This window comes from Romboutsia sp. 1001216sp1, assembly GCF_039841805.1.
In the GTDB taxonomy this organism is placed as follows: Bacteria; Bacillota; Clostridia; order Peptostreptococcales; family Peptostreptococcaceae; genus Romboutsia_C; species Romboutsia_C hominis.
Genome location: NZ_JBDPHA010000002.1, coordinates 173015 through 214918, shown reverse-complemented (window position 1 = coordinate 214918; position 41904 = coordinate 173015). Strand labels below are relative to the sequence as shown.

Here is a 41904-nt window from a genome sequence, read left to right as displayed (position 1 = left end):
TTTACTAATCATAGTTAACTTATATTAAATTATATCTTTGTAATAATTCTTCAATTACAGTTCCTGAAATTTCTTTCTTAATTATATCTAATTTAATTTTATCTGATAATGGTAACTTAATATCTTTTAATTTTTTACCATCTAACATCTTAGAAGTTGAATCAAGTAACACCCTAATATCATAGCAAGAACCAAATACCTCAGGAACTCCACGGTCTACATCAAGTAGTGTATATACAGCCTCCATAGCAGTTCTTACAGAATACTCTGTTGTAAATATAGTATCACGAACAGTCTCTGCAAATTGACCAATAAATGCAAAGTTAACACATTTATCTGGTACTACTTTTGGTCTATCTCCAGCTGTTCTTGGCATAAAGAATGAAGTAATGTATGGCATCATGCAAGGAATACAATGAGCAGAATTTTTTGCCATCTCAGGAATTTCATCTACTGGAACTCCTAAATGATATAGCCATTCTTGAGTAATTTCATAACCTGTGCACTCTTTCATTGGTTTTTTTATGAAATCTCCATCTACATCAGTAAATAATCCATAAACCCATACAACAAGCTCATTATCTGGTTGAGCTTTAAAATGTGGTTGTCTATTTAAAGTATAACTCATTAGCCAAGACGAATCTTTAACTGTAACAATTCCTCCTGTAACAACTTTTCCACTAAATGGATTACGTTTACATACTTTTTCTATATATGGTGGAATTTTATTATCTAAAGTAGTTATAGTAGCAGATTCCCAATTAGTTTTATTTGTATTAGTACAGAATTTATCAGGTCTACCAAAAGAAGAATCTTGTGCTGCTATGTTTCTCCAAAGTCTCCAGCAACCACCTTCAGTAGTATTTAAAACTGGTGCATGATTATCATCACCTAAAGTTGAATTTTCTGTACAACTACCATTTGTAACAAATACTAAGTCATCTTCTACTAAATCAATAGTTTCTTCTTTTCCATCCTTAATGCAAACAATTTGTTTTGCCACTTTTTTATCTTCTGTTATTTCAAAAATCACATTGGTAACAGTTGTGTTATACTGAAAATGAACCCCATTAGACTCTAGGTATTTAATCATTGGTAAAATTAATGATTCATATTGATTATATTTTGTAAATTTTAAAGCTGAAAAATCAGGAAGTCCACCAATATGATGAATAAATCTTTGAATATATCGTCTCATTTCAAGGGCACTATGCCACTCTTCAAAAGCAAACATAGTTCTCCAATATAGCCAAAAGTTTGATTCATAGAATTTAATAAATTTATGTAAAAGGAGATATTTTAATGGAAACTACAAAGAGATTAGTAATTTCTTTTAAGAATACTTTGGGAAGAGTTGTTTCTATATCAGTTGATGATCTTAAAAAAGATGTAACTGAAGCTGAGATAAAAAAAGTTATGGACATGATAGTTAAGAAAAATATATTTGTTCCTAATGGAGCTGATATAGTAGAAATTGTTAAAGCTAAGAGAGTTGTGACAGATACTACTGATTTTGATTTAGTTGTGTAGTAGTATAGGGTTGGGTTGGATATGGTATTTAGAGTTGTTTCATTCGCATAAAGACCAAAGGGCGGTCTTTAAGTGTTTCTTCAACAATCTCTAAATCTCATGCCTTCGCTTTATTCTGTACTACTTTTTTTATGGAGATTATAAGTGTTAAATAGGAAGAGCTTATTAAAAATTATTTTTTCTTAAATTCATTGTTATCTTAATAATAACCCCTGATTTATCTTCCTTTGCTACCTTCTTTGTGTGATTTACAGGTTCTACAATGTCCTTGTATGATTGTTTTACTCCATTTACAAGCAAAAGTACTCCTATAAAATCAATTTTTAACCGTCTAGAAAATAATCCACCAAAGGTCATTTGTAATGGAACCGTTGGCGATGTATTGGAAAGTATAATTTTCTCATTTAATAGATTTTGTTTATGAATCATAGATGCTAAGTTATATAACCCTGGAATTAAAACCTTTGAACGTCCCCTTCCTACAGTATATACTTCATTTACATATTTATCGCTTCCATATTAAAAAATTTCTCTACAATTTCCATATACTAAATTATTAAAATTAGGCAAGTTCAATATTTAATCCTTAGTCGGTTCTCGAGTTGCATCCAGTATTTCTAAGTGATAAACACTTGATAGAACAGATGAGTGAGTTCCTCCATAACAATTATATATGTATATCATTAAAATCACCTAATTTCTTATTTGTTACTTTATTTTAATAATTGTAGTATATGCCTTAATCATTGAAATTAAGCAACATCTTAGGAAGTTTTCTCTAAGTTCTTCAATGCTTTTACAATTTTTTATAATAAAATAAATTTAAACTACAAAAAAGCCCTAGCATAAATTGCTAGAGCCATTCACTTTATATATTAACAAATTTCTTTATTAATTCCCTTTTATCTTAAACCATTTTAACGTATTTTTTAATTTTACTGGATTCCCATACATTAATGTAGCTATTCTGTATATCTTAGCCCCACCAATTCCTACTAATACTGCTAAATAATTGTTGATTCCAATTTTTAATCTATATAATCTCCTCTTATAAAAGAGTTGTTCTGTTTAATCTTTCAAAACAAATTCCATTAAGTAAATATAATTAAATACCTTTAAATATATTTATTACTATACTTAAAGATATTTTATCTTTTCAAATTTATTTTATAAAAAATGAAGTATGTCATGTATAAAATTTAATTTACTATATCAAAATATACAATTAAACATTTCTACCCTACTAAATAATTACCATGTTTTAGGTCCATCACAAAGTTTATACATTTCAAATGAACCTTCTGTAATAATCCAAACACAGTATCTATCATAGAAAAATTCTTTATACTTGTCCCTTACTTCAAGTGAAGGTTCTCTCAATACTTTAACCACCCAAAACATTTTGTAGCCCTTTTTGTTTAAAATCTCTCTCATTTTATTTGATTTAACATATAAAATATTTTGTTCATTATTATACTTTTTGCCTGTTATTGAGTTAAACATAACAAGGTTATCTGAAGTATCTTTATAATTAAAACCATCAGTTATATTAATATCTAATAATGTTCTCATTATTTTTGACGGAATAACACTCCAAAATTCTTCATCATTATTAGTTTTATACGTTATTTTACTAATAGTCTTATACACATCATATTCATTGTTAACTTCTTTAGTTTTATACTCTATTGTATGCTTAGTATATAATTCTTTTACCCAATCTATTAAAGTTACCGTTGCAGGATCCATGTATGTCCCTACATTAGGATGTGAATATTCTTCGTCATGCGTTTTTACAAAATATTGGATTAAATCCTCTCTTGAATTCTTTAATTGATTTTTAAAAATATCATAATCTTCTTCTTTTATAAGATAACTATTTATCCATAATATAGAATCACTATGTGTGTACCTCTCTGTTACTACCGTGAAATTATATATATTAGTCCAACTCCCTGTAAATTCAGCTGAAACCATTGTCATTGCCTTATCATCTGATATTAACCAAGTTTTAAAATCAGGATATTTTGCTTTATCAATCCAACTTTTAATATTATCTATATTATCATCTTTTAAATTTTCAATCATAGGTGCTAAATCATTTGGCATATATGGATAATTTCTATTTCTTATTTCATCTTCAGCTATTTCCTGTATATCTATAAAAGTATTACTTATGTCAACTAATACACTATAGTCATCTAATATGTACTTTTCTTTTCCATTATCACTATAACCATAATACGGTAACCTATCCGCTAAATATCCTTGTATTTCATGAATTGAACACCATGTATATTTTTCACCTGAAGTCATTACACTACTCATACTCCCATGTGTAGCTGGCCAATATTGTCTTGATATTGCAATATCAAATCCATATATTTCTTTATCATCTTCTTTCTCATAATATTTAAATTTTGTGCAATTCCATCCCATTTTCTCTATATAATTTACAGCTGCCGAAAGTGCAAACAAATGAGGCATGATAAATTTTTCATCTACTGTTTCACCATGAATTTTTAAAAATTCAATTACTTTACTTGAATAATCTGGTATTGAAATTTCTTTTTCTGTATCCTTATTTTTTTCGTGCTGTAGTAAACTTTGTTCTAAAAGAACCTCTATATCTTCATCAATCACATTATCGTCTGTAGTATTATAGCTTTCTTCAAATTCAGAATCCTCATATTTAATTTTTTCTATAAATTTAATCAATTCTGAATTTGATATTTTTTCCTCTTCAGTATATTCTCTATCAATTTCAAAAAAATTCTCATATGCTCTTTTTATTACATACCACGACAAATCACCAGTAATAGGGTCAAATGAATCGCTTTTTTCATCTACTACTTTTTTACTAAGCTCTATATCATTATAAATATCATATTTGTATGGTGGTCTTGCTAAAAATACCTTTTCTTCTTCTACTAAATTATATTTAAAAGCTTTTTCTACTACGATTCTTGCCGCGAACCTTATTACTACATTTCTGTTATGTTGTATTTTACTTTCTTCGAAAATATTACTTATAATCCAGTTAGCAAATTCTTTTAAATCCTCATTACATATCTTCATACTAGTAATAATGCCTAGTAAACAAATCATTATATCTTCTTTCATTTGAGGGTCATTAGTGACATATACCTTGTCCAATAATTTATAGAATTCCTTTGGTCTATATATTCCCCATTTTGTTAATTCATTTCTAGATTTCCTACGAATTCTATTATCCAAATTTGTTAACTGCCATGCATAAATTAATGGCAATCCATCAAATGTGTCTTCTATAGTTAATTCTAAACCTTTAGTTGAGCAGATACACTCTGACTCACCTTCCCATATTTCTCCACTATTATATTTAATTTTTTCTGGGCCCGACCAAATAATATCCCTTTCAGCTGGTGTTTTATAACTCATAAGAATACTATGAAGAAATTCAGTACCTAATGGATGATTAGGAATTCTAGCTATTTCGGATATCAAGTTATTTACTATCAATCTTAAATTTGTAGTGCTACTCTTAATAAGATTTTCAATAAAATCCTTGTACTTTTCTGCTATATCACTTGATACATTAGCAAGCGCAAAAGATTGTATTTTTATTAATTCTTCATTATCACAATAATCACTCCATATACCATTAGATCCAACCAAAACTTTTTTCTCTTCTAATAATATTAATGAGTACATCTGTTGTGCTCCTATCCTCTCATATAACACCTTAGGAAAACATTTATTTTCATTAACATCTATACTTCTTAATTTTATAGCTATTAAATAATCTACTAATGGTTGAATTTGTATTTCATAATTTATAACTGGATCTTCAAGCGGATCTTCAGATGTCAATGTCTTTCTCATATACAATAATCCATATTGCTCTAAATAATTTAATATTTTTGAAAATTCAACTTTTCTCAATTCACTTAATCTAACATCTTTACTTAATAAGTTAATCAATTTGTTATGCTCAATCATATATTCAGATTCTTTAATAAAATAATTTACTATGTTAATTAGAATATTTTTAATAATAAATTCTGCATCTGTCCATAAACTATTCAATTTCTTATTTATTTCCTTATCTATTCTTTCAATTTTTTCAGATAATAAATTACTAATTGTTAAAGATATTTTTTCAGTGCTGTTTATTTCCTTATGAGAGTATTTTTCACAAAATAGTTTTAATGCAAAAGGTGTTTTTAACGACCATTTTACTCTCTTTTTAATATTCTCACCTTCAAATCTAACATTATATTTTTCTATATAATCATCAAATATTTTATGGACATTTACATCTCCATCTATTGGAATATTTACTTTGTTTTTTATATTTATTTTTTTAAATGTATATGGTCTACTTGATATAATAAACCTTAAGCGTTTATATTTATTACATATTATATCAATTTCTCGTATTCTATCAATCCAATTTTCAGATTGTACAGCTTCATCTATACCATCTATACAAATTAATACCTTTCCTTGAAATTTGATTTCTCTATTCTCTAAATCTTTAATAGTATTTTTACCAATTTCACATCTGCTTGCAGTATCTTCAAGCGCATTCCAAATATCTTCTTCACTAAAACTACTTGATAGACCTAATGCCTCTAATAATATCTCCTTCCAAGACTTAGCATTTGAATATTGTTTAGCTTGTATTAAAATTGCTGGTAAATTACTATTTATTTGCTCATCTACAATATTGGCTAACGCATGAGTTTTACCAGTTCCTGGTTCACCTAAGAATATTACAAATTTTAATTTATTAATATGCAATATCTTTGATATCCCTTCCTCTATCTTAGCATCCCTCAATTTTTCTAATTCTTCTCTTAAAATTCTAGCATTTCTAAATTGATAGTTTTTATCTTCAATTGATTTAACTTCATTAATAAGAGTAAATAAATCAATTGTATTTTCCAAACTATTCTTGTAGTCTATTACACTATTATTTTCAATATGTAAAATAAGTTTATCTAAATTTTTTAATAATTCATTTAAATATTCACTAAATTCCTCTAACTTTTGTATTACCCCAGTAAATCTACTATCTGTAATGCTATATTTTATAGTATCTAAAGTTTGAATTATAATATTTTTATCCCTTATTAATAATGAAACCATATTAAATAAAACACTATTCTTCTGAGTTATATTATCTGTTACTCCCTGCATTTTTCCAACCGCATGTAAATCTGGAACATATCTATCTGCTAACCAACCTATTTTAGCTTTTTGAAATTCGCATTTTAATTTAGATAATGGTATATCTTTTTCGCTAAAATATTCATTAAATTCTATCAATTTAAACGAGTACTCATTAAGTAATTCATTATATCCTGATATATTATTTACTTTTATTCTCTGAAATAATTCCTCAAATTCATAAACAATTGAAACTAAATGAATCTTATTATTATAAAAAACAAATACTCCTCCACCTGAGCATCCACTTATATTATATAATGCTTCATCATAAACTGTAGTTTCTAACTTTGTTTTCGTTCCAATAATATTATTTTCAATAAACTGGCACATACCTACTGTAACTGCAACATTTTTTTCTCCTAAATTATATGGAGCTGGATATCCTCTAAAACAACATTCTATTGGAATACTATCTAAATCAAAAAATTCTATACTTTTAATGTTATCCAAACTCTTTACATTTGCTTTTCTTAAAATTATAATCGCTCTGTCATTCAAAGGGTTATCATCATAAATTATTAACTCTTGTTCACTTATCTCTATTTCCTTATATACATTATCTAATTTAACATATACTGTTATATTAATATCTTCTCTTTTATAATTTAGCTCTTTTCCTAATATACAATGTTTTGCTGTAAGAATATAAACATAGTCTTCATTATCCATCTGTAAAATAACTCCCGAACCATGTTCATATCTTTTTTCTTTATCTTCAATTTTAATTTTGCATACAATTGAATCTAAGATACTATTGTTATAAGCATAATTCATAATATGTCACACCTTTCTTTGGATATAAACATTCAAAGTTAAGATTTGGATCTTGATATTCATGTTTTTTAAATATATTTCTTAACTCCATGGTATCGTAATTAAATATAAATTCTACTTTTTGCTTTTTATCTCTTAATGGATGTCTTAAAATTCTAGCGAAAGTTTCTTTATGTGGAAATTTATCTCTATTAGTACCATTGGTACTAATAATAAATCTATTACATTCAATAAGGTTCAATAAATCATCACTTGTATTGCCTTTACTAGCATGATGTGAAAGTTTAACATAATCTAACTTTAATCTATTTTCTTTAGAGTATCCCATATTACTTAAATTTTTTGCTATCACATTTGGTGATGAGTCTGCTAAAAACAATATTTTCCTACTATTTTTATTATCATAATTTATCTCAAATATTAGTGCAATGCTTGATTTATTGTCATCATCTCCATCTTCTTCAAAGTTATTTAAATTAAATTCAGCTATCTCTTTATTCCAATCACACATATTAGTAGTAATTTTTTCACTAAGTATTGAATAGTCCTTATTCCATGATTTTAGAAACTTATCTAAATCTTCTATTCTTGGTCCAACAATTTGTATTTTAGCACCAAAAATTTTATAATTTTCAATTCCATATATTATCTTTTGGACATTCTGCTTTCCAGTTTGGATTAAGTATTTTTCTAATTCATACCCTTGATTAACACTAACTTTATTAGAAGTTTCAAAGTTAATCAATAATCTACCTCCATTAAACCAAAATCTATCTACAATATCATCTTGTCCATATTTTCTTATAAATTTAGTTATTCCTCCAATATGATCTTGATGCGTATGTGTTAAAATAAATAAATCAATCCTTTCATTCTTTGATTTAATATCAATAATTTCTTTATTTAAGGTTCTATCAAAAGTTCCACTATAACCACAATCAATAAATATATTATGAAATTTTTCATCATCTCCTTTGTATTTAAGACTAATACAATCTCCAGCCTTTACCTGAAATATTTTCAAAGAAATTTGTTCCATTTTAACTACTCCTCATACATTTTATCTATATATACTTATTTAATATAGTAACTTTTTAGTATTGATAATCCATAAACATTGGATTGTAAAGTCACTACAATTAACCTTAATTTTTACGATATAATAAACTCTATCCCCCCCCTTATTCTCTCAATAATCATTTATTTTATTTTTTCATAAATCCACGTATTAATCCATTAATATCCAATTCAATTGTACCATAATTAATTTTAAATTTTACATTATTCCCAGATTTGTTTCATTTAATTTAATGATAGTTTTATTTTCTACTCATTATTCTAAAAGTTTCTATATAAAAAGTTGAAAACATATTTTTTCTATATATTTATATATATAATAAAAACAACTGAAATAAATTCAGCTGTTCTTTTAAGACTTAATATATCTAATTGTTAATTATTTTTTTCTCCACAGATACAATTCTACCTTTTACTCTATCAATTATATATTTAAGGTTACAATAACTTTCATTTCCTCACCTTTTTTAGTATCAGCCTTACTAATGTGTTGTACTCCAATAAATATAAGATTCATTAGCTCTGTTAAGTTTTTCCATTCTGATTCAATTAAAATCACTTTCTAATAGAGTAAGTAAAATCAACTGCCTTGTTTCATCGCCCATAGTAGAAATTGCCTTACGATATATTTTAAATTTTGATGTTATTTCTTTTAATCTTTTTTCACATTCTTTTTCCATAAACTTCTCCTCACACTTATAATTATCTTACATTAGCTGACTCTTTTTGTGCAGTGCGTCTGTATTTCACATCTGGATATTTAAAAACTAGCGTTGTAACCACATAATCATTGTTTTTTATATTTAAAGATTTTTTAATTTTGCTGAATAGTTTACTACAGTTGTAAAAAATCCACTATAAAGTACCCCTAGTCCATAAGGCTCTGCCATTAGTGCCATATTTGATGCTGCAAGTGACCCACTAACCTTATCTTTAGTTGCTACCATTATTGCAATAGATACCTGTTTGAAAAAAAGTTATCATCAATTGTAACTTTTTTTGCGCTTTTCATAAAAATGTTTACAATTGGTTTTATTCTTCTAAAAAATTTCCCTGCAATTTTTTCATACTTATCTTTATTCTTATCTAAAACAATGTATGATACATCTTGTGAATTTTTAGCACTAGGTGTAAATCTACCTACCTCAATAATTTGATGTATAATTTCTAAAGGCACTTTTTTTTTTAATTTACGAATAGTTCTTCTTGATTTAATTGCCATTAATAACTCATTTGAATCTAAAATAGGTTATTTTAAAAGTTCTATTGGTGGTTCATCAAATCCTGTCAGTGCAATAGCTTCTTTTGGACATATTACTGCACAATGACCACACTTTATACAATCTTGATTTTTTATTGCTGATTTTTTATCTTTAATAATTATATTATTTACTCGGCAATCATTTTTGCAAAGGCCACACCCTATGCAAAGATCTTTATTAACTTCAATTATGTGTTGTTCTTTCATAATATATTCATCTGCCTTTAGTTTATTTGTTTAAACTATTATAACATTTAAATATTTTAAATTTTCATTGGAAAGAATTTGTTTACCATTAAATTAAGTCCAAAGAAAAAAGCACTCCATCCTGTAAGATTAGTGCTAATTTTTATTGACTTATTTTTATTATTATATTAGATTTCAGTTAAGCTATAATCTATTACTTATGATATGCTTCACTACTATTCAATCTAAATAATTAACTTATAATATATGATAATTATCAGCTTTATTTTTAACTTTAGGAAGAGTTGTCTATATATCAGTTGATGATCTTAAGGAGTATATAAATGAAGCTGAGATAATTGTAACAGATACTACTGAATTTGATTTAGTTGTGACTTAGTTAAAGGCTTTAGATTAGCTTAAAATTATATGTTTTTTCGCTAATCCAAATCCCTTACTATATCCACTTTTTTATATAAAATAAATCATTTTCATTATAAATTTAATATAAATTTACTAATCATAGTTAACTTATATTAAATTATATCTTTGTAATAATTCTTCAATTACAGTTCCTGAAATTTCTTTCTTAATTATATCTAATTTAATTTTATCTAATAATGGTAACTTAATATCTTTTAATTTTTTACCATCTAACATCTTAGAAGTTGAATCAAGTAACACCCTAATATCATAGCAAGAACCAAATACCTCAGGAACTCCACGGTCAACATCAAGTAGTGTATATACAGCCTCCATAGCAGTTCTTACAGAATACTCTGTTGTAAATATAGTATCACGAACAGTCTCTGCAAATTGACCAATAAATGCAAAGTTAACACATTTATCTGGTACTACTTTTGGTCTATCTCCAGCTGTTCTTGGCATAAAGAATGAAGTAATGTATGGCATCATGCAAGGAATACAATGAGCAGAATTTTTTGCCATCTCAGGAATTTCATCTACTGGAACTCCTAAATGATATAGCCATTCTTGAGTAATTTCATAACCTGTGCACTCTTTCATTGGTTTTTTTATGAAATCTCCATCTACATCAGTAAATAATCCATAAACCCATACAACAAGCTCATTATCTGGTTGAGCTTTAAAATGTGGTTGTCTATTTAAAGTATAACTCATTAGCCAAGACGAATCTTTAACTGTAACAATTCCTCCTGTAACAACTTTTCCACTAAATGGATTACGTTTACATACTTTTTCTATATATGGTGGAATTTTATTATCTAAAGTAGTTATAGTAGCAGATTCCCAATTAGTTTTATTTGTATTAGTACAGAATTTATCAGGTCTACCAAAAGAAGAATCTTGTGCTGCTATGTTTCTCCAAAGTCTCCAGCAACCTCCTTCAGTAGTATTTAAAACTGGTGCATGATCATCATCACCTAAAGATGAATTTTCTGTACAGCTACCATTTGTAACAAATACTAAGTCATCTTCTACTAAATCAATAGTTTCTTCTTTTCCATCCTTAATACAGATTATTTGTTTTGCTACTTTTTTATCTTTTGTTATTTCAAATTTTACATTGGTAACAGTTGTATTATATTGAAAATCAACTCCATTAGATTCTAGGTATTTAATCATTGGTAAAATTAATGATTCATATTGATTATATTTTGTAAATTTTAAAGCTGAAAAATCAGGAAGTCCACCAATATGATGAATAAATCTTTGAATATATCTTCTCATTTCAAGAGCACTATGCCACTCTTCAAAGGCAAACATAGTTCTCCAGTATAGCCAAAAGTTTGATTCATAGAATTCTTTTGTAAATACATCGTCAATTGTTTTATCATATAAGTCTTCTTCTTTTGCCATAAATAATTTTATTATTTCCATAGATGCTTTTTCTGTTAATCCAAATTTTCCATCTGTGTTAGCATCTTCTCCACGGTTAACTGTTGCCCTCATTAAAGAATAATTTGGGTCTTTTTTATTTAACCAATAAAATTCATCTAGTACAGAAACTCCTTCAGTTTCTATTGAAGGTATTGATCTAAATAAATCCCATAAGCATTCAAAGTGATTTTCCATTTCACGACCACCACGAATAATAAATCCCTTCTCGGGATCATTAATTCCATCGCAAGCTCCACCTGCTATATCCATTTCTTCTAAGATATGAATATGTTCACCTTTCATTTGTCCATCACGAACTAAAAAACATGCAGCAGCTAAAGATGCCAAACCAGCTCCAACTAAATATGCTGATTTTCTATCCACACCTTCTGGTTTTTGTGGACGTGCAAATGCTTCGTAATTCCCATTACTATAATACATATAAATCATCCCCTATACTTTAAAGCTTATTTATTATAAAAGCTTTAGTAATTTATTTATTAATATCATACTCCCATTTAAGATTTTATTATATAGACAATATTAAGGCTTTGTAAAAATTTTAAACATAACTATAAATCTGTAAAAAAACTAGACAAATAATAATATTTGTCTAGTTTATATTTTCTATTTATTTTTATACTAATCCCATTTGTCTGTTCTATATCTCTCTAAAGCCTCTTCTATATTTCCACAAATCAATGTATTTAATCTCTTAATAATATCTTTAGGGTTTTCTTTCATTCCTTTTTTAATCCATTCAAGCACAAGGCCTACAAATGCATACTTATAAAAATCTGCAATAAATTCTTTATCTTTTTCTCTAACTGCCATATCTTTTGCCTTTTCTTCTACTACTCCCATAAGAAGTAATTGTACTTCATTATATAAGTAACGTTCTAGATGTTCTCTACTTACAGAGTTGAATGTATTTAATACAAAAGATTTATTATCTAGTATGTAGTTAAATATATATTCAAATCCCTGTTGCCAAGTATCGTATGTCTTTTTCCCATCTAAAGCTCTTGTTGCTTCATATGTGTAAACCCAATCTAGTAAATCGTAAATGTCCTTGAAATGATAATAAAATGTCTGCCTATTTACTCCACAATCTTCTGTTATATCTATTACTTTTATTTTTTCCAAGGGTTTTTGGGCTAACATTTTTTTCAAAGATGCAGCAAATGATTTTTTAGTCATTTGAGACATATATATCCCTCCATTATTTTAAACTTGTAAAATTCCTATTTATATATCCTTTTTATCAAATATTTCTTAAACTTTTATTATTTTTCATTAGAATATATAGTTCCACCAATTAATTCTTCTTCTTTTTCTAAATAATCTCCAAATTTTGGATTTATTGCTTTGAAAAATAGATTTATAAAATTTAATAATACAAAGAATACTACATATGTTGCTATAAATATTTCTATATTTCCTAATAATTCAAATACATTTCCTATTATTTTATAACCTATTGCTCCAAAATATGTTGATAATTTAAAAGCTGCTAATGTTGCAATTGCTAATGGGAATGTAAATGCTGCATATGTTGGTTTAAATCCTTCTTTGAAAAGTTTTAGTATATATCCGTAAACAACTACTAAAAGTATTAATCCTGTTATTATTAACCAAGTTAGCATATATATATTTGGATTTGGATCTATAGTTAATATCCCAACTACTCCAAGTGGAGCTGGTGAGCAAATTATACCAACAGTAGGTAATTTTTTATCATCTAGTATCTCACTTTTAAATACTATATAAAGAACCAATGGTAATAGTAATGTGTAAAATATAAATCCAAACATAAGCATAAAGTTTGCTATTGGTGGAATTATTCCTCCCATTCCTTTACTTGCCACACTTCCTGTTATCATACCTGTATATATGATAAAACAAGTTGGCATTATATTATTAAAGTTCTTTTCTTTAATTCTTATTATTGTGTAATATACTACAATAGCATAATGATATACTACTGCGCCTAACCATAAAGCACTGCATACAGTTGGAAATTGTGGATAGAAAAATCCAGAAACTAACCAAGCTACCATACCCATAGTTGGATAAAATGTTCCTATAACCGGATCTCTTAATTCTTTTAACATTACTTTTGGAAATCTTATAACTCTCATTAGCATTAATGAAAGCATTATTATTGCTATAGTTATTGCAATTGGTTTTAAATAACCGATATCTTTAATTAACCAACAATTACTAAGTGTTATAAATGCCAAACATGTGCCACTTATTCCTATGTGTAAATTTTCAAGCTTATCTAAATATCTGTTCATACTAACCACCCTCTAATTTGTTATTGATGTATTTTAATATTTATTTAAATATTCTTTATAATTTCTCAAAGTATAAAGTAAAATTCTTCCATACTCCTTAATTTAATTAATTCCCTCTATAAATCACTTTAAAACAGTTCATATTTCAAATACTTTCTTTGAAGGCTTAAATATTTTCGATATTACAAGAGCTATCTTATCTTTGTAAGTTCACGATGAACTTAAGATAAATAAGCAAGATAATACTATCTTAAATTAGTTATCTAATAAATTTATGTACAAGGAGGTATGTTAATGTAAACTACAAAGAGATTAGTAATGTCTTTTAAGAATACTTTTTGAAGAGTTCTTTTTATATCAGTTGATTATCCTAGAGAAGGTGTAGATGAAGCTGAAATAAAAAAAGTTATGGACATGATAGTTGAGAAAAATATATTTGCTTCTAATGTGAATGATATAGTGGAAAATGTTGAAGCTAAGATAATTGTAATAGATACTACTGAGTTTTATTTAGTTGTGTAGTAGTTTAAGAATTGGCTTCTGTATAGAATTTAGACAAAGGTCAAAGAGCGGCCTTTAAGTGTTTCTTAAACAAATCTTTCTCTTCTAGAATCTTCGCTTTTTTTATTACTCATCCAATCATGAATTGCAAAAAGTAATACAATACACTTGCTAAAAACAAATATATTGTTATAATTTAAATCTATACTATGTAACATTCACCTTGGATTTACTTTGAAAAAATCCAATTTTAAATAATTGAAATTATCCTTAAAAAGTGTTATGCTATCAAAAGAAATCAAAAAATGTCGTTACTATATATAATTGATTATATATTAAAGAGCTTATTTTTATAGGCTCTTTTTATATCTTATTAAAAAGCAGACCTTTAGGTCATTAGCGACATATCGCTTAATCAAAGCGAATTTTTTTAATGATAAAGAGAGGTAATTATATGATAAAAATTGACAACTTGTCCTACTCACTTCCGCAAAAAGATCTATATAATAATGTTTCATTTACATTAGAAGATGGTCAACATTGTGCTTTTATAGGAGCAAGTGGTAGCGGAAAAAGTACACTTATAGATATAATAATGGATCCAGAAAAATATATATTTGATGGTAAGTTAGAAATGAATCCAAATTTAAGAATTGGGTATGTAAGTCAGTTCTCACAACTAGACAAAATAAAAGAAACTACAGTTTTCGAATATATAGCACAAGAGTTTATCAAGCTACAAGATGAAATATCATCTATTTGCAGTGAAATGGAAACATCTTCTGATATTGATGCTTTACTAGAAAAATACCAAGAAGCTTTAGATGCATTTGATGCAATTGATGGTGACGATTATGAAAGTAATATTAATAAGAAACTAAATCTTGCAAATTTAACTAAGCATAAAGATAAAATGATATCTGAACTTAGTGGTGGAGAATTTAAACTTATTCAAGTTATTAAGGAAATGCTTAATAACCCAGATTTAATGATTATAGATGAGCCAGATGTGTTCTTAGATTTTGAGAATCTTAACGCTCTTAAAAATTTAATTAATTCTCATAAGAAAACAATTTTAGTTATTACACACAACAGATATTTATTAAATCATTGTTTTAATAAAATTATCCATCTTGAGAATACAGAACTACAAGAATTTGATGGTAGATATGTTGATTACAACTTATCTCTTCTTCAAACTAAAATCGAGTTACAAGAAATGGCTATTGCTGATGAAGAAGAAATTGCGAGAAATGAAGCTTTAATCGAAATATTAAGAGAAAAAGCAACCTATAATACTGAAGCTTCTAGAGGTAGAGCTCTAAAAGCTAGAGTTAAAATCCAAGAAAGATTAGAAGCCAAAAAAATTAAAGCACCATTTGTAGATATTAAACAACCGTATATCAATTTAGATACAAATAATGAAATTGAAGAAACTATTGCTTTAAAGGCTAGTGATTTTTCTATATCATTTGATGAAGTTCTTTTAGAAAATGTTAACTTTGAGATAAAATCTACTGATAAAGTAGCTATTGTTGGTACAAACGGTGTAGGAAAAACTACTTTATTAAAAGAAATATTTAAAAATAATAATAAATCTATTAAAATAAATGAAAACATTAAGCTAGCTTATTTATCTCAAATGCAAAGTGAAGTAGTAAATGAGTCTAATACAATACTTCAAGAGTTCTATGATGTTGGATTTGAGACTTATGGTGAAATTAGAAGATATGTTTCAAGATATGGTTTTGATTCAGATATACTTACACAAAAGATTGAATCTTTATCTGGTGGAGAAAAAAATATACTTCAATTAGCGAAGGTTTCTGCTAGTAAAGCAAATATGTTACTAATGGATGAACCTACAAGCCACTTAGATATTTATTCTCAAATGGCTCTAGAAAAAGCCATAGCAAATTATAAAGGTGCTATTTTAATGGTTTCTCATGATTATCATTTTATAGTTAACTGTGCGGATTATGTTTTACTTATTGAAGATAAGACAATTAGAAAAATGAGCATGCGTAAATTTAGAAAGATGATTTATGCTAATCATTTTGACAAAGACTATCTGCAAATTGAAGAAAAGAAAAAATCAGTTGAAATGGAAATAGCTTCTGCTTTAAAGGATACTGATTTTGAACGTGCAAAAACTTTATCTAAAAAGTTAGAAGATTTAATTAAATCATTTTAAATAATAATCCCTTTATAATTGACAAATTTGTCAATTTTAAGGGGTTATTTTTATCTCATAAATCAAAATCTATAGTTCACTAAATTATACAAGTCATAACTCCGTTATTTATGATACAGTTTACTACTATTTATTCTAAATAACTAGGTACTAATATATGCCTAGTTATTAAATAAAATTTGTACAACACAAACCATCTTTTGAGTTATACAAATTTTATCTAATATTTATGTTATTTACATTTTTATTCCCATTATGTATTTCATTTCTTCTGTTACATCTTTCCACTCATTCTTATTAGAGTCTTTTTTATAATCTCTGTCTTCTTTTTTTAAATCAAAAGTAATACTACAATGCTCACATATATACTTATATATATCATCGTTGTTGTCATCTTTATAAACCTTTTCTAATTCTATCCTATCATTTTTCCCACAACATGGGCAACTTACTGTCTTGTACTTTCTAGCGTCTACGTCTATTATCTCTTGTCTCATGTTTACTCTCCTTCATTTTATGTGATTTGAAATATTGTAAAGTTTTATTTTACATCTTTATTTTAAATATACCCTAAATATTTAAAATAAAACTTTGTGAAATATCGAAAATAACCTTTGTTCACATAAAATTGCATTTCACCTAGCTAGATATTTTCCAAATTACTTTTCATTTAAGACCTCATGATTTATAAATTCTTCATTGTAATATAAGTTATATATTGTAAATGGTGTAATTTAATTTTATAGTTATATCATATTCTTTCTACTCTCACTTCTAAACTAGTTATAAACTCATCTTCATTACTAGTCTCATATATATCAACATCATATATTTCTATAGGATCGCCTACTATCTTATATCCATTTTCTTTTGCATAGTTATACATAGCTTTTAAATATTTTCTATTATTTTCGTATTTTCCTTTATAGGTACAACTTATGTAATCACCTTTTTCCAGGCTAAAATTAAATATTTCACTATCATCTTCTAAAAAAGCAATTACATACTTATACTTGTCTATTCTTCCTTTTGCTATACTTTGACTATCAAATATAGAACCTATATTGTTGTTTCCTATTATATAAAAATTATCCTCAAGCTCTTTTCTCAGTTTTTGAATAAGATAATCTACACTTTCATTACAATCTACATTTCCTCCAACTACTAATACTTTTCGCTCATCATAATATTTCACCTTTAATGTTCCAAAATCCTTTTTGTTGATACTTTGTTCTATTACATTTAGCCTACTTTGAATATTTCTTTTTTGATTTAGTAATATTTCTATTTTATTTTCGATTATGTTCATTTCTTCTTTTAGCATTTTTTTAGTAGACTCTACATCTCTCTTTTCAAGATATTTTTTTATTTCTTTCATAGGTATATTTAAATTTCTAAGTTCTCTTATTAAATTTAGTTTACATACATCATCTATACTATATAATCTATATCCATTTTTATCTCTAGTTGGCTTTAATATTTCAAGTTCTTCATAATATTTGATAGCATCTCTTCCTATATTGTAAGTTTTTACTAATTCTCCAATTTTATAATAGCGCTTCATGACTATCCTCCTAAAAAAAAATTCACTTCTCTCATCTCGCCAACGATGTGACACTTACTCTCACTTTTGTAATATAAGTTACTTAAAATATTTATTTGTATCACTAAAATACAAATAATGAATATACTTATATGTATGTATTTATATTAAAAAGTATTTGACCTGTGTATTATACCATAGTTTATAGTTATTCTTGAAGGGAGTTGATATTATGTCTACAATAGCATTAAAAAGCAATAACAAAGGCTTAAATAAAAAATTTGTTAAATATGTAATTCCTTCTGTTGCTTCCATGTGGGTTTCCGCTTTATACGTAATGGTGGATGCTATGTTTGTTAGTAAAGGAGTTGGACCAGATGCACTTGCAGCTGTTAATATAGCTATGCCTTATACAAACTTTATATTTGCTCTATCAGTTTTATTTTCAATAGGCTCATCAGCCGTTATATCTATGGAACTTGGCAACAAGGATATTAAAAATGCTAGTAATTATTTTTCTATTACAATAGTAGGGCTAGTTATAATATCTTTTATTATAACTATAATTAGTTTATTATTTTTAGATGAAATAGCCTTATTTTTAGGTGCTACACCTGGGATTTTACCTATGGTTAAAAATTATTTAAGTATTATAATTTTATTTATCGTGTTTTACATAGTAAGTTATGCACTAGAAGTATTAATCAAAACAGATGGTTATCCCCATTTATCTACTACAGGAGTTATAATATCTGCTATAACAAATATAGTTCTTGACTATGTTTTTGTTTTTAAATTTAACTGGGGTGTTGAGGGTGCTGCACTTGCTACTGGCCTTGCACGTGCTTTCTCTTTTGTATTTTTCATGTTACATTTTTTTAGTAAAAATTCTAAGTTAAAAATTTGTAAATTTAAATTTGAGTTTAGTTACTTTAAAAGAATAATGACAATAGGTTTTTCAGATTGTACTACAGAGTTGAGTATAGGTATTGTTATACTTTTATTTAATCAGTGTATACTTAAATTCTTAGGAGAAGATGCTTTAGTAAGTTATAGTGTTATTTCTTATATAAACACTTTAGTGTTATCTACTATGCTTGGTATATCCCAAGGGATTCAGCCATTTTATAGTCCTTATGTTTATAGATAAATCTGATATGAATTTATTTAATTTTACAAAAAACACTTTTAAGATTTTTTCAGTATCTTTCTTATTACTAGGCTTCAATGTGGTTATATCAGGATTTTTAGCATCATTAGAAAGAACTGCTGATGCTTGTATAATATCATTAAATAGAGGTCTTTTTGCTGTGTCTTTATCTTTAATAATTATGATTTTAATATTCGGTGGTAATGGAATATGGATTTCAACAATAGCTTCTGAAGGATTAGTTTTATTATTATCAATTATGCTTTTAAAGAGATTTAATAAAAATTTAGACCAACTTACTTATAACTCTACAGCTCACGAGATAAAAACTGTATAATACTATAATCTTTATATTTCACTTATAAGTATTACTTAAATATTCTTAGCTTCAATTTTTTAAATACAATATCCTTAAACAAAAAACTATGAAATACATATATTACTATAAATTATGTATTTCATAGTTTTTTTAATTAGTTTACTTTATAAAAGATTGTCAACAAGTTTTTTACATTCATCTTCTATATCTTCTATATACTCATGTATATATATACCATTTCCACAAGCATATACATTATCCATAGAAGTCATAAATTTATCATTAACCTCTGGTCCTGTTGTTGATGGATTTAATTTTATATTACTTCTCATGGCAACTAGACCATCAGATAACATAGGTCTTGCAAATATTAATGTATCACATTTTACTATTTCTTCTTTGTCGTCTTTTACTAATTTAACACTCTCTATTCTTCCTTCTCCATAAATTGAATCTATTTCATAGTTATTATATACTTTATCAGTTAAACCATAAGTATCTACATCACTATCGTTAGATATTATACCAACTACATTTATATTTCTATTTTTTAACTCATCTTTTATCATATATAGTGTTTTATTATCATATATAAGTATATTTTTTCCTGGTACAATATTTCCCATATTAAGTATTTTATTTGCCATACCTACAGTAAGTATTCCTGAACATCTATCTCCTACCATATCTAATGCTTTTCTTGAACCTTCTTTAGCACCATTTGCAAGTATTATATTTTTTCCCTTTATCTTTTCTATACCATTTGCTGGATTTGTGCAAAGTACTTTATTTTCATCTTCTATCTTTATTACCATTGTATCTAGTTTTATATCTATTTCACATTTCTCAAGTTCTTTTAGTAAAAACTTTTCGTAAGTTTTTCCTGTTATATATCTTTGTTTACTTATATTATAATAACTTAAATTTAAACTTCCTCCCAATACATTATCTTTTTCTATTAATAATATATTTTTTATTCCCTTTTTATAAGCTTCTATGGCGCATATTATACCACTAGCTCCTCCTCCAATTATAATTAAGTCATATTCTCTCATAGTCTTAATCCTCCTTAAATCCAACAGCTATTGAAGATTTAGAATTTTTATTTACTTCGCTTATATCTATTCCTAATTCTTTGCTTAATATCATACTTATAGGTATCATGCATCCTGTTCCTTGGCACCCACCCATCATGGCACGAGTTCTTCTTTTTATTCCATCAAGAGTTGTTGCACCTAATGGTCTTTTTATAGCATCTATTATTTCCCCTTCTGTAACAAACTCACATTTACATATCATCTTTCCATATGATGGATTTATAGCTATTAATTTATTTTTCTCTTCTATACCTAACTCTGACATTCTAATCATTTTTTTTCTAATTTCTTTAAAGTTTTCTTTTTCCTTTAAATTAATAATATCTGATATAATGTCAACTACGTACTCACCAATAGCTGGTGCCGCTGTTAATCCTGGTGAATCTATACCTATTACATTTATAAAATTTTTACAATCTTTAACTTCTTCAATTATAAAATCTCCACCATTTATTTTAGGTCTTAATCCACTAAAAGTATTTAATATTCTATCTACCGGTATATCCTTTATAGTTTTTTTGCTTTTATATAATATTTCATCTATACCTTCTCTTGAAGTTTCTAAATTATCATTATATTTAGCATTTGGACCTACTAATAGATTTCCATCTACTGTAGGAGTTACTAATACACCTTTACTTAATTTACTTGGAACTTGAAATAGAGTCTTTTCACATAAGTTACCTGAAACTTTATCAAATAAACAGTATTCTCCTTTTACAGGTTCTATTTCATATTTAATCTCACTAACTAGATTGTTTAAATGTGCACCACATAATCCTGATGCATTTACAACTATTTTACTTTCTATTACTTCTTCATCTTCTAAATGTATTTTATATATATTATTTTCTAATTTTATATCTACAACAGCTTTTCCTAGTATAAAATCAACTCCATTTTCTACTGCATTTTCAGCAAAAGCTAAAGCCATTTCATATGGGCTTACTATACCTGATGTCTTTACATGTAAAGCCCCTAATACATCTTTATTTATATTTTTTTCTATACTTAAAACTTTTTCTTTGTCTAAAATTTCTAATCCCTTAACTCCTATTTCTTCTCCATTAGACTTTAATTTTTTTATACTTTCTAATTCTTCTTCATTAAAAGCCAATACTAAAGCTCCATTTCTTTTAAAAGGAAATTGTAATTTATTAGCTAAATCATCCATCATTTCATTTCCTCTTAGATTTAACTTAGCTTTTAAAGTACCTTTTTTCTCATTGTATCCACCATGTATAATACCACTATTAGCTTTTGATATTCCTTCAGCTACATCTTTATTCCTATCTATTATAGCTACATCTAAGTCGTATTTTGATAATTCCCTAGCTATAGCACAACCTACTACTCCTGCCCCTATTACAGCAATGTCTTTCATATTAGTTCCTCCTTTGTAAAGAGCATTTTAATTTTTTCAATTGTTTAATTTATAACTATATTATATTATTACTATTTTCATAAGTAAAATTGATAATAATAATGATAACCATCAATATTTTATATGTATAAAAGTAAAATGAAAAGTGTAATCATATAATAATTTCTTATTAAATAATTACACTTTTCATTTTAGTCATTTATCTCTAATTGTCCATACTCTTTATCGCTTTTACTTATCATCTCATGACTAAATTCTTTTACTTCTTTAGTTTTAGCATTCACAGTTATTTCATATTTTTCATTACCTTTTACAAGTACTCCTTTATATTCATCACCATCATGATCTTTATCTAAATGAATACTTTTTATAGTAGCATCAGGAACTTTTTTTAACATTATATCCTTAGCTTCTTTTTCACTTATTAGTTTTTCGCTACTGTTATTTGTTTTATTGTTTGTATTATTATTTTGAATAATTTCTTGCTCATATTCAACTATATCACCAGTTTTTGCATCTACATCTACTTCATAGACTACATTATCTTTAGATACTTTTGAATTATATTTTGGTGTATCATCATTTTCATAGGCTATCTCTACTATATTTCCATTTGGTACTTTTTGTAGTATTATTTCTTGCGCTTGTTCTTGTGATAAAACGGCATCACTATTTCTCATTAGCCAATAACTTAATCCAGCTCCACATATTACAATTACCCCTAGCCCTATGGCTACTGATTTATTAAATTTCATGATATTACTGTTATAAAAATTATAACAGCTTCACCTCCTCTATGTCTTATCAATATAATTCCTTATTATTAGTTATATAACCATTTTTTACATATTCAAACATATTTTTATTTCTATAGACTATAATCTTGATTTTATAGCTTTTCAATATACAAATAGTGCTATATCCTCTTTATATAATTTTAGATATAGCACTAAAGTATTTATTAGATAGAATATTTTTTCAAATCTTCAATAAATTTTATAACATTTTCTTTTTGTGTTGCCCAAGATGTAACGAGCCTTATACATGAACTATTTTCATCTATTCCACTCCATAGACTAAATGAATAATCTTCTTCTAGCTTTTCTATAATTTCATTTTTAAATATTGGGAATAATTGATTAGATGGTGAATCTACTAAAAATTTATATCCTAATTCACTAATTTCTTTTTTTAATATATCTGCCATGTCATTTTCATGCTTACCTATTTCAAAGAATAAATCATCTTTAAATAACTCTAAAAACTGTATCCCAAGTAATCTACTCTTAGCCATCATTGCACCTTTTTGCTTTATATTAAATCTAAATTCTTCTTTTAATGAATCCTTACATATAACTAAAGCCTCTCCAAATAATGCTCCATTTTTAGTTCCACCTATGTAAAATGCATCAGTTAAATATGAAATCTCACTTAAAGTTAAATCATTTTCTTTAACACATAATGCAGAACCTAGTCTTGCACCATCCATATATAATAATAAATTATTTTTTCTACAAACATAACTTAATTCTTCTAGCTCGCTTTTAGTATATATTGTTCCTATTTCTGTTGAATTAGATATATATACAAGTTTAGGCTTTACCATATGCTCATCAGTATGTTCTTTAAGTACTGATAATATATCTTCTTTTTTTAATTTGCCATCTGTAGAATCAACAGAAATAACCTTGTGTCCTGTTGATTCTATTGCTCCTGTTTCATGTACTAATATATGACCAGTATTAGCCGATATTACTGCCTCATAAGGTCTTAAAAATGCAGAGATAGCTGTTAAATTAGTTTGAGTTCCTCCACATAGAAAATGTATATCTACATTATCATTTTTTAACTTTTCTTTAATTAATTCACTCGCTTTTTCACAGTAAGTGTCTTTTCCATAACCTTCACTTTGTTCTAGGTTAGTTTTTACTATTGCCTCAAGTATTTTAGGATGTGCCCCTTCACTATAATCATTTTTTAAACTATACATATTTCCCCCTATTTGTGTAGATAATTATACTTTACTTAATTCTACCATTTATTAAATATTTTTTATATACAGTAAATATATTTAATAAAAATTTGTTTCTCTTAAAATATGTGTCAGCAAATCATCTCAAAATACTTTTTTACATTTTATGATATATTTACATATCTTATATGTATGAGTTATCAACAGTTTTATTCTTAGTATTAAATCCTTGTACATAAAAAAATACTCTCTATATCTATTAAAAATTATAGAAAGCACTTTTTATTATTTAAGCTATATTTAATTTTTCAATAATTTCACTTTCAAGCATATCTATATCTTTTTTATCTAAGTAAATTCTATATAAACTTATTATTAATGATTTTTCTAAGTCATTTTTAGAAGTTTCAAAAATATTTTTATAAACCTTAAATAAGTCTTCTTCATTTAAATTTGGATTTAACTTTTCTAACAATTTTTTTATTAAAATAGACTTATCTTTAGAACTTCCACTTATTAATATAGTAAAGTTTATATTTGTAAAAATATCATTTTGCTTACTTAAAAATTCTTCAATACAACTTAAATTCATCTGTTTATTTATATAATTAATTCTCATCCAAAAATAATTATTTTTTATTGTTATTGTTTCTATATCCTTCTTACTTATAGTTCCTTGAACTATTGAATCTAGTGTCTCATTATCAAAATCTACATATTTTTTCATAATATTTTTCATATCATTTTTAATTCTATATGGAAACACCATATTCATAGCTAACCAAGCAACTATAGCTGCAATTAAAACAAATATAACTCTATCCTCTAATAATTTAAATATAACAGCACTTGGTTGAAGCATTTTTACAGCTAATATAGCAGTCATAGTTGTAAATATACATCTTATATTATATTTTTTTATAGATAAGGCAAAATATAATGCTATTAAAAACACGGCTCCGATTAGTATTATATTTTTGTCTATCATTCTATATATTAATTCAAATATTATAGCGCCTACAACTGTTCCTACAACTCTATCAATAGCCTTTTTACTTCCTTGTTCTGCATATGGAAGCAATATTAAAGCTAATGAAAGTACTATCCACTTACCTTCGTATATATTAAAATAACCTACTATAAACACAAATGTAGAAATTACTAAAGATGCCTTTAAGGCTATATTAAATCTTAGAGATGACATGTTAAAATTGTTTTTAGATATATCTATATTTGATTTTAACTTTTTTTGTAAATTTAATCTCTTTCTTATCTTCTCACCTCTAGATTTATCTTCTATATATCTACAAGTTTCATCTATAGCTAACCTTAAGTTATAGTAATTATATCTAGCTAAATCACCTTCTATATTTTCTAATTCTAATTCATTATAGTATTTTCTAAATGTAATTTTTATATCTTTTATATCTTTTTTACCTAAGATATATAAATTTACGTCTTCAAGAATACATTTTAATTTTAGTAATCTATCTTCATATATTTCATTTTCCTTTATATAACTTATGGTAGTATTTATTTTTTTTAATAGTATTACTATTACTTCTAATATATATATATCATCTAATTCTTTACTAGATTTTTCTATAACCTCATATATATTGATTTGTATAGTTTTAAGTAAGATACTTACTTTTTTGTTTTCATCTTTTATATTTTTATTATCTAATAATAAATCTATCTCTTTTTTTATTAAGTCTATAGCACCTGTAATTTGCTTATCAGTAACTTTATAAAAATTATATTTAGTTATTATATAATATAAAGCCATTATCACAAATGATGAAAATATAAGAGCTAATATTCTTTTAGGCATCTGTGAAAATGTTACTGGATAATAAAGTAAAAGTATATATAACATCATAAATCCAGCAGTTTTTGGCGTTTTAAGTTCATAGCTAAATCTATAATATATCCAAAAGCTTAAAATCAAGCTAACTATATATGCTAAAAAAATATCTAAACTTGCAATATAAGCTGCAACTCCTATAACTATTTGTATCAAAGATAATATGATTATTCTTCTTGGAACATTTATTGTGTGATTCTCACCAAACATGCTAGCTGCTATAGAAACTGTCGCAATTCCTATTAAAACATTTTCTTTTCCAAATATCATAAATGAAAATATAGCTATCGCAGATATAAGAAATATTTTCATATTTTTTATTTGTTTTTTAATGTCAATTTTCACTTTCATCACCTTCTTATAGAATTTACGTACTTCTTTAAGTATAAATCAAAAATTTTATTTATAATATATTTTTAGTTTTTTTTCTAATTTTTAGATTATTAATTAAATTCCAACTCTATTTTATGCAAAAAAATCTAAGCAACTTTATAATTAATATAAATCATTTGTATATAAAAAAAGTACTTACTATAAATTTTATAGAAAGTACTCTCTTCTTTAATACTGATGACTTAACTCTCCTTTAGTATTATAATCATCATATAATTTCTTTTTTCTTTTCATAACTAAAAACACACCAAGCATCAATATTCCCTTAATTATACTACTTATAGTTATACTCCACCAAACTCCAGTAAGTCCAAGTAATCTTGGATTTGATATTAAGTAAGCTGTTGGTACTCTAAGTCCTGTAAATATAATACTTATTATAGATGGTATTGAAGTTTTACCAAGCCCTTTAAAAGCTCCTGATGTTATTATTTCTATACACATAAACAATTGAGAATATCCAAGTATTTTAAGATAAATAGTTCCTTCTTTAATAGCCATTTCTTCTTGTATAAATATAGTAAATACCTGCTTTCCTAAAAAGACTAATATTAAAGTATTTATAAATCCAAGTATTATAGCTAATATTAAAGTTAACTTAAATCCTTTATTAACTCTGTCAAACTTTTTAGCCCCATAATTTTGCCCAATAAAGCTAGATAAAGATGAAGATAAACCTTCTGCTGTCATCCATGATATAGACTCTATTTGAGATCCTACTTTTTGAACAGCTACTGCTACTGGTCCAAATGACGCCACAACCACTCCTAGTAACATAGAAAATCCTGTAAACAATCCACTTTGTAGAGCTACTGGAAGCCCTACTTTGTATAGTATTTTATAATATGTTATTTCTATATTTCTAAATAGTTTTATTTTAAAATATCCATAATCATCCTTTTTTATTCTATATATAAATAAAGATGTAACTACTATTTGTGCTACGACTGTTGCAATAGCAGCTCCTGCTACTCCAAGTTTAGGAAAACCAAACAAACCAAGTATAAGTATTGGGTCTAGTATAATATTAGTTATAAGACCTACCGCATTTATTTTAAATGGAGTTTTACTATTACCCATTCCATTAAATATAGCTGTAAATACTGGATTTATAAAATAAAATATCATTCCTAAAGATACTATATATAAGTATGTTCTAGACATATCTATAACTTTTATATCGCCTAATCTAAAAAATCCTATTAATCCTTTATTAAACACTATTAAAAATAATGTATATAATGTTGATAGTATAATATTTATTTCTATAGCTGATTTTATATAAGATCTCGTTTTATCAAGATTTCCTTCACCAATACTTTGTGCAACTTTAACTTCCCCACCAATTTTGGATATCATTACAAATGCCATAGCTAACCAAGGAAAAAATCCTGCTGTTCCAACTGCTGCAACTGCACTACTACCAGCCTTGCCGACCCAGATCATATCTATCATGTTATAAGCCATTTGTATAAATGACGTCCCCATTATAGGAAGTGCTAACTTTATTAATTTATCTAATATCTTACCATTAGTTAAATCTATTCTCTTTTCCAAATATTTCACCTCTTTTGTAAACAAAATAAACTAGATTAATATCACTTAATAGTATGTATTTTTAAATATAACTTAAATAAAAAGCATATTTATAAAAGTATATCAGAAATTTTTTTATTTTCAATATAATTAAATTATTTATACATATTTTTAATATATTTTCTATTATAGTAAATAAAGCCTTAAAGTGGTTAAATATTATTAAATCCAACTTTAAGGCTTTTTGCTATTTACTTATTTATACTATATGTTTCATTTCCTCGTAATGTTTTATGTATATTTTTTTCTAATATGACCTTTCCTCTTGATAAGATTTTAATATTATCAACACTCCAATCATCACCATTAGTAACAAAATTATTTTTTCTTATCCAGAAGTTATTTATCTTACTTAAATCAATATTTTTTCCATCTTTAAGCTTTATTATATAATTATCTATTTGACCTTTTTCAAAATCATTTCCTGCATTATCTAACTTCCATTCATATTTTTTATTATCAGAAGTTTCAAATCCAAAATATACGAAATCATCAGTTCCTGCATATTTTTCATTTGAAGTTTTTAAAATAACATTAAATTCGTTTAAGTTCTTAGTATCTGAAGAATCTATTATAGTATTAGATACTTCATTTAAAAATCTATATATAAGCTTAGCTGAACTGATCTGAGAGTTTTTCATAGATTCTACTGCCGAATATTCCCAATCTTTTGTTGAATTTTTCATTGTTGAATAACCATAATATAAATTCTTAGCTTTTTTTGCATATTCATAAGAATTTTCACTCATCCAAGCATCAAAATCTTTATTTTCTAATGCATATTTATAAGCACCATTTTCTGTATTATAATTCATTGAATCTATTGCATAATTTTCTTTTCGTTCTTCAACATAACTTTCAAACTTTACATGTCCTATACTATCAACAGCTGTAATATTGGCTGCATGATAAGGAGTATTCAGATCTCCAAGATAATGTAATCCTTGTCCTAATAAAAAAGTAGCTTCTTTATAATTACCTTTTTCCCACTCATTTTTTGCATCAGTTGTAAATTTTCTAACTTGTGATTCTGCATTATCATATATAGGTGATGCCACATACCACTTATTATCAAGTGTAAAATTATTTTTAGTATCTGGATCCCAAAAATGATCTTGATATAAATCATAAGCATTTGGATCATAATCTGGATATGTCGATCCAAGTTGTAAGTCTCTTAAGTTAGATTTTAGAATATCAAGATTTGACTTTAATAATTGAGGTTCTGATTTGCTTAAATCTTTTTCAATCATTTTAACTGCTTGAGTTGCAATTAAAGCGTGCGTTCCTGTCCCATCTTTTTTACCATCCCAAGCATAAGATGTTGAACCCATAGCTACAAATAACATTGAAATTACAAATGCTTTTGCGCTATTTTTCTTTATATTTCTTATCATAGCCTTGTTTTACCTCCAAATATCAAAATACTTTATAATTAAAAATATATAAAAACGCTTTCTCTTTCAATATTTTTGCATATTTTGTAACTTTTTGTAATTTTTTATAATTTTTTGTATTTCTTTAAGGTAAAATCATTATTTTAAATAATAATTAAAGTGAGGTATAATAACCTCACTTTAATTACATTCTTCACTTTTTTTATTGTACATAAACATATAAAACGATGCGCTAAATATTACAAAATATCCAAATACGCTAAACTTATCGGGAAATACACTAAATAATACTACACTTATTATTGCAGAGAATATTATATTAGAATAATCAAATATAGATATCTCTTTAGCTGGCGCATATTTATAAGCCCAAGTTACACCAAATTGGCCTACAGTCGCAAATACCCCTGCAAGAAGTAAATACATAAGTTGTATCATACTCATTGGCTCATAAGTCATAATCATTATCGGAAATATTACAACTAATGAGAATAAAGAAAAATAAAATACTACAGTCGCTCCATTTTCTTTTTTACCTAATACCCTAAGACAAGTGTATGCTGATGCCGCACATAAAGCACCTGCTACACCCACAATTGATGGTAACATTTCTAAATCAAATGTTGGTTTTATTATAAATAAAGCTCCTACAAATGCCACTAATACAGCAGCTATTTGATTAGTTTTTATCTTTTCTTTTAAAAATAACGCAGAAAATATTATAACAAAGAATGGACTTAACTTATTTAACATATTGGCATCTGATAACACCATTCTATCTATTGCATAATAATTAAATATTATACCAAGTGTGCCAAATGCTGATCTTAAGTTTAATAATCTTCTATTTTCCCTACTTCCAAAATAACTTTGTTTTGCTTTTGTAACCATTATAAATGCTACTACACAAGAAACTAAATTTCTAAAAAATGTCTTTTGAAAAGTTGGTAAGTCTCCTGCTAATTTTATAAAAGCCGACATCATAGCAAATCCAAATGCCGAAACTATTATACATATTATACCTTTACTTCTGTTACTTAACTCTGCCTGCACGATATACCTCCTATGTAATTTTTTTATTTATCTTTTGTATGCAATTATTTATTATATATTAAAAAAAACTATCTAGCTAGTTTTTTATATAATCTCGCAATTATAATCCCACGTTAAATTGCCTGTATTTATATTATATAAATTATACTCTTCTCCAAAAAAAGTCAGCAGTATCTTTTTACCTTCAAATGCCTCTAAACCTCCATTTATGTCTATTCTCTTAAAAATCTTTTTAGCAAATACTCTGCCAGTAGCATCTTTTAACTCAATCTTAAAGTTATTAATATCATTAATAGTATTTTCTGTTAAGTTTAGTAAATATCCATTAAGGTATAAAGTATTTTTTTCTTCAAATATATTATTTACTATTAAATTCATACTATCTTTATTTACCTTAAAATCTCTTGCAGAATAAATACTATTTCTATTTAAATAATTACCTTTTAAATTTTTAAAGTCATAATTATTTACATCTTTTTCAGTAATAAATTTATTATATCTTTGTCTTTTCCTATAATTATAATCGGTAAGTAATAATCCTTTATATATGTTTTTTATATTTGAATCTATTAAGTTACTATACGTCTGTATAATACCTAATGTATCTGCATTAGATATTCCGACTACTCTTTGTTGTATTAAGAGTTCATAATAATTATTGTAAATTTGCTTTGTGGGAAAAATTCCATTTGGTGCATCTACATATGCGTCAACTGCATTTTTAAGCTTACTATTAGGTAAATATAAATACTCCAGATATTCTTTTTCTTTTGATGAAATGTCTATTGTATATTTTTTCTTTCCACAATTTACGCTTACCTTATAATCATCTTTAAAAGTTGCGCTACAATTATTATTTTTATAAAATATATCTTGGTTAAATATCTCTATTAATTTACCATCTTCATATATATATATAACTCCAATTTCAAATCCTCCAGACCCCCCGAATCCGCCTCTAACCATTATTTCTGATTTATTGTCTCCTGTAAAATCTCCTAAAAATAGTTGCATATTATAACCAGAATATTTGATATTAACAGTAATATGCTCACTATTTTCTGGTTTTAAAATAAGTTCTATATTATCGACATAGGAGATTCCTTCAAAAGGATATACTCCTACTAATATTACTTCATCTTTTGAGTTTACTTTACTTATATTCCCATAACTACTATCTATTAAAACTTTCTTTGTAGGGCTTTCCATGGCTACTCCCCCCCCTAAACTATTTTACTCTAGTTATAATATCTTATGAGACTTTATATATTAATGTTATATTTAAAATACACATTATAAACTTACACAAATTAATATACTAGTCAAATTACTTGGCATATATTATAAAGTTATTTTATTAATAAAATTTTTATATTTTGTATATATAAAGTTTTCCTTCTTAGCCTCGTGGTCTTTATCATCTAATATTCTCATATGATAAGCATATATTGCATATTCACCTAGTTTATCTACTAATTTATTGTTTACATATGCCCCAACAAAAGCTCCTATTCCTGGCACTAACTGAAATAACTTTGCTAAATCAATGTAATCTCTATACTCTTGTTGAAAGCTTCTCCAATCAAATGCATTAATATCATCAGATAACTTATGTTTAAAATCATCAAAGCATTCCATATTTTCAAATACATAGTTTACATGCTCTTTACTTGAAAAAGCAAGCTGAAATATGTTTAATATATATAATCTTTCTTTATAATCATTTGTATCAAATCCATATATGCTAGCAATTTCATAAATAAGCTTTATTTTTATACTAAGAAGTAATGGAAAGTCACAAAGCCCTATAAATATGCCTCCTGCCCCTGTTCCAGCACCTTCTATCATAGCAGTTCTCTTATAAATTTTTATCTTTTCAAGAGCTAGATTATCTCTTTCTTCTAAAGATATATCTAGTATAGGTTTTTTAGTAGTATACTTAGACCCAAATAAAACCATTTTAGTCATATTTTTTATAGCTACAGTTAATATTTCGTGGTACTTTTGAGGTAAAACGGAATTTATTTTATTTTGAGTTTCTTTTGATGCTTTATCTATTATAGATGGTTTTTTTCGTATTTTCTTTTTCCATTTTTTTAATTCTTTTAGTTTAATCTCATTATAATTTTGCATTTTTTCACCTATTTAAAATTTATATTAATTATTTACATAATATATTTATTATACATATAGATTTTTAATATTACTATGTACTTATTTTTCCAAACTAAACAAGCTAGTTATCTAACTAGCTTGCTTAATTTCTTATTAAATTATATTAATCCAATTGTTGTATATCTTAATGCTGTGTTCCATCCAATCTACACTTATTCCTTTGTTCATATCATCTTCAATAAAATAATTTTTAGGTATATCTATATATATTTTTTTATTTCTATCCCTTAAATATTCTCTTTTCAAGCATTCTTTATCATACTCATGATGTCCAAATATATAATAGTCATTGTACTTCCCTTTTATAATATGCTCTATACCTTCATCTGTTGTCGATAGTATTTTTATAGATTTACAATTTTTTAAATCCTTCCTATTTAATATAGTGTGCCTAGAATGAGCACATATAAAACCATTATTTATATTTTTGAGTATTTCATCATCACAAAGTATATTATGTTTATATACTCCAAATATCTTCTTATCGAGTATCTCTTTGTTTATTCCATATATATGATTTAAACAAGCCTGCGCTCCCCAGCATATACTTAACATACTTTTTAAATTTTTAATAGAATAATCAAATATATAATTTAATTCATCTATATATTTAACCTGTTTGAAATCTATTTTTTCAATAGGAGCTCCTGTAACTATAAGTCCATCTAAATCATCTTTTACTTCATCAAAGGTATAATAATTTTTCATCAAATATAGTCTATTACAATTTTTGTATACATGCGTTTTAAGCCTTATAAACTTTATATTTATATCCTCATTCATTTTTGAAAATAACTCTAATAAATGAGCTTCTGTCTCTACTTTATTAGGCATAAGATTTAATATACCTATAGTTTTATAATGAGGACTGATCTTACCTAAACTAGATTTTCTATATAGCTTTTTATTATAAATTTTGCTTTCTATTATACAATTATCTACAAATTTGGCTCCATTTATTTTTTTACAAAGATATACAGTCATATTATATTTCCTTAAGTGCTCTATCAAAGTAATTTATTAAGTCATCTATATTTTCTATTCCAACAGATACTCTAATCATCTCTAAACTAACTCCACACTTTATCTTATCTTCATCAGACAACTGGCTATGAGTAGTACTAGCAGGATGAAGTACTGATGTTTTATTAAATCCAAGATGTATTGCCAAATCTACTAATTTTAAAGATTTTATAAAAGTCTTAGCTTCATTTATTCCACCTTTTATACCAAATGTTAATATTCCACTTCCACCTTTTAAGTAAGTTTTTACTTTCTTATAATCTTCTCTACTTTCTAAGTATGGATAGTTTACCCAGCTTACTTTTTCATGATTTTCTAAATACTTTGCTAATACTAAAGTATTTTTACTATGTTTTTTCATTCTAAGATGAAGTGTTTCCACTCCTAGATTACTTAAAAATGCATTAAAAGGGCTCATTGTGCTACCTAAATCTCTAAGCAGTGATGCTCTTAACTTTGTTATATAAGCACTTTCCCTAAATTCCTCAACATATTTAATATCATGACAACTAACATCTCCATCACTTAATAATGGATATTTCCCATTATCCCAATTAAAATTACCACAATCAACAACTATTCCTCCAAGTGCCACTGCATGACCATCTATATATTTTGATGTAGAATGTATAACTATATTTGCACCAAAATTTATAGGATTACATAAATACGGGCTTGCTACTGTATTGTCAACTATAAAAGGAATATCCCCCTTTTTAGCTATTTCACTTAATTTCTTAAAATCTAATATATCTAGTCCTGGATTTCCTATAGTTTCTCCATATATAGCTTTAGTATTTTCATCTACTAAGGATAGTATATATTCTTTATCATCATTATTGGATACAAATTTTGTTTCTATTCCAAAACTTCTAAGAGTTATATTAAATAAATTATAAGTTCCACCATATAGTGATGATACTGATATTATATTGTCTCCACTTTTGCATATATTTAAAATAGCTAAAAGCACCGCCGATTGTCCTGAACTAACTGCAACTGCTCCGACGCCACCTTCAAGATATGCTATTTTTTCTTCAAAATTTGCTACTGTTGGATTGCTTATTCTACTATACATATGGCCATCTGCTTTTAAATCAAATATATCTGCCACTAAGTCTGGATCTTCATATTTGAAGGTTGTACTTTGAACCAAAGGATACACCATAGGCTCCCCAACATTTGGTTTATATCCCCCTCTTACACATAAAGTTTCCTTGTTATAATTTTTCATAAAAAAAGCCCCCTTTTATCTAGGAAGCCTTTTATTAACGCAACAAATCAATATGCCTTTTATCTCTCAGGAAAACTCCTGCAGGATTTAGCACAATTCTAACTAAGTTAGCTGTTGCCAGGCTTCATAGGGCCAGTCCCTCCACCATTCTTAATAAAAGACTTTCTATTTATTTTTATTATTTAATAAGTATTATATATTATAATTATCGAAATTATAATTTAATAAATTAATTTATATATATATTTATATGTATATGTTCATAAAATATTTTATACTATAACTTATCATTTTTGCTTAATTATTGATTATTCCAAATTACTATATTCTATAAAATTTTGTCTAGTTTTGAGCTTTTACTACATATTTATTTCTAACCTCTTTAGGTAGAATATTCCATACATAAACTGCTAAAGAGAAATCTAACATACTATGTATTATAGTTCCAACTCCTATTAATCCTATAACAGATACTAAAAAACCTTGATTATAAAATCCTTCCGAAAGGTTTGATGAAAAATAAAAAGGTATAATTACTAAAACTTCTCCAATAGCATGAATTAATCCTATAACAAATGAATATCCTAAAGAACTTTTTATACTCTTTATAAGATCCCTATTTTTGTTTAAGTAAATACACCCAATACTAACAAATAATAAATGACTTAGTGCTCTAATTACAATTGGTAATGGGAAACCACCAAATAAAAAACCTATTGTAGTTCCAAGTGTTACAAATAGAGCAGTCTTTGATGATATAAACATAGCTATAAATATTGGTATATGACTAGCTAATGTAAAAGATGCCGGTTCTAATATTATTTTAATTGGTGAAAACATTGGTATAATAATTCCCATTGCACATAAAAGTGCTGATAATACAATATTTTTAGTTCTCATATCTCTCCTCCAAATATATTTTTTAATTTAGTATATTTAATTCATATTACATGTGTCTTTACATATATATTTACAGTTTAGTGACTAAATTTATAATTGTCAAATACTTTTTTATGTTTATTCATTTAAGCTTGCTTACATATATAAAATTAATTTATTCATATTTATAATTTTTTAATATTGATAATATCAACTAATATGCTATAATTTACATAAATTTTCAATGAGTGGTGATATTATGAATGAATATATTGGAATAATCATAAGAAATCAAAATGATAAGTTTTTACTTTGTGATGGAAGCTTTTATATAAAAACTAGATTAGATTCTAATAGGGATATTGAGGATATAATAAAAACTGAAATATATAACGTATTAGAAAAAGACATATTTAAGATAAGAAAAATTTTTGAAGAAAAAATCATTCATAGATATGAAGAAATAACACTTTACTTAGTTGATGTTGGAGTTTATACCAATGACTACGATTTTATATCAATAGACAAGATATTAAGTGAAATTATAAATTTTGATGATAAAAACTATTTTAATGAATATATATTAAAACCTGAAGAATACTCTAATATACTCTCAACTACATTTACTTTGCTTATGCTTGTTATCACAGTTAATATATTTCATTTACCACAATTTATACATAATATTTCTTCATATACTCTGAGTGGATTTTCACTTATTTTTATATATTCAATATTTAATAAATACTTAAAACCAAAGTTAATAACATACTTATCTTACTTTAAATTTAATGTTAAAATTGCTAACTATATAACATCACTTTTACTAGTTATATATTGTATAATAACTTTATTTTAAATACTAGCTATCTATATATGAATCTATAATCAAATTTTTAAGTAAAATATAGCACAAAAGCTACTTTAATTTTATATAATCTAAGGATTTTCTATTCTTTTACTACCAATTCATTCTTTACTTTATAAAGATTAAGCAGTATAATAATGCCAAATACATCAATTTATAATTTTTTATAAAATAAATATATAATAATAATTTTATAACCAATATAGACTTAACTAATAAAATTTATAGGTTACTTATCTTATTTCTTAAGCCATACAAATAAATTCATTTCAAAACACTTTACAAAAGACAACTTTAGGAGGATGACTTATGTGTTTAAAATTAAGAAAAATAGCAATAGTAGGTACGGGACTAGTTGGGTCTAGCTGTGGATTTGCACTAGTTAATCAATGTGTATGTGATGAACTTTTAATGATTGATATAAATGAAGAAAAAGCTAAAGGCGAAGCTTGGGATTTAACTCACGGAGTAGAATTTATGTCTCAAAGAACTAAAATAAGACAAGCAACATTTGCAGATTGTAGTGATGCTGATATTGTTATATTTACTGCAGGACCAGCACCTAAACAAGGTCAATCTAGACTTGATACTTTAGAAGTTAGTGCTTCTATATGTAACTCAGTAATTAAGGAAATAATGAAATCAGGATTTGATGGTTTCTTTGTAGTTGCTTCAAATCCAGTTGATATAATTTCATATCATATATGGAAGTTATCTGGACTTCCTAAAAACAGAATAATAGGAACAGGAACTACCATAGATTCATCAAGATTAAAAAACTTCTTATCTAAATATTTAGATGACGTAGACACAAGATCTATACATGCATATTCTATGGGTGAACATGGAGATTCTCAGATAGTTCCTTGGTCAAATGTTAGCATTGCAGGTAAACCTCTTCTAACCCTAATTGAAGAAAATGAAAAACTAAAAAAAGAAATAGATTTAGATTATTTAGTAGAAAAAACTGCTAAAGCTGGTTGGGAAGTATATAATAGAAAAGGTACTACTTACTATGGTATAGCTTCAGCAGTTGTTGGAATCATAAAATCAATATTTAGTAATGAAAGAAGAATTTTACCAGTTTCAGCTTTACTTGAAGGTGAATATGGAGAGACAGATGTGTATACAGGAGTCCCAACTATAATAGGTATAAATGGAGCTGAAAAAGTTATAGAAATTGATATGACTGAAGAAGAGAAGACTAAGTTTAAACATTCAAATAATATACTAAAACAATATTTAAAAAGCATTGGATATTAATTTATATATCTTAATAAAAAGTAAGGAGGAACGAATCGTTCCTCCTTACTTTTTATTAAAATTATATAGTTTTGTCTTATTTATAAAATACAATTTAGACTAATATAAATACCCTTTTTCAGTTAAAGAGGTTATAACTTGCTTATAAGTTTTTTCATCTTTGCACTTTATCGTATGAAGATGTACGCCATCTGTTAAATGAGATAGAGGACTTGTTTCTTTTGAATTTAACTTTTCTATAAATTCTTTTACATCTCTTCTACATTCTAAGTGTAAATTGCCAATAATTTGACCATATATACTATGTTCTACTATTACATCTTCAACTATACCACCTTCATCAACTATAGTATTTAATTCATCTTCTATATCTTCTTTATCATGCTTGCAAGCTATAGTTTTTATTATATAATTGTCTTCTTTATTATCATTTAATATATATCCTCTTGGAGTAGATATAATATGGATGCCACTAGCTCTAAGAAGAGCAACATCTCCTACTATAACTTGTCTACTTACATTAAGTTCACTTGATAGTTTTGATCCACTCACAGCTTTATTTTTATTTTTTAGTAGATTTAATATCTTATCTCTTCTATCTGAACCTGTCATTTTAATACCTCTTTTCATATACATGTTATTTTTATTATATCTTAATAAAGGTTGCTTATCTATATGAAAATAGTATAAAATATCTATATTAAACTTGCATTTAGTCCATAATTATAAATATATATTTTCCTATTTAATATATAAATTTGATAATATTAATTACACCCACTGCATCCAAATCCTGCAAAATATATTCTTATTGTGCTCGGTTTATCTTTATTTTTTTCTATTATACTTTTTAATAAATCTATTGCAGATTGTGGTAAATTTACCTTCATATGTAGTCCCTCCATCTATTTATATATACTTATACTTATTCAATAAATAGATTATTGATGTTATTTAAAACTAAAAATTGATTGGTAATAATGAATTAATAACTAAGACTAAATATAAAAGTATAATAATGATATTTAACCATTTATATATGAACAATATAGCTATAAACTCTCGAATCAGCGCGCTTGGGAGAAAATAAAAAGCTGTAGGAGCTCCTACACCATTTGCCTTTAATCCAACCTTACGAGCAAATATTGATGCACGGAATACATGATAATTATTAGTTACAAAAATACATTTATAATTACCTGATTTATCCATAATTGCCTTAGAAAACTTCATGTTCTCATACGTTGTTGTGGATTTATCCTCAGCAATAATATCTTCATTATTTATACCTTGTGATATTAAGTATTTTTTCATAGCATATGCTTCTGAAACTAACTCATCTGGACCTTGACCTCCAGATACAATTATCTTAGGTAAATTCCCTCTGTCTTTTTGATCTTTATATATATCAATTCCTTTATCTAATCTACTTTTTAAAAGAGGTGGTACTCTATCTCCAATCAATCCAGAACCAAGAACTATTATATAATTTATATTCTTTCTTACTGGTATCACTTGGTATATATATGAATAAATTAAATAGCTTATAAACATAAATCCTAAATATACTGACATTACGATTATTGATATAATAACCATATAAGTAAACATATTTAATTTATTACCATGATATATCAATACGTAACTAAGAAATATCATAATAAATATATATATACCTATAATTAACGAAAGAAGATTTGCTAACTTTTTTCCCTCTTTTTTTATCATACTTCTTCCATTTTTAATAAATAAAAATGCACATATTACTACTAATATAGGTATTAACCCATAGACTATTAAAAGTATTAAAGTGTTAGCAATATTACTTTTATCTGATAAAGTTGCTAATGTATAAAAAGTTATTCCTAAAAATCCAATTATTAATATAAGCCCTGTTAGAAAGCTTCTTTTTTCTACTATAAATAAAATTGTACCTGCTAAAATTATGATTATACTAGTAAACAATAAGGTATTCATATTCATCCTTTCTTAACAAAGATAATTTTTTATCTTTTTCTAAATTTTACTATTTATTTAGAAAAAAGATAGAATAAATCATTTTCATTATTATTTGAGAATGATTTATTCTCTTTTATCTGCAATATAGCTTTATCTGACTTTGAATTTTCTTTAAATTCATATCCTTTAACTGTAACTATCTTATTTTCACTGTCTTTTTCTAATTTATTATACAAATTATCACTTATAATAATTTGACTTTTGAATAGACCTGTAATTAATATTTTTTTATCTACTACACCTACTACTTTTAAATTGTTATTTTCTACTTTATAATTAGTTAATTCTTTTAACTCATTCATATACTTAAAGTTTTTTATACCATCATATCTTGGTATTATTGCAGCTTCTTTATCATTTACCTTTACCTTCTCTAAATCTAATTTATTGGCTAATTTATTATATTCAGACTCTTTAATAACCATATTATTCTTATCATCAACTTTAAGCATTTCAAAGTTTATTTCTTCAAATTTACATTTATTACTTTCTAAGCTTTTCTCTATTGTATCAATTTGATCTTTTTCTCTTTTATTTCCTTCTATTGATATATAAGTTAATGGATAAGTAAAATCATCGTCTATAAAATTATCATATACAAATTTCCCTCCTATTAAAATTACTGCAGCTGAAATTAATCCTACTATTATTCTTTTGCTAAGCTTCATAAATAATTCTCCTTTTATTTTTATATATGATTATATTATTATAAAACCTATAATCTACATATCGATTTATCTTTCATAAAGATTACAAATTTGTAAGGTAAGATTATTAATAATATTTTAGCTAATTCAATATATTAGTAATAAAAAATTTACTTCGCCTAAGCGACGTGTCAGTGAAACACTTTATGTCGCCCACAATTTTTGAAGTATCATAATTTTCTTAAGTTTAAAAAGAGGCTTTTATATAAAAGCCTCTCTCATTTTTATTAATTTTTTATGTTCCACAATAAGTTCTATAAGAGCAGTTCGATGGTTTAGGTAACTTTGAATACTCTTCTTGCTCTTTTGAATGCTCATATGGTTTTGAAATAGCATTGATAAGATTTATCATAACTTCAAAGTTGCCTTTATCAGCAGCTTCTAAAGCTTCTTCTACTCTATAATTTCTTGGAATTACTGCTGGATTAGATTTCTTCATTAATTTAAGTATTTCCTCTTCTGAACTAGACTGTCTCTTGAGTCTTTCCTTCCAAATATTATACCAATTTTTAAATTCTTCACTACTAAACATACCTTTTTTGCTATTTTTATTAAATGTTAGCTCTATAAAAGTGTTAGTATAATCTTCATTATACTTTTCCATAATACTAAGTAAATCTTCAATTATAGCTTTATCTTGTTCCTCTTTATTAAATATTCCAAGCTTTGATCTCATTATTGATAGCCAATTTATATAATATAAATTTGAAAATTCAGAAACAGCATCTTGAGCTATTTTTATAGCTTCTTTTTGATCTTCATGTAATAATGGTAATAATGCTTCTGCAAGTCTACATAAATTCCACTCGGCCATAATTGGTTGATTTTTATATGCATAACGACCCTGAGTATCTATAGAACTAAATACAGTATTAGGGTTATATGTGTCCATAAATGCACAAGGACCATAGTCAATAGTTTCTCCACTAATAGTCATATTATCAGTGTTCATAACACCATGTATAAATCCAACGCTTTGCCATTTACTAACTAAGCTTGCATGTACTTTTATAACTTCCTTTAGTAAATTAATGTATTTATCTTCATCATCAGCTATATGTGGAA

39 protein-coding genes, 1 pseudogene and 1 riboswitch (1 of these 41 running past the window's edge) are annotated in these 41904 nt (G+C 26.0%); of the genes and pseudogenes, 7 read left to right on the top strand and 33 right to left on the bottom strand.

All coding sequences use genetic code 11. The annotated features are described in order from the left end of the window. Positions 1–19: 19 nt before the first annotated feature. Positions 20–1276 (bottom strand): oleate hydratase, encoded by a 1257-nt coding sequence (locus ABHC41_RS04185; protein WP_347553579.1) that lies wholly within the window; start codon positions 1274–1276, stop codon positions 20–22. Positions 1277–1302: 26 nt separating this feature from the next. On the opposite strand from ABHC41_RS04185, the gene ABHC41_RS04180 reads away from it, so the two are divergent. Then, the gene (locus tag ABHC41_RS04180; RefSeq protein WP_271893537.1) at positions 1303–1530 is read left to right on the top strand and encodes a DUF2922 domain-containing protein; all 228 of its coding nucleotides are present in this window, start codon (positions 1303–1305) and stop codon (positions 1528–1530) included. A gap of 165 nt (positions 1531–1695) precedes the next feature. Here the strand turns inward: ABHC41_RS04180 and ABHC41_RS04175 are convergent. From ABHC41_RS04175 to ABHC41_RS04125, 11 genes and pseudogenes are all read right to left on the bottom strand, one after another. Further along, positions 1696–2214, bottom strand: a pseudogene (locus ABHC41_RS04175) (DUF3189 family protein). A gap of 567 nt (positions 2215–2781) precedes the next feature. Next, positions 2782–7521, bottom strand: a complete 4740-nt coding sequence (locus ABHC41_RS04170; RefSeq protein WP_271893535.1) for an ATP-binding protein — start codon at positions 7519–7521, stop codon at positions 2782–2784. Continuing rightward, positions 7505–8560 carry an MBL fold metallo-hydrolase gene (locus tag ABHC41_RS04165; RefSeq protein WP_271893533.1) on the bottom strand — a complete coding sequence of 352 codons (1056 nt, stop codon included), beginning with the start codon at positions 8558–8560 and terminating at the stop codon, positions 7505–7507. Before ABHC41_RS04165 ends, ABHC41_RS04170 begins: the two co-directional genes overlap by 17 nt. A 462-nt stretch (positions 8561–9022) precedes the next feature. Continuing rightward, a complete protein-coding gene (locus ABHC41_RS04160; RefSeq protein WP_271893530.1) occupies positions 9023–9157 on the bottom strand; it encodes a hypothetical protein in 135 nt (44 codons plus the stop codon). Continuing rightward, positions 9144–9278, bottom strand: coding sequence for a hypothetical protein (locus ABHC41_RS04155; protein WP_271893527.1), 135 nt, complete (start codon positions 9276–9278; stop codon positions 9144–9146). The genes ABHC41_RS04160 and ABHC41_RS04155 overlap by 14 nt, the downstream gene beginning before the upstream one ends. Before the next feature lie 123 nt (positions 9279–9401). Beyond that, positions 9402–9545 (bottom strand): hypothetical protein, encoded by a 144-nt coding sequence (locus ABHC41_RS04150; RefSeq protein ID WP_330678053.1) that lies wholly within the window; start codon positions 9543–9545, stop codon positions 9402–9404. Beyond that, positions 9545–9820 (bottom strand): nitroreductase family protein, encoded by a 276-nt coding sequence (locus ABHC41_RS04145; protein WP_330678054.1) that lies wholly within the window; start codon positions 9818–9820, stop codon positions 9545–9547. The genes ABHC41_RS04150 and ABHC41_RS04145 overlap by 1 nt, the downstream gene beginning before the upstream one ends. 27 nt (positions 9821–9847) lie before the next feature. Beyond that, positions 9848–10066, bottom strand: a complete 219-nt coding sequence (locus ABHC41_RS04140; protein WP_330678055.1) for a 4Fe-4S binding protein — start codon at positions 10064–10066, stop codon at positions 9848–9850. A gap of 510 nt (positions 10067–10576) precedes the next feature. Then, positions 10577–12346: an oleate hydratase gene (locus ABHC41_RS04135; RefSeq protein WP_271893524.1), complete on the bottom strand. Its 1770-nt coding sequence runs from the start codon at positions 12344–12346 to the stop codon at positions 10577–10579. A 201-nt stretch (positions 12347–12547) separates the two neighbouring features. Beyond that, complete coding sequence (locus ABHC41_RS04130; protein WP_271893522.1) at positions 12548–13114, bottom strand: TetR/AcrR family transcriptional regulator; 567 nt, start codon at positions 13112–13114, stop codon at positions 12548–12550. 77 nt (positions 13115–13191) lie between these two features. Beyond that, positions 13192–14205, bottom strand: coding sequence for a TDT family transporter (locus ABHC41_RS04125; RefSeq protein ID WP_271893519.1), 1014 nt, complete (start codon positions 14203–14205; stop codon positions 13192–13194). Positions 14206–14559: 354 nt separating this feature from the next. Between ABHC41_RS04125 and ABHC41_RS04120 the strand changes: the two genes are divergently transcribed. Continuing rightward, positions 14560–14727, top strand: coding sequence for a DUF2922 domain-containing protein (locus ABHC41_RS04120; RefSeq protein ID WP_271893564.1), 168 nt, complete (start codon positions 14560–14562; stop codon positions 14725–14727). 65 nt (positions 14728–14792) lie between these two features. Here the strand turns inward: ABHC41_RS04120 and ABHC41_RS04115 are convergent, their stop codons facing one another. After that, on the bottom strand, positions 14793–14924 hold the full coding sequence (locus ABHC41_RS04115; RefSeq protein WP_271893517.1) for a hypothetical protein: 132 nt from the start codon (positions 14922–14924) through the stop codon (positions 14793–14795). Positions 14925–15160: 236 nt separating this feature from the next. On the opposite strand from ABHC41_RS04115, the gene ABHC41_RS04110 reads away from it, so the two are divergent. After that, positions 15161–16900: an ABC-F family ATP-binding cassette domain-containing protein gene (locus tag ABHC41_RS04110; protein ID WP_271893516.1), complete on the top strand. Its 1740-nt coding sequence runs from the start codon at positions 15161–15163 to the stop codon at positions 16898–16900. 236 nt (positions 16901–17136) lie between these two features. Here the strand turns inward: ABHC41_RS04110 and ABHC41_RS04105 are convergent, their stop codons facing one another. After that, on the bottom strand, positions 17137–17397 hold the full coding sequence (locus ABHC41_RS04105) for a hypothetical protein (protein ID WP_271893515.1): 261 nt from the start codon (positions 17395–17397) through the stop codon (positions 17137–17139). Positions 17398–17651: 254 nt separating this feature from the next. Further along, entirely contained in the window at positions 17652–18464 is an 813-nt protein-coding gene (locus tag ABHC41_RS04100; protein WP_271893512.1) for a MerR family transcriptional regulator, read from the bottom strand. A gap of 211 nt (positions 18465–18675) precedes the next feature. Here ABHC41_RS04100 and ABHC41_RS04095 point away from each other — a divergent pair, with 211 nt between their 5' ends. Continuing rightward, positions 18676–19593 (top strand): MATE family efflux transporter, encoded by a 918-nt coding sequence (locus ABHC41_RS04095; protein ID WP_243240029.1) that lies wholly within the window; start codon positions 18676–18678, stop codon positions 19591–19593. Continuing rightward, positions 19580–19930: a hypothetical protein gene (locus ABHC41_RS04090; RefSeq protein ID WP_243240030.1), complete on the top strand. Its 351-nt coding sequence runs from the start codon at positions 19580–19582 to the stop codon at positions 19928–19930. Before ABHC41_RS04095 ends, ABHC41_RS04090 begins: the two co-directional genes overlap by 14 nt. Before the next feature lie 146 nt (positions 19931–20076). Here ABHC41_RS04090 and ABHC41_RS04085 read toward each other — a convergent pair whose 3' ends face one another. From ABHC41_RS04085 to ABHC41_RS04025, 13 genes are all read right to left on the bottom strand, one after another. Continuing rightward, positions 20077–20967, bottom strand: a complete 891-nt coding sequence (locus tag ABHC41_RS04085) for an FAD-dependent oxidoreductase (RefSeq protein ID WP_195238143.1) — start codon at positions 20965–20967, stop codon at positions 20077–20079. A gap of 4 nt (positions 20968–20971) precedes the next feature. Next, positions 20972–22393, bottom strand: a complete 1422-nt coding sequence (locus ABHC41_RS04080) for an NAD(P)/FAD-dependent oxidoreductase (RefSeq protein ID WP_195238146.1) — start codon at positions 22391–22393, stop codon at positions 20972–20974. Between the two features lie 191 nt (positions 22394–22584). Further along, on the bottom strand, positions 22585–23148 hold the full coding sequence (locus ABHC41_RS04075; protein WP_092925483.1) for a PepSY domain-containing protein: 564 nt from the start codon (positions 23146–23148) through the stop codon (positions 22585–22587). A 206-nt stretch (positions 23149–23354) separates the two neighbouring features. Then, on the bottom strand, positions 23355–24383 hold the full coding sequence (locus ABHC41_RS04070) for a low specificity L-threonine aldolase (protein WP_195238148.1): 1029 nt from the start codon (positions 24381–24383) through the stop codon (positions 23355–23357). A gap of 271 nt (positions 24384–24654) precedes the next feature. Next, entirely contained in the window at positions 24655–26544 is a 1890-nt protein-coding gene (locus ABHC41_RS04065; protein ID WP_207733572.1) for an FUSC family protein, read from the bottom strand. A 249-nt stretch (positions 26545–26793) separates the two neighbouring features. Further along, the gene (locus tag ABHC41_RS04060) at positions 26794–28182 is read right to left on the bottom strand and encodes an MATE family efflux transporter (protein WP_195238152.1); all 1389 of its coding nucleotides are present in this window, start codon (positions 28180–28182) and stop codon (positions 26794–26796) included. A gap of 230 nt (positions 28183–28412) precedes the next feature. Beyond that, entirely contained in the window at positions 28413–29618 is a 1206-nt protein-coding gene (locus tag ABHC41_RS04055; protein WP_092925475.1) for a zinc dependent phospholipase C family protein, read from the bottom strand. A gap of 180 nt (positions 29619–29798) precedes the next feature. Continuing rightward, a complete protein-coding gene (locus ABHC41_RS04050; RefSeq protein ID WP_330383730.1) occupies positions 29799–30671 on the bottom strand; it encodes a DMT family transporter in 873 nt (290 codons plus the stop codon). 84 nt (positions 30672–30755) lie between these two features. Then, on the bottom strand, positions 30756–31880 hold the full coding sequence (locus tag ABHC41_RS04045) for a hypothetical protein (protein WP_271893505.1): 1125 nt from the start codon (positions 31878–31880) through the stop codon (positions 30756–30758). A 132-nt stretch (positions 31881–32012) separates the two neighbouring features. Further along, positions 32013–32804 (bottom strand): EcsC family protein, encoded by a 792-nt coding sequence (locus ABHC41_RS04040; RefSeq protein ID WP_166505548.1) that lies wholly within the window; start codon positions 32802–32804, stop codon positions 32013–32015. Between the two features lie 135 nt (positions 32805–32939). Then, positions 32940–33830 carry a homoserine O-succinyltransferase gene (locus tag ABHC41_RS04035; protein ID WP_195238154.1) on the bottom strand — a complete coding sequence of 297 codons (891 nt, stop codon included), beginning with the start codon at positions 33828–33830 and terminating at the stop codon, positions 32940–32942. Position 33831: 1 nt separating this feature from the next. Continuing rightward, the gene (locus tag ABHC41_RS04030) at positions 33832–35103 is read right to left on the bottom strand and encodes an O-acetylhomoserine aminocarboxypropyltransferase/cysteine synthase family protein (RefSeq protein ID WP_271893502.1); all 1272 of its coding nucleotides are present in this window, start codon (positions 35101–35103) and stop codon (positions 33832–33834) included. A 56-nt stretch (positions 35104–35159) separates the two neighbouring features. Further along, positions 35160–35263: riboswitch (SAM riboswitch) on the bottom strand. A gap of 182 nt (positions 35264–35445) precedes the next feature. Further along, a complete protein-coding gene (locus ABHC41_RS04025; RefSeq protein WP_195928612.1) occupies positions 35446–36003 on the bottom strand; it encodes a hypothetical protein in 558 nt (185 codons plus the stop codon). A gap of 238 nt (positions 36004–36241) precedes the next feature. Between ABHC41_RS04025 and ABHC41_RS04020 the strand changes: the two genes are divergently transcribed. Both ABHC41_RS04020 and ABHC41_RS04015 read left to right on the top strand, forming a co-directional pair. Then, positions 36242–36841: a hypothetical protein gene (locus tag ABHC41_RS04020; RefSeq protein WP_195238157.1), complete on the top strand. Its 600-nt coding sequence runs from the start codon at positions 36242–36244 to the stop codon at positions 36839–36841. A gap of 318 nt (positions 36842–37159) precedes the next feature. Further along, positions 37160–38113 carry an L-lactate dehydrogenase gene (locus ABHC41_RS04015; RefSeq protein WP_195238159.1) on the top strand — a complete coding sequence of 318 codons (954 nt, stop codon included), beginning with the start codon at positions 37160–37162 and terminating at the stop codon, positions 38111–38113. A gap of 99 nt (positions 38114–38212) precedes the next feature. On the opposite strand, the gene ABHC41_RS04010 is transcribed toward ABHC41_RS04015, so the two are convergent. From ABHC41_RS04010 to ABHC41_RS03990, 5 genes are all read right to left on the bottom strand, one after another. Next, the gene (locus ABHC41_RS04010) at positions 38213–38743 is read right to left on the bottom strand and encodes a transcription repressor NadR (protein ID WP_242871313.1); all 531 of its coding nucleotides are present in this window, start codon (positions 38741–38743) and stop codon (positions 38213–38215) included. Positions 38744–38880: 137 nt separating this feature from the next. After that, positions 38881–39003, bottom strand: coding sequence for a hypothetical protein (locus ABHC41_RS04005; protein WP_271893499.1), 123 nt, complete (start codon positions 39001–39003; stop codon positions 38881–38883). Between the two features lie 70 nt (positions 39004–39073). Further along, complete coding sequence (locus ABHC41_RS04000; RefSeq protein WP_195238160.1) at positions 39074–40090, bottom strand: YdcF family protein; 1017 nt, start codon at positions 40088–40090, stop codon at positions 39074–39076. 53 nt (positions 40091–40143) lie between these two features. Continuing rightward, on the bottom strand, positions 40144–40800 hold the full coding sequence (locus ABHC41_RS03995) for a hypothetical protein (protein ID WP_195238161.1): 657 nt from the start codon (positions 40798–40800) through the stop codon (positions 40144–40146). Between the two features lie 274 nt (positions 40801–41074). Then, positions 41075–41904: the 3' portion of a protein adenylyltransferase SelO gene (locus ABHC41_RS03990; RefSeq protein ID WP_195238162.1), read on the bottom strand. The gene runs 643 nt beyond the window's last position; the window shows 830 of its 1473 coding nt (coding positions 644–1473); the start codon falls outside the window, past its right edge; its stop codon occupies positions 41075–41077.

Bases quoted from the DNA above. Each gene is read 5' to 3' on its own strand.
- ABHC41_RS04180 (WP_271893537.1), top strand. From the start codon at position 1,303: ATGGAAACTACAAAGAGATTAGTAATTTCTTTTAAGAATACTTTGGGA.
- ABHC41_RS04170 (WP_271893535.1), bottom strand. From the start codon at position 7,521: ATGAATTATGCTTATAACAATAGTATCTTAGATTCAATTGTATGCAAA.
- ABHC41_RS04165 (WP_271893533.1), bottom strand. From the start codon at position 8,560: ATGGAACAAATTTCTTTGAAAATATTTCAGGTAAAGGCTGGAGATTGT.
- ABHC41_RS04155 (WP_271893527.1), bottom strand. From the start codon at position 9,278: ATGGAAAAAGAATGTGAAAAAAGATTAAAAGAAATAACATCAAAATTT.
- ABHC41_RS04150 (WP_330678053.1), bottom strand. From the start codon at position 9,545: ATGGTAGCAACTAAAGATAAGGTTAGTGGGTCACTTGCAGCATCAAAT.
- ABHC41_RS04145 (WP_330678054.1), bottom strand. From the start codon at position 9,820: ATGGCAATTAAATCAAGAAGAACTATTCGTAAATTAAAAAAAAAAGTG.
- ABHC41_RS04140 (WP_330678055.1), bottom strand. From the start codon at position 10,066: ATGAAAGAACAACACATAATTGAAGTTAATAAAGATCTTTGCATAGGG.
- ABHC41_RS04135 (WP_271893524.1), bottom strand. From the start codon at position 12,346: ATGTATTATAGTAATGGGAATTACGAAGCATTTGCACGTCCACAAAAA.
- ABHC41_RS04130 (WP_271893522.1), bottom strand. From the start codon at position 13,114: ATGTCTCAAATGACTAAAAAATCATTTGCTGCATCTTTGAAAAAAATG.
- ABHC41_RS04125 (WP_271893519.1), bottom strand. From the start codon at position 14,205: ATGAACAGATATTTAGATAAGCTTGAAAATTTACACATAGGAATAAGT.
- ABHC41_RS04115 (WP_271893517.1), bottom strand. From the start codon at position 14,924: ATGTTACATAGTATAGATTTAAATTATAACAATATATTTGTTTTTAGC.
- ABHC41_RS04110 (WP_271893516.1), top strand. From the start codon at position 15,161: ATGATAAAAATTGACAACTTGTCCTACTCACTTCCGCAAAAAGATCTA.
- ABHC41_RS04105 (WP_271893515.1), bottom strand. From the start codon at position 17,397: ATGAGACAAGAGATAATAGACGTAGACGCTAGAAAGTACAAGACAGTA.
- ABHC41_RS04100 (WP_271893512.1), bottom strand. From the start codon at position 18,464: ATGAAGCGCTATTATAAAATTGGAGAATTAGTAAAAACTTACAATATA.
- ABHC41_RS04095 (WP_243240029.1), top strand. From the start codon at position 18,676: ATGTCTACAATAGCATTAAAAAGCAATAACAAAGGCTTAAATAAAAAA.
- ABHC41_RS04090 (WP_243240030.1), top strand. From the start codon at position 19,580: ATGTTTATAGATAAATCTGATATGAATTTATTTAATTTTACAAAAAAC.
- ABHC41_RS04085 (WP_195238143.1), bottom strand. From the start codon at position 20,967: ATGAGAGAATATGACTTAATTATAATTGGAGGAGGAGCTAGTGGTATA.
- ABHC41_RS04080 (WP_195238146.1), bottom strand. From the start codon at position 22,393: ATGAAAGACATTGCTGTAATAGGGGCAGGAGTAGTAGGTTGTGCTATA.
- ABHC41_RS04075 (WP_092925483.1), bottom strand. From the start codon at position 23,148: ATGAAATTTAATAAATCAGTAGCCATAGGGCTAGGGGTAATTGTAATA.
- ABHC41_RS04070 (WP_195238148.1), bottom strand. From the start codon at position 24,383: ATGTATAGTTTAAAAAATGATTATAGTGAAGGGGCACATCCTAAAATA.
- ABHC41_RS04065 (WP_207733572.1), bottom strand. From the start codon at position 26,544: ATGAAAATATTTCTTATATCTGCGATAGCTATATTTTCATTTATGATA.
- ABHC41_RS04055 (WP_092925475.1), bottom strand. From the start codon at position 29,618: ATGATAAGAAATATAAAGAAAAATAGCGCAAAAGCATTTGTAATTTCA.
- ABHC41_RS04045 (WP_271893505.1), bottom strand. From the start codon at position 31,880: ATGGAAAGCCCTACAAAGAAAGTTTTAATAGATAGTAGTTATGGGAAT.
- ABHC41_RS04040 (WP_166505548.1), bottom strand. From the start codon at position 32,804: ATGCAAAATTATAATGAGATTAAACTAAAAGAATTAAAAAAATGGAAA.
- ABHC41_RS04035 (WP_195238154.1), bottom strand. From the start codon at position 33,830: ATGACTGTATATCTTTGTAAAAAAATAAATGGAGCCAAATTTGTAGAT.
- ABHC41_RS04030 (WP_271893502.1), bottom strand. From the start codon at position 35,103: ATGAAAAATTATAACAAGGAAACTTTATGTGTAAGAGGGGGATATAAA.
- ABHC41_RS04025 (WP_195928612.1), bottom strand. From the start codon at position 36,003: ATGAGAACTAAAAATATTGTATTATCAGCACTTTTATGTGCAATGGGA.
- ABHC41_RS04020 (WP_195238157.1), top strand. From the start codon at position 36,242: ATGAATGAATATATTGGAATAATCATAAGAAATCAAAATGATAAGTTT.
- ABHC41_RS04015 (WP_195238159.1), top strand. From the start codon at position 37,160: ATGTGTTTAAAATTAAGAAAAATAGCAATAGTAGGTACGGGACTAGTT.
- ABHC41_RS04010 (WP_242871313.1), bottom strand. From the start codon at position 38,743: ATGAAAAGAGGTATTAAAATGACAGGTTCAGATAGAAGAGATAAGATA.
- ABHC41_RS04005 (WP_271893499.1), bottom strand. From the start codon at position 39,003: ATGAAGGTAAATTTACCACAATCTGCAATAGATTTATTAAAAAGTATA.
- ABHC41_RS04000 (WP_195238160.1), bottom strand. From the start codon at position 40,090: ATGAATACCTTATTGTTTACTAGTATAATCATAATTTTAGCAGGTACA.
- ABHC41_RS03995 (WP_195238161.1), bottom strand. From the start codon at position 40,800: ATGAAGCTTAGCAAAAGAATAATAGTAGGATTAATTTCAGCTGCAGTA.